This is a genomic window from Chryseobacterium sp. SIMBA_028 (assembly GCF_046535285.1).
Classification (GTDB): Bacteria; Bacteroidota; Bacteroidia; order Flavobacteriales; family Weeksellaceae; genus Chryseobacterium.
Genome location: NZ_JAWRWZ010000012.1, coordinates 115,344 through 173,014, shown reverse-complemented (window position 1 = coordinate 173,014; position 57,671 = coordinate 115,344). Strand labels below are relative to the sequence as shown.

Here is a 57,671-nt window from a genome sequence, read left to right as displayed (position 1 = left end):
ATGGATTTTTTTGCTTCATCAATATTAAGTTCTGATAATTTGTTAAAACTTAGTCTGTCCCCCGCTGTAAAAATGAGGTGATCAAACTCACCTATTTTTTTTAAGAGCAATTCGGTTTGCTTTTCATCTCCAAGATCAGCGGTGAATCCTGTACTTCCTGCCGGTAGTGCTGATAATGCTTCATCTACCTTTTTCTGTGTACTGGAAACTACAACGACTGAAGCGCCATTCTCCGATGCCAGTAACGATGCTGCTAAACCGATGCCGGATGTGCCGCCTAATACAACAACTTTTTTACCAGCCAAACTGTTGTCCCTATACTGTGTCATAAATTTTGATTTTTTTATATTTACAATAGCAAAACTATCAATCATTCATGATAATTTTACTATTCATTACCTTTAGGATAGTTACTATAATTATGGGAAAAATAACATGTACTTCAGATGCCCCTAACAGACAATTAGCACTGAACGACGCTTTGGAACTATTAAGTGGGAAATGGAAAATAGTTCTTCTGCGAAGTTTATACCTTTCTGGAATTATGCGCTTTAAAGATTTGTTGGAAAGCGTGCAGGGCATCTCACCCAAAATATTGTCAAAGGAATTACAGCAGTTAGAAGAGAATTTACTGATAACCCGGACGGTAAACAATACAAAGCCGATAACGGTATCCTATAAGCTGACCGATCATGCTAATGAGACCCTTCCAGTTATTCATGCTTTAATAGAATTTGGACTGAAGCACCGGACGAAAATAAGGCAAAGTATTTTTTGAATTTGATATCTGTCCGAAAAGACAGCTTTCATGTAATTTTATGAAATATACTTTATTAGAGAAACATGGAGTGTAGGGAAGATGATATAAGGATATTTATAGCAGCATAAAAAAAAAGATTCTGACGTTCTTTAAGAGCACTAGAAAGAAATAAGTTATGTTATAAGATTAGTGATTTCCGGAGTTAAAGCCAATCACTGCCAAATGATGTCCTAGCTTACTGAAATATTAGTTTTGATTAGGATATTGAGGACAGAACAAGATTGTATCATTAGCCTTTTTTCAGTAACATCTCCTTTGATCGGTTTTTATGCTCCTTTTTTCGATTAACTAATGAACTGAAGGAACATAATGAGAGTTTTGAAAGATCGATATCCCATAACATTTCATTGTGGTTATCAATAACCAGCGTTTTGTCATTCATATCAAATTTCTCTACAAAACAATAATAAAGCAAACGGGAAATCATTAGCAGGGTTCTTTTCTCCTTTTGGTTGAGCCGTATATAAAGATACTGGGTATCACCTTTGCCCATTAAATTAAGAGGCATTATCTGTTCTTCACCGTAAAAAATGTTATGATGAGAAGTCCAGCCACTCAATCGTTTTATTCTTCCTTTATCGGAAATCATATACCGATCTTCGAATCTAGGTGTGGGCTTCCAATGTTCCTCCGGAAGATTTTTGAGTGAGAGATTCAGACATGCAGGAGGATTGTCTTTATCAATGAGAGGCTTACCTAACTTTTCCCACAGAGAATGGTTAAGCATAGGGTCTGGATTAAGTGCTTTAGTAAAAGAAAACTTTAGCCAATTCACTTACTAAAATTTAGACTCAATATTTTTCACATGTTAATATATTATCTTAGTTTCGCGGAAAATTAATAAACAACATGTATATGAGGTATTTATATTTATTGATGTGTTTTTTTATACAGGCTTCTTTAATGGCTCAGGTACCCAGCTGGGCTGCCCGTATTAAAAGTATTTCGGAAGATTATGTTTCAGATTTAGCTACAGATGCCGAAGGAAATGTTTATGCAGTGGGAAGGTTTCTTGATGGAGTAGATTTTGATCCCGGGCCGGGAATTTATAATCTTAATAATTTTACGCAAGAAAAAGGGAATCTATTTTGTGTAAAGTACAGTTCCGAAGGTAATCTTATATGGGCAAAGCAGATAGGGGGTGATCGGGGTGTGAGTGTACATCCTGTCAATGCAGAATATCTTCATCCTAAAATTGCTTTAGATGGTAATGGCTATTTGTATATTACCGGACTATTTGATTATCGTATGGATCTTGATCCCAGCTCTTCCGGATCATTTTTTCTGCCTCTTCTCTCATTAACTAGTGCTACGACTCGTTTCCTTGGAAAATATACCACTGATGGAGATTTCGTTTGGGCTAAAAGAGTGGGAGATGAAAATATTTTGGGAAGTGTCTTCAATAATATGAAAGTCGATACAGCTGGTAATATATACTTAGCTGGGCATTTTTGGAATACAGTAGATTTCGATCCTGGGCCAGGCACTTTTAATCTTACTTCAGATAACAAATATGATATTGTTTTTATGAAGATCAATACCAACGGAGACTTTGCATGGGCAAGAAAAATAGGTAACCCCGGTGTAGATGATATTGTAAAAAAGATCGCTATTGATGGGCAAAGTCTATATATTACAGGTTCTTACAGGGGGCTTGTGGATTTTGATCCTCAAAGTGGCGTCTATAATTTGCAGTCTGAAAGCAATTCTGAGGATGCATATATAGCAAAATATAATTTGTCGGATGGCGGTTTGCAATGGGCAAAGACATTAGGATCAGGAAATGGTTATGATGTAGGATACGCTATTCAGGTAGATAATTTAGGAAATGTATACACCTCCGGACACTATAGGGGAACAGTAGATTTTGATTTTAGTCCTAATTCCACTTACCCAATGACTGCTCTTGGCACTGGCTATAGTATGTATCTTTTAAAACTAAACACTTTAGGTGAATTCATTTGGGTAAAGCAATTTGATGCGATGGGTCAGCTATTTCCTTCGGAGACAAGGCCTTATGATATTGCTGTGAAAGGAGGTCGTGTTTATTTTACAGGATATTTCCTTACAAGTATGGATTGCAATCCGGCAGCAAACCAGCAATTTATTATTAATTCTAATGGAGGGAATTATGATATTTATCTGATATCATTAGATACCAATGGTTCGTTTCTCTGGGCAAAAAGCTACGGAGGCGTTCTTCATGATTATCCGTATGCCGTAAGAATTGATAAAAATGATGATATCATTTTAGGCGGAAAATATTCTGATAAGGTTAATTTCTTTCCAACAATAACCAATGAAAATGTTGATGGCTATGATGGATTTACTATTAAGCTAAATAAAAACGGATTTCTAAAAACCGATGATATTGCTACTGCTGAAAAAATTAGAATCTACCCTAATCCTACCAGTGATAAGATTTTTATTAATTCTGAATCAGATATTCTTGATGTAAAAGTTTTCGATATAGATGGACGTTTGTTACTTACAAAAAATGTGACCGGAAATTCTACAGATTTAGATATGACTAATTTAAAAGTAGGGATGTATACTATTACCGTAACTGGATCTCTAAAAAGTTTTAGCAAAAAAATCATCAAAAAATAATAGTCTTAATCATTTAAATTGAATTTAATAATCATAAAGAGCAGCTTACTATGTAGTGAGTTGCTTTTTTATAAAGAAACCTTGTAAACTTTTATTTGGCAAGAATGAGAAAATTATCTAGAGCATGAATCCTATTTATAATATTTCGCAATGTGTCAGAAGCATCTGAAGTCTAAGTATCATTGATGATTTTAGCCGAGAAGTCCTTGGTATTGCGAGTAACATGAGCTAACTTCGGCAAAGGTCTACAGTTTGCTGCAGGAAAAAGCGGTACTTTTAAATGTTTTTAAGAGGGAGATGATGAGAATACATAATAAAAGACAATCTCAAAAAACGATTGTAAACATGACCGCCATTACTGTTAATTAAAATGCTCATTCATTTTAAAAGAAAAGCAGTATCTATTTACCCACCAATTTGGGTTGTACTTAATTAAAGAATAGAATATATTCAGCATCATGCTGCTGATAAAAAATTTAAAGAACCTATGAGATCTACATTAACAGACTTACAAAAAGAAGAATATGAAAGCTTAGTCATGAGACTGCGCAACGCAGGTGCCAAAAATCCTTCTAGTTGGGCTTCCAGCGAAGTCACTGAAGGAATACCACAGTTTGCTAGATTTCTCATCCTTAAGTCTCTATTCGATATCGCAAAATCTACATACGACAATATCACTATGGCCTCTGACTTTGATGATGAAGTTGAGGAAAAATATGATGCCATAAAAGACATCGTTGGAGAGGAAAAATTATTAAGTTTTTTGACCTCCTACTCTAAAGGTATTATTTACAATGTCGTTGGACTGTTAGATGAAGGAAACCAGGAAGCGGATCGAGATAAAATAAGCTGGACACTGATGAAGACCGATGAAAATTTTCAATCTACAGGACAGGTGGTCCAAGGTCTTCATGAAGATTTTTTAGAGTTTGAAGATGAAATAAAATAAAGAAATTCCTATCGGACCAAATAACAATCATATAAACTCAATATTTTATGAATAAAAATAAGCTTTATATTGACGCAATAATTGTAAAATTATCTTATTTATAGCTTATTTTTCTAAGTATGAAAAAGGTGTGGAAGTAGGAACATCGGGAATAAATAGATTGATTAAGTGGGAAAGGTCAAAACAAATTAAATTATTAAATTTAATTTTTCCAAGAAACAGGGAAGTTTAACCGTATATTTAAGTTATTTACCATTTTAAAAAACAACACTTATCAGAGAATGATTCACAAGCTTAATAAAAATTACACTACTGAAAATAAAAATAGAAAACTCAAAGAAAAGTATTTGCTTTCATATAGTTTTTCACCAGGATTCTATGACAAACTTTGCTCCATAGATTTGTATATTGATAAAAATTATGACTATGAATTATTCTTATTTTTTCACGAGAAAAATCTAAAAGATTTTTCTACATCCAATAAATCAGCAAGAATTTTTTTAAACTTAAAATCAAAATTACCCTACAAAGTCCGGGAAATACTCTATGATTTTTTTGAAAGTGATCTTAAACTAAAAGAAAACTATTACAACGGCAAAAATATGTTTGGAATTTCTGATCGCAATGAAACGACATATAACATCAATCATAAAAATGGATATTTTAGTTTAAATATGACAGTTGATATACTTGACAAAAATCTATTTCAAAGTAAGAATGAAATTAAATTCTTGAAATTGACCTCGATAATTGAAAAATGGTGTAATAAACTTCGTGATGATTTTATGAAAGAATATGGACATGAAAAAAACGGCATATAAAAGTGGGTTCGCACAATGGCAGATTTTATTTTTCTAAGTCAGAAATTGATCAACTTTTGTTGGATTTCATGAAAGTGAATGGTTTATGCCAATAGACGAAGTTATTTTGGCAATATTGGAGGGGAGGTAATAATTGAATCGATTGAAAGTCTGAAAATCGACGAAAGTGATGATCAATTTATGTTAATTCCTAATAAAAAACAAATCCTAAAGAATTGCTTGGAATAGATTTATCAAATATGGATTATTATCACAGTTATTCTGATTTTGAAGAAAAATACATTGCTAAAATGGAAACTGAATAAAGTAAATAATCTCAGAAAATGTTAATAATTTTTTAAATGTCAGAAAGAATGCGAAAATTCAATCAACAGCTATACAGTTCCATAGCTAAATTATTCCCAAATTTATAAAAACATCAATACTATATTGGTGAAACGTATTGGGAAATTGGACAGCTTATAATTATATGTTTACATAGTAAGACTAAGTTGTGTTATATTTTTATTACAGGAAACATATTTTCTTTTATTATAGATTACATCCTGCGCATTAGTTTAAGTTTTCTGAAAAATGATAACGCCGATCGTTGTCAAGTAATGCCCTAGCGTACCGAATAATCGATGGATGACTACTGCTCTATAACTTGGTTTGCTTATACGTATAGTTATGGAAAAGGAAAATAATAGTGAACTGAGCGCAGTAGAAAAAATTGGTAGTACACTACTCGTACTACATCGAAGCAGCAGTACTATTCGAATGGTTGAGGGAGTGGATCAGAATGGAGAATTGAAAGACAACGGTTTTAAAGAGATAAGTTCTGATCAGATACTTCATTTGGATACAGAGGACAGGTCCTTTGCTCAAATGTTTAGTGAATTCTATCATCAGCTGAAAGACCCTGCTGATTTTTCATTTTTTAAGGTAACTGAGTATGAAGCTCAGCAGACAGCTGTAGACTTGCAGCAGTATGTGGATCAGGCTTCAGAGGAGGAGAAAGAATTGCTTAAGGAGTATGAAGTTTCTATTGATGCTGTAGAGGCTCATAGAGGTCTTTCGGACGGAAATAAGGTTACGGACCATAGGGTAGAAGATCGCTACCTATACAATCCTGAACAGGTGAACTGGAAGATGATGATGAAGGTTGGTTTGAGTATAGATAAGCTCAGGGAGATGGGTGCTTTGGAGCCGATGCTCAAAGGATATAAAACACCTGTGCTCGTTCCTGTTGAATTTAAGATAGGCTCAGTGGTGACTCAGATGGAGGCCAGACTTTCACTTCGGGTGACTCATGCAGGGAATTTGGAAGTCAGGTTTTATCCGGTAAGAAAAGATCCTGATTTTACAAAGACTTTTTTAGGACATGAGTTTACCTGGGAAGATCAAAGAAACCTGATGGAGAGCGGGAATATGGGGAGGGTAGTGGATTTGGTGTACCCCATTACAGGAGAAAAGATTCCGTCACTGATCTCCAGAGACAGGCTGACTAATGATTTGATTGCAGTAAGAACAAATGAAATGAGAATTCCGCTGGTCATTAAAGGAGTGACTTTGAATGAAGAGCAGAAAAAGGTTCTTAGGGAAGGGAAGGTCCTGTTTATTGAAAATATGCTTTCCTCTAGGGGAACGCTCTTTAATGCTTCAGTTCAGTATAATGCAGATAAGCGGTATGTGGAGTTTTTGTTTAAGAAGAATAGTAAGAGTCTTAGGGTAGGAGAGTTAAAGAGCAGATTTAAGGCAGAGGTTCCTGGGATGTTTAGAGGGAAGAAGCTTAAGGCTTGGCAGATGGAGAAATTAAAGGCAGGGGAGACGGCGTATGTTGATGGGCTGGTGGATAAGAATGGGAAGAAGTATCAGGGGTATTTGAAATTTGATAGAAAGGTGGGGAAGTTTGAGTTTTCGTTTAGGAATGTTTGGAAGAAGGACCTTAAGAGGACTTCGGGTAAATCGAAAGGGAAGAAATTGTGAGGCGAAACTTTTCAATTATATTTTATTTTACGACACATTCTGTCGCATTACCATTATAGCTTTGAAAAAATAGATTATGAGACTTAAAGCTACTGTATGTCTTCAAAAGAAAATGGACTTTCTCTTAGGGATTATTTATTATTTCAACTTCAAGAAATTTGAGCCTGCCCTGGATGAATATCTCAAAGCCTATCAATATGCCCAGAATACCAGCGATAATTATCTCAGATATAAGGTGAAATACCATCTTGGGGTTGTTAAAAGCTATCTGGGGTATTATCAGGATGCTTTGGAATTGTTTAACGACTGCAACCACTTCTTTGAAACAAAATCCAAAGAACAACTCCACCCTAATGAAATTTATAACAATACAAGGGGATATTATAATACCCTGCATCAGATGATTGTATGTTATCGAAATCTAAAACAATTTAAAGTTTCGGATAGTCTGGTGAATGTGGCGCTCTCCAGAACATATGATATGGATGAATTTTCTTTGGAGCGTGGATATTTTTTTAAATGCAAAGGGCTTTTAGAATACAATCATAAAAATTATAAAGCAGCCATATCTGATCTGGGGCAATCACTGGATCCGATTTTGAAGGCGAAAGATTTTGCCTGGGCCTCTGTGGTATACTATTACCTGGGGAAAAGCTACAGTAGTTTTGATGAAGCCAAAAGTCTGAAATATCTGATGAAGGTGGATTCAATTTTTAATACCCATCATTTCATATTACCTGAAGTTAGAGCAAGTTATGAAGATCTGATCAAGAGCAGTAAAAAAGATAAAAGTTTGGAAAAGGAGCTGTACTACACCAAACAGCTGCTAAAAGTTGACAGTGTCTTAGTTAGGGATTTTAGTTATTTGTCTCCCCGGATTCATAAAGAATATGACACCAGATTACTCATGGATAAGAAAGAGCAGCTTGAAAGGAAAAGTAAGGGAAGATTGATTTCAATGATTGTATGTATTGCTTTGGCGTTATTTTTCTTAGGAATGTTCATTTTCCGATATTATAGGGAGCAAAAGGTGCAGCGGAAATATACTGAGCTTCAATACAAATTAAGTGAAGAAGGATTGAAAGTTCGGCATCATATAGAGGAAAAGAAAGAAAAGCTGAAAGCGGAAGGGGAGCAGAGGAAAAGTGTTCTTACTGCTGAACAGATCCAGGATTTATCGTCTAAACTTAGACTGTTTGAAAGCAATAAGGGGTTTGTCAAAAAAGGGCTGACCCAAAATAAGCTCGCCTTACAGTTAAATACCAATACGTCGTATTTATCTACCTATATCAATGAACAAAAGAAAATGAATTTTAACCGGTATATAGGGGAGCTGCGGATTTCATATATTACCCAGCTTTTAAATTCCAATAAAAAATACCTGAACTATACCATTGAAGCGCTGGCAGAAGAATGTGGGATTTCTTCAAGACAAAATTTTTCAGATCTTTTTTATGAAATCAATGGAATCAGGCCAAAGGATTTTATCAGGAAAAGAAAAGAAGAACTGGAAGAAAACTGATTTTACCGTCTGTCAGTTTAAATATCTGTAAAGACTTTTCTTGCAGGCCTGAAGCAGTACTTTTGTTCTATTTACAGAATAGATTATTTTTCCATAGGCTAAGATTACAATTAGAAATACAAAAGCCTCCCGGGGCACGGGAGGCAAAGTGTAAATTTTTAGAAGTATGAAAGTATTCAAGTATTTAAATGTAAAAAGAGTTTTAAATAAGAGTTTATGATTCAAGTCATAAACTGAAATTATGCAGGGCTCTCCAGAGATAAAACTACGAGTCAGGTAGAAAACGGATGTTTCTCTGTAATATTCTAAATCTTTGTAATTTTCTGAAAAAAGGATATGGTAACAAAGACACTTTTTAGAAATTTATCTGTACTCCGGCAAGATGTAGAACAGCAGATTGTAATGGTAACAAATCAATATGATGATATTATGACATCATCTGAGATCATACTCCTGATACTTGATGAAAGTATAAGGAAACTTAAAAATATGGTCAAGAATTTTACCTTTGAATCTGTTGCTGATGAGGTTTATTTTTTTAAAGATCATAAGCCCTACTTTATTTCCAGATATATCTATTATTCCAAGGTATTGAATACCGAGACCTCCAAACCGGTAGCGGGCGATAAAGCATTGAGAAAATTTTATCAGGCAGAGCTCTTAAAACTCAGGAGGTATTATTCTGATCAGGCTGATTTTTACAATTACTACCGAAGAAAAGCAACCTATCTGGATCATAAGTATTTTACCAGAAGATCATACGATTTAAAGATGAAACTTTCCTCAAGCATATACAACCTTGATGAAGATTTTACAACCTCTCATGACCATAAAATAGCTGTAATACAGGCTAATGAGCTGCTGGAAGATTACCTGATAAAATCAATCCGCAATATCGGGCAGGAAACAGTGGTAAATATCGGGGAAGTAGGAAAATTAATATGGACATCTTCAAAAGTGTCACTGATAGAGCTGATGTATGCACTTCACAGGACGGGTTGTTTTAATGGGGGTAATGTTGATTTCAGTGAAGTCATAAGATTTACAGAACGATCATTAGAAATTGATTTAGGCAATTTTTACAAGACCATTGGTGAAATTAAAAGCAGAAAATATACTAAAACTAAATTTTTGGAGCTATTGAAAGAAAGCCTTGAGAAGGCTTTAATGGAAGGAGAAGATTAATACCGTATCCCCTCTCAATTTTTTACCGTCAAAGCGGGCTGAGATGTGCAACAGCTGTTTCATAAAAATGCGACACTTACTTTTAAATTATTCACACTTATTAATTGAAGGTTTGTTTTGATCAAAAACTCATTCATTTTTGTATAGCAGAAAACAAAATAACTTAACCATATATGATTATGAAAAATCTAAAAAAACTTTCAAGACAAGATCTAAAGAATGTAAAAGGAGCATTAAATGCTGTTTTACCTTTACAGATAGGATGTGCAGTAAGATGTGTATGCACCAGCACTGTTGACGGATCTCCGTTTATTGGAATATGTAATTCAAGAACTGGACTTTGCTGCTCTGCCTGATTTTTTGGTTCTGGAGAATAATTGCCGACTTTGACAAGGGTAGCTGTTTGACATTTTTACCAACTTCAATTTTAAAAAGCCTTCCCTATAGGAAGGCTTTAGCGTATCTGAAAATCAGTATATCTGTTTGATTGTTTGAATATGTCTTAGCTTTATTATTCATTGCTTGATTGAGTATATGATGTCCCGTTTTAACCTTAAGATCAATTGGAATCCCGTTGAGATAATTTTTAAAAGTATAATATTGATGGTATTCGGCGAAGAATCGTACGGTAGTACCGATGGGCTACCGAATGAAATTCATGGTATTTGCTAAACTTTGTAACAGACATTAAAAACAAAGTATCATGAATATTGACAGAATAGAATTCATTTCCTGGATGGAAAGAATTATGACAAGATTTGACATTCTCAGTGAGAAGTTAAAAGAGAATGAAAACGAGTTAAACAGTATTGATGGAGAGCATCTGCTGGATAATCAGGATGTTTTACAGCTGCTTAAAATAAGTTCAAGATCCCTGCAGCGCTACCGTTCTGATAAAAAATTACCGTACTATACCATCAGTGGTAAGCTGTATTATAAACTCTCTGATGTCCATCAACTCATAAGAGACAGCTTTAGTGCAGGGTGCCGAAGATCCTATCAGTAAGCATCCTCGTCTGAACAGAAATGTGAACCTATACAATTGAAATGTTTGAGGTTTATTATTGTCAACAGGATGCTATCATTCCTCTGTTTTCAACAAGAGACGCAATGTAATGTTGTTTTTGTATAATCCTTTTTTTATTCACCATTATTATGGGTATTGAGCCTATCATTTTTTTATGAGCTGAAATTATTGTTTAGTTTCATTTTGTATAACTTCAATATTTTCTTCATTTAGTCTTTGCCTTAACCAGCTTTTGAGTTGTGGCTCATTTATATTTTCGCCTGAATAAATGATTGCAAATTGCAGTTTCATACTGTCTGTATGAGGATACTGTTCAATCTTCCCGTAAGAAATTCTTTTCATATCAGGATATAAAATCTGTAATTCCTTCATGAGCGTGGAGTCAGAGATTTTATACATGTCGAGCTGCTGCCTTAGTTGTGAAATGGCAATGTCTTTTTCAGAGATGTGACGGTCAGCTTTGTTGATTTCACTTAAAATCTCTGATTTAAGATCTGATGTGTTCTGTCTTATATTCAATTTTGTATTGGACAGACCGCTGCTGATAAGCATTTTATTATAAGCTTCGACTTCAGCCGGGGTAAACTTTTTATTAATAAAAGCAACATCAATAGTCCTGGGATTTAAATGATAATTGATCTTTTTATAAATCACGGTATATCCATTGTTGTCAAATTCCTTTTGTATAAACTGTTCAGCGGTTTTTGTAAACTTTTTTTCATTATAAAGGTTATAAGCCAGGTAAAAGCTTGGTACAATCATGACGATCATTAAAAATGAAATACTGTAGCGAATTCTTTTTTCATATTTATTACCAATGAGCGAAGATGGATACTTAAGATATTTTACAACCAGAAATGTAGCGATACAGATAAAAAAACAGTTAATAGTATAGAGATAGAATGCTCCAAAAAAATAAGAAAAATTAAATGTTGCCAATCCAAATCCGGCAGTGCACAGAGGTGGCATCAGTGCTGTAGCGATGGCAACTCCAGGAATAGGATTTCCTTTCTCTACCCGTGTGATGGCAATGACTCCCACCAGGCCTCCAAAAAACGCAATCAATACATCATAAATATTAGGAGCTGTCCTTGCCAATAACTCAGACTGGACATCCTTAAAAGGACTTAAATAGAAATAAACTGCAGAAACAAGCAGACTCACCACAGTAGCTATCAGGAGATTTTTGATAGATTTTTTAAGTAAGGGGAAATCATCTGTTCCCAGAGCAAATCCCGCCCCCACAATGGGGCCCATCAGAGGGGAGATGAGCATGGCACCGATAATTACTGCCGTTGAGTTTACATTGAGTCCTACTGAAGCTATAATTATAGCACAGGCAAGAATCCAGAGATTTGATCCCCTGAAAGAAATGTTGGACGTAACATTATCCATTACTTTATCTTTTTTTTCTTCGCCATTGTGGAGATTGATAAAATTAAAAAAAAAATTCATTATATGTTTTTTATCTGTTTGATATAGAGATGATAGTAGTGATCTGTGATTTGCACTTTATATGGAGCACATCAATGTTTTTCAGCACCTTGATAATCAAAAATAAGGTTTTTTATTCTTTTTGGCGGTGAAATTTTGATTACAGGAAAATCTCCGCTATATCGGAAGAAAGAAAAAGATAATTATTGTTTGTGATTTAAAACGATAGATTCTATTTTTCAGATTTTCCGTAATTGATATAAGGTATCCTTTAAAAGGGATCATATTTAAGGTGATGATCAATTCATTTAGCTTATTTTAAGCTATTTCTGATACACAGAGATTTACCTGACAAAGGCTTATTCTTTTATAACAATGCTAATCTCACCGCTTCTCTCAATATAGATAGTTTTAATGTTATTCAAATCATCGGTCATAGCCCTCTTTCTCAATTCCTGCATCACGTCTTCTCTATGCAGCTGTGCTCTCTCCATGTTCTCAGTGATAAACCTGCCGTCTTTAAAAAGCATAATCTTATCTCCCTCAATCCAATGAATAAATCGGCTGCTTTTTCCTTTGTACCAGCTGAAAAACCGATGCAGCAGAACAATCATGGTACAGGTTGTCATAACTGGGATAAAAGGGGAGGCGCCCACTACGGCGCGACTTAGAATAGCCCCGACGAGCATGACAATAATGTTGTCAAGTGGTGAGCCGATTCCAAATGATCTTCTTCCGGAAATACGGATTAAAATCAATGCTAGTATAAAAACGGTTATGCCACGACACGTCATTTGTACTGTATTCAATGACTTTCCGCTTCCCCAGAGTTCCGCTAAAAAATCCATAAGCTGTGGTTTTAGGTCAAATATGAAAATCAATCATTATGCCTTTTTAAATGATATTTTAAAATATGACCAGCTGTGATACTTTGAGATTTATGATCTCAGTCATGGTAGCTTTGGAAAATACAAATTAGATTTGTAAATGATTAATGCAGGCATTATTCTGTCTTAAATGCCAACAGGCCTTCCAAAATAGGGAGGCTTTTTCATTGGGTGATATCTTAGTAATACACTCTGCCTTTAATTATTTTAATCAGCTTTTCGTGCTCCATTTTTTTAAAAGTCCTGATGACGGTTTCAATCCTTAAACCGGTTAAAAAAGCAAGCTCTTTTCTTGTGTAAGGAATTTTATAGGAATAGTGCTCACCATGATCTCCCTTAAGATGATTAAGTACGGTAAGCAATTGATGAGTGGCGTCTTCTGATGTTAAACTGTTTAAAAAAATACAGCTGTGATATGATCTATCTGCCAGATAATAAAGAAACTTCATCTGAATCTCAAAGTCAGATTCCAGTAATTTCAATAGTTTGGAATGTTCTAACCGAAGTACTGTAGAATCCTCCATTAAGACGGCATGGACAGGATAATGGTATTTAGAAAATAAAAATATTTCGCCCACCGAGTCACCCTCCTGATGAATACTCTGTATGAATTCTCTCTTTTCAGTTTGAAAATTCGTAAGTTTTATTTTACCCGTTTTGATCTGAAAATAGTAGGCAGGTGCGGTGTTCTCTTCAAAGAGGAGTTCGGATTTTTGTAATTGAATAATGTCTGCTCCAAAAGTAATGAGCAAGTCTTCCTGTATGACCATAACTCCTAATTAAACAACCTTCACATAGCTTGCCTGTGAAATAACGTACTACAAATATATTAATTTAATATTTCTTTGAATATGATTCAGATCAAAAAGGTTTCAAAATTGACCTTATTGTACGCTCGGTAATTCCTCAAACGACGGCCGCTGGCCGTTAAAATGACTGGTTGTTTTTTAAGTTAAAAGCGGTTGACCATAATCATTTTTTTTTATCAGTCGTTTTAAATTATTGAAAATCAAATAAAAATACTTAAGACCAATTTAAATCACTATCTTTTTAAAAGATTTTCAAATATGACCTATGTCATATTATATGCTTTACTGATAGGCTACCTTTGAAGTATCTCATTTAATGAAAAATATGAATGCAACCTTTTGGCAAGTCGTGAAATCTAAACTTTTGGATATGAAATTTTCTTATAGAGCAAATGTCTCATTAGGTCTTTAGCTTGATTAGAAATTTTGTTTTTGAACTTTAAAAAGCTAAGTATTGTATATAAATACTATCATATGTTGTCAGTTAGAGCGGCAAATAAATTCAGGACGTTCAAAAATGCCCAAGTCTTCTACAACGGTAACGTAGAACAAAGCAAACCATAAAATTTACATTATGTCTATCCAAAACGGTCTTTTGCATTCAGTACAGGCAATTGAAGAGCACTACAGTGCTGGTGATTATATTTTTCGTGAAGAATCCACTCCGCTTTTTTATTATCAAATAGTAACAGGCGAAGTGAAACTTAACAGCTATAAGGAAGACGGTAAAGAGTTTATTCAGGACATCCTTTCAGATAATTCATGTTTCGGAGAATCAATGCTTATCCTGGGAAAACCGTATACCGTTAATGCGGTTGCCCTTACAAAATGTACTGTTCTTAAAATCAGCAGAGACCAGTTCTTTCAATTACTGCAGGATCATCCAGATAATTTCCTCAATATGTATACGGCTCTGTCAGAAAAAACCACCGAAAAATTGGTGTTAATGCAGAAGATTTCAAGCCAGAATGCCGAAGAGCGTTTAGTGGAACTGATGAACCAGATGAAAGAATCAAAAGAAAATAAATACAGATATTCATTCGAAATTCCCCATACCAGGCAGCAGTTGGCTTCACTTACCGGCTTGTCTCTGGAAACAACCATCAGAGTAATTAAAAGAATGGAGAAAGATGAAATTCTTATAATAAAGAATGGGAAAATATTTTACTAAAAAATATTTGTTTATCGTTTTTTATATATCCTGATTATTCATCAGGTATTCCTTCAAATTTAAGATGAGATACTATTCGTATACTAGAAATAAATTTTACGGTTTTTAATCTTAAGTACCTTTTCAGCTTCCATTTTCTTTACAGTTCGTATCACCGTTTCAATACGCAGACCGGTAATAGATGCCAGCTGTTTTCTGGTGAGGGGAAGTTCATAGGAATAGGGGCTCTGATCTTCACTTAAGCTCTTGAAGTATTTTAAAATACCTTCAATCCTGACATGGGAATACTTAGAGGCATTGTTCTGCATCAAAATAAACTTGTGATACAGACGTTCCGCAGCAAATTGCCGGACCGCTACTGCCGGCTGATGGTGCTCACTAAGAAGTTTCAGAAATTTAGCTTTAGGTACTTTTACCAGATCACCTGATGAAATAGCTATGGCACTGACCGGATAGGGCTTTTCAATCATACACAGTAGCTCACAAACGCTTTGCCCTTTATTTAAAATACTTTGAATAAGTTCTTTACCTTCTTCTGTATGGCTTAGCTTAACAGATCCGGTAATGAGCTGGTAGTAAAACTCCGGAATATCTCCTTCCTCGAAAATGATGTCAGAGGGGCTAAAAGTTTCTGTAAATCCACCGTACATGGAGAGTAATTCAATATTAATAAGCATAATAAAGTATTATAATACGCATCCTAAGGATACGTTGTGAAAAATATTATCAATCTTTTATACGGATAAATGATAACGGATATATTTACAATATTTTAACCATTTTAAATAGGTTCTTTTCCAAACAAAAAGCAAAAAATGTTTTGGAACTGATGTACATACCTGCAGTTGACATTATTTCCATATATCTTAAGACCCGTCATAGAATGTACACTATGCAGGTCAATATCATACTTTAAAAATTCCTGTCCTCTTTCAAATCTTATCCGGTACTTAGAGTCATAGGTTTTAATAAATCCAAATTTTAAAAGCCAGAATTCATCTATTTCCACTGGTTTAATTAATTTAGCGGATACTGATAATGACTGTTCTGAATTTTTTAATTTGACATGATATTCTTCATTCTTGTCTTGGTATACCTCTGTAAGTGAATAGACCTTACCTCTGTATTTGACAAGATTACGTATTGTTAATTCCGTGATTTTCATGGTGTTTTAAATGGGCTGTTGATGATTATTCGTACTGTAGTAATAAAAGAAACTAAGATGTATCGTTACAGGAAGGTCTTTCAATACTCCGACGACTTACATCAAAATTAGCCAGAACATCAATTACATCAATATGATCGAGATCATATAGGGCTGAAATAGACTTTTCTTTAATCTCTCAGGTTTGTTTGTTTAAGGATGTTCTGTAAGATTTGGCAAAAGAGTTGCTGTTTTTGTATGTGTTATTTTAAGGATGATTGTTATGGATAGATCAGAAATTATACAAAAGATTACAGAGTTTGCTGATCAGGCGCACGGGTGCCAGACACGAAAATACACATCTGAGAGATATATTGTTCATCCGTTAAGAGTAATGGAAATATGCCACAGCTATACCGATAAACTTTCCATACTCGCAGCGGCTGTACTGCATGATGTTATTGAGGATACTCCATTATCGAAAGATGATATTTCGCAATTTCTGGGAAGTGTGATGAATAATAATGACCGTAATCTCACGGTTCAGCTGGTCGTAGAATTAACCGATGTGTACACAAAAAAAGATTTTCCCACGTTTAACCGCTACAAAAGAAAGAAATTGGAGTTGGAGAGACTCCGGGAAATCAGTACGCAAGCACAGACCATCAAATATGCTGATATTATAGATAATTCAATTGAGATTCCCCGGCATGATCCATCATTTTCAAAGCGTTACCTGGGGGAATGCCGTGATATACTTTTTGCTTTGGATAAAGGCAATTTAGAATTACATCGCAGAGCTTTAGCTCTCGTTGTTGAAGAGTTGGGAAAAACTCAGAGAGAATCCTGAAATTGCTGGAAAGAATTTGAAAACTTATTTTAAAGCAACTTTTTTGCAAGAATATTTTCATACGTACTGAATGCTCCCGATAGGTAGAAGTGAAAAGTAGGTGTCCTTGTGGTACCTGTTATGACCTATATCATAAATTTAAGCTCGCTGTTTTTTTTAGTTTTGACTTTTAAATAAGAGAAATTTTGATATTTAGTGAACAAATACTTTTTTCGTTAGGAGCTGAGATATTACAATATGAAGTGAATGAATTGATATTCTCAGACGGTCAAAAACCCAATTATTATTATCAGGTTAGCATGGGGGCTGTTAAACTGACAAAGGACAGAGAGAACGGAACAGAGGCCATTTTAGGTATTTCCTTTAGCGGAGAATGTTTTGCTGAAACATTTCTTTTTGATAACAAGGCTTATCCATTTAATGCAGTAGCAATGGACTTATGTGAAATTTTTAGGGTTCCTGGTGAAAGGTTTGTTGATTTTGTCAAAAATACTCAGGAATCGCTCCTGAAGCTTTACTGTTATAATGCTGAAAAAGTGTATTACAGGTATGTGATGCTGAACTGTCTTTCTATTAATGATTCAATGTTAAGACTGATTGAACTTTTCAGGGTTCTTAAGGCATACTATTCAAAGTCTGAACCTTTTTCCTTTCAAATACCTTTTACCAGACAGCAGCTTTCATCAATTACAGCTTTACGGTTGGAAACGGTGATACGCACGGTGAAAAAAATGGAGAAAAATAAAATGGTCCGGATTATAAACGGTAAAATTTTTTACTGAAGGTTTAGTCTTGCCAGGCGGTAAAGCTTTAATAATAAATTTTTCTGTCCCTTATCTGAAGTTTACTGAGCTTCTCGAGGTTTTTTATAGTTCTTATCACTGTTTCCACCCTTAGCCCGGTCATCGACGCAAGCTGCTGCCTGGTAAGGGGAACCTCAAAAGAATATTTGGATTGTTCACTGCTGAAGCTTTTATGATAATTGAGCACTCCGAGTATCCTCACATCTGCATGAGTAGAGGTATTGTTCTCCAGCATAATAATTTTATGATACAATCTTTCGGATAAAAATTTATTGATATTTCTGGAAATCATCACATTTTCATCAAGCATTCTTTCAAAATCAACTTTAGAAAGCCTTAAAAGAGTACTGGGTTCTAAAACTACAGCATTGACAGGATAGGTCTTATCCATAAAGAGTAAAAGTTCACATACACTGAGCCCTGAGGTGAGAATGGCTAGAATAAGTTCCTTTCCATTTTCATTATAATGATTGAGCTTTATCCGACCTTTTACAATCTGGTAATAGTATTTAGGCGTACTGCCTTCATCAAATATGATGTCAGCCGGATAAAAATTTTCTATTGTTGCTCCGAAGGATAAAAGAAGTTCCTGTTCGATCAGCATTTTGATAAGTTTTAATTGAAAAGCAAAATAGGTTTAATTTTTAAATAATGGGTAAAAGTAGGGTTGACAAAAATGTGTAGAATCAAATAATATTAATTTGTCTTAAAAACACATATTATGACCTCACTCATAAAATGGAGTGACTGATATGAATAATTTTGGTATTAGAATTTTGCAACCACTTATTTTCTAACTAAATGATATAATATGAAAAGTTCAATATTTATTATTCTTGGTATATTAATGATCAGCTGTAAAAACCAGGAGACTAAAAACGATACACAAGCTGATTCTACCGCGACATCTTCATATGATTCGGCAAGTGTTGCTCCTACACCCCCTGCTAATCAAAACGATCCGACAACTTATCGAAAGGGTGCCGATACATTAAAGCAACCAATAAAACAAAATGATTCAATAGTCCGTTGACACTTTTTTAGACCCCATATATTCTCGGCCTTCCTATTTTGGAAGGCTTTTTTATGGTATAGTACTGATCAATTCTTAATTTTTTCAGGTAATATCTGTAAATTATGAGTCGTCTGGCTCATATTAGGATTCACTCTTTCAGAAATATAGAACTACTTCTTACAGCTTATTGCCAGTACGTTTGTAACGGAATTCTCAGCAGGTATTCTATAAGTGGAAGAGATTCAGCCATTGGATGCTGTAGCTGATTCCGGCATTAACAGCTATGCTTTTTTTCTGGTAATGCCTTACACACTTATTTAATGGTTATTTTTTTATAACATTAGACAAATTATGAGTCATTATGATGTAAGTCATAAAAACCAAAGTGCTTGTTTTCATACTTTTGTTAACACACACCACAAAATTTAATGTTATGAAATCATTCATCTTAACAGCCCTGATTCTGGGCTTATTTACCATTAGTTGTAAAAGAGAACAACAGTCTCAACCTTCAAATATTGACAGTATAAATACAGGAGACAGTATGGTTGGGGGAACAGCTCAAATCACACCAGATTCCCTGGATAATACACTTCCTATGGACAGTACAGCCTACGATGTAGATTCTATCAAAAACAGTAAGTAATGTACATCCATTAGTGCACATTCGTCTTTGAAGACTGAATAGCCATATTTCCTATTCTTGGAAAATGGCTTATTCAGGTTATTATTGAGTTGTTTCCACTGTATTTCAGTGGACGAAATCCTTATATATTAAATCCTAAAATTCTATCATGGCAGAATCATCACTACTAAACCAAACTGGAATACAGATAACATTATTACTTATGTTAATGGTGATTATTGCCAGCTTAGTTATCCTGATTTTTAAGTTCTTAGCTATTTATTTAAGAATACTAAGGAATAGGGAACTTTCCGAGATCAGAAAAAAAATTGAAAATAGCTCTCCGGAAGAGTTAAGAGAATATGAGAAAAGAGAAAAAGAACTTAATTTTCAGCCGGCAGAAAACCAGCTCTCGGGCTGCTTGCCGCCGTCTGATGAAAAAGGAATTATTAAGAATGTCAACTCGGTCGAGGAACTCAGGGTATTTCCAACTAAAAGAAGGACTTCTTCATTTTTGCAATATATAAGTCCCGAACTCAGTAAACTTATTCTTTATTTCTTAGGAACGGCAATTCTTTGGCTGATCATTGGGACAACCTTTGGCCTCTATGCCGGTATCAAATACGTTGCGCCGGATGTTGAACATACCAGTTGGTTGAGTTTTGGAAGACTCCGCCCCGCCCATACAAATGCGGTATTCTGGGGATGGGCATCTTTAGCTATGGTGGGACTTTCATATTATGTTGTTACAAGAGTAAGCAACGTGGAGGTTTATAATATAAAGCAGGGTTACATTTCTTTAATACTGATCAATACTGCAGTACTGGCCGGAACAATATCTTTATTGGCGGGAGTCAATAACGGAGGGGGGGAATACAGAGAATATATATGGCCTATTATGATAACCTTTGGAGCCGGAGTGGCAATTTCTGCCCATAATCTCTTCAAGCCCGTTGTCCAAAGAATTGTCAAAGAAATTTATATTTCAAACTGGTATATCATTTCGGGATTTATGTTCATTGTCATGGTCATTATCGTAGGCTACGTTCCTATATGGCAGGACGGAGTGGGAGAAACAATTACCCAGGGGTATTATATGCATCAGGCCATTGGTATGTGGTTTATGATGATTAATCTGGGTCTGATGTATTATTTCCTTCCCCAGCAGCTCAATAAACCTATTTATTCCTACAGTCTGGGAGCGCTGGCTTTCTGGACTCATATATTATTTTATACCCTGATCGGAACCCACCACTTTATTTTTAGTGCTATTCCCTGGAGACTTCAGACTACAGCCATTGTTGCCAGTGTGGGAATGTTAATTCCCGTAGCAGCAGGAACGACTAATTTTCTGTTTACATTTAACGGAGCATGGTACCAGCTTAAAAACAGTTATACACTTCCGTTTTATTTTATGTCGATTATTTTTTATTTTACCGGGTCTTTTCAGGGAACGGTAGAAGCTTTCAGATATACCAATCTGCTCTGGCACTTCACTGATTTTACAGTTTCCCATTCCCATCTGACCATGTACGGAATAATCACCTTTATGCTTTGGGCATTTTCATACACCCTTATTCCGCGCCTCACCGGCAAGGAGCCTCCAAAGCTATGGGTAGGAATACACTTTTGGCTGGCTTTAATCGGTTTACTTTTTTATGTCATAGCATTGATGATAGGAGGGACACAGACAGGATTGATGTGGATGAAAAAAAAACCTTTCATAGATGGTGTTATTAACATGTTCCCGTTCTGGTTATGGAGAGCAATAGGGGGTACCATGATGTGGGTGGCTCATCTTATTTTTGGCTATAATTTTTATATAATGATTACCAAAGATAAAGATGTGAGAATCCCACAGACCCCTGCTGAAATACTGGCAGCAAAACAACAACACAGCCATACTGAGTTTAACACTTAAAAGAAGAATTATGTTACTATTAAATAACCATAAAATCCTTTTCGGCTCAGCACTTTGTCTCTTTGTTTTTCTTACACTTTACATCGCTGTGCTGCCTGCTCTTGATAACCAGAGAATCAATAAGCCTTTGCCAAGGCAGGCGAAAATATTGACAGAGCAGGAAAGGGCCGGCAAAATGGTATATATTGAAAACGGATGTGTGGCATGCCATACACAGCAGGTAAGAAATGTTGAAATGGATAATGTTTTTGGTAAAAGACCAAGTATTCCGGCAGATTTTGCCATCAATAAAAGAACGGATTTTTGGAGAAATACAGCTAATTTGATGGGGACACAAAGGGCTGGGCCTGATCTTACCAGTGTAGGGGAAAGACAGCCAAGTGCCGAATGGCATTTAATTCACCTTTACCAGCCAAGAGCTGCTGTAGAAGCTTCCATAATGCCGTCCTATGAATTTCTTTTTATGGAAAGAGATTATCTGCAGCCTGACGACGTTGAAGTGAAAGTTCCCGAGAAATTCCTTAAAAATAAAAGAAAGAAAATAGTTGCTACGCAAAAGGCCCTGCAATTGGTCGCTTATCTGAAATCACTTAAACAGACGGATTACACGGATAAATCTATTGTGCCTCCGTTCCTTTATAAGCAAACCAAAAAAGGAAATGAAAAGCAGGCCGGTGCATCTCATCTGCCAGATGGTGCAGAGCTTTTCACCGCCAATTGCGCTTCCTGCCATCAGGCAAATGGTGAAGGGGTGCCGGGCGCCTTCCCTCCATTAAAAGGAAGCCCCGTAGTAAGCGGCGGAGATCTGGAGCTTTACGTTACAATTATCATGAAAGGCTATGATCCCAGACCTGAATTTGCGACCATGCCGGCAGTAGGAACCAATGCTAATTTTACTGCTGAAGATGTAACAGCGATTATTAATCACGAAAGAACGAGCTGGGGAAATAATTCGAAAAAAGTGACTTTGGAAGAAATAAAAGTAATCTTTGACAAAATAAAGTAACAATGAAAAATTTAATAAAAAATGGACTCAATGTGATTTTAATTTTATGGACCAGCTATGCCATGGGATGCGATGCATGCCAGCTTCGTCAGCCGGAAGTCACTAAGGATCTTACGCACGGAACAGGACCGGAAAGCGACTGGGACTGGTTTATTGTAGGAATTGTTATCCTGATAACAGTTTTAGCCTTTATATTTTCAGTTAAATATTTGATCAAACCGGATGAAAAAGATCTAAGGCATATTAAATATTCGGTTTTCTCAGATGAAAATACGATGTTATGACAAAAGACAGCAGTAAGGTATTTCTTTTCATAGATAATGACCCGCATCCCATTGCTGAATTGGAAACTCCAATTGTTTTCGATCTGGATACGAAAAAGCTTGCAGATGGGGATCATCTGTTAAAAATTGTAAGCCGCTCTCCATCGGGCAAAGAAGGCATAAGAACAATAAATTTTACAGTTGCCAATGGTCCCTCCATAAGAATTGAAGGCTTGAAGAATAAAGATGTCGTGGATGGAACTTTATCATTAATGATCAATGCTTATGATAAAGGAAATCAGAAAAGCTTTCTCATTACCGGAAGTGAGACCCCGCAAACCATACCTTTTTGGATATGGATTATCGTAATTATTTTTGCAGGATGGGCAGTGTATTATGAAATAACGAGTGCAGCAGTGCAGTAACTTGTAAAATGATGTTGTGAAGATGATTGTAAAAGTAAAAGAATTATAAAAGAATTAAAAAAAATCATATGGTTATTAATGAAAAATTTTTGTTTTCAGCTGGTGCTGAAGTAAAACAATATAGGCCCGGTGATACTATTTTTCACGATGGAGCGACTCCCTACTTTTATTATCAAATTATTAAAGGAAAAGTGAAACTCAACAATTATAATAAAGAGGGAAAGGAGCTTATCCAGAAAATAGTTACGGATGGCGAGAGTCTCGGTGAATCTTTATTATTTATTGGTAAACCTTATCCTATGGATGCTGTCGCATTGGAACCATGTTCAATTATAAAGTTATGCCGGAATAATTTCTTCAGTATGCTCAATGTCTATCCGCAGTTATACTTTGACTTATGCAAAGGGTTGTCAGACTGTCTGTATTATCAGTACATTATGCTTCAGGCCAATTCTTCACAGAATCCTTCAGAGAGAATAATGGGTGTGCTGGAGTATCTTAAAACTTCCAAAAAGGACCATGCTCCGTTTTCTTTCAAAATACCATTTACCAGGCAGCAATTAGCCAGTCTCACAGGTCTTTGTGTCGAGACGGCCATAAGGACGATTAAGAACATGGAAAAAAGAAAACTGGTAATGATTAAAGACAGGAAAATATATTTTTAAAGATATTACTCCCAGAATTTTACGAAATATTTAACATTTAAAGAAGACTATATGACCTAGGTCATATTTTAAATAGTATTTTTAATCTAATTTTGGTATGAATTATTTATCATAATCATATTATGATTGTGTAATTTGTTTTTTTTATGAAACACACCAAAATTTAATATTATGAAATCTATTATGTTAACACAAAATCCGGTGGATATTTTTGCTGTTACGCGCAAGCATTTATCTCATTGCAGATCAAAGGAAAAAATCCAAGAGTTTTTCTCGAACCTTAGCTGTGATTAAAACCATCCCCCTGTATGGCAGCTTTGTCTATCATAACAGGTGTGCTTTAAAGAACAGGCAGATACTAATAAAAATTCGTAATGCCGAATTGAATAGGATGCCCAATACCTCAATATGTATACAATAATGTTTATAAAAGGTGATTCTGATCATTTGAAAAAACATTTCGTGTTTTTACAGATCTAATAAATTTTTACAAAGATGACTACTAAAATTTATTAATAGTAAAAAAAAAAATTATGATTATTAACGAAGAAATTTTAAACGCAGCAGGCGCTGGGTTAAGGCGGTACATTCCTGATGAATCTATCTTTTATGAAGGAACGGTGCCTGCGTATTACTATCAAATCATTGATGGTGAAGTAAAAACAAATAGCTATAATGCAGATGGAAAAGAATTTATTCAGAACGTATTTTTTCAGGGGCAAAGTTTTGGTGAATCACTGCTCTTTGGTGAGAAACTATACCCCATGAATGCAGTTGCTGTTTCCCGATGTAGCATACTTAGATTAGCCAAAGCTGATTTCTTTAATATACTAGAAAAAAATCCGGACCTCTATCTTGATTTCTGTAAAAGCCTCTCCGATGCATTATATTACAAATACATCATGCATCAGAAAAACTCTCTGGAAAGTCCCGAGGAAAGAATTATTGGAGTAATGGACTATTTAAAAAGCTTTGAAAAAAAACAATGCTTATTCTCTTATCTGGTGCCTCTGACCAGACAGCAGTTAGCCAGCCTGACAGGAATTCGCGTTGAAACTGCCATTAAAACCATTAAACGGATGGAGAAAGAAAATATTGTGAAGATCATTAACAGAAAAATTTTATACTAATTTCTGTCAATATGATGCCAGTCATAAAAGAGGGGGATTATTCCTTTGTAAATTTGACTTAACAATCTGATTGTAGATTTACAAGTCTTCCTCTTAGGGAAGCTATATAAGCCCTTCAGGCTTAATAAAAATATCACCAATAAACCAAAAAACCATTGCTTTTCTGATACTAGTAAGGAAAGGCAATACATCACTTATATATTAATTTTTAAAACATTCAGTTATGAACACTAGAAATTCAAACAATCGTAGTTCAAGAAGTAATTCTTCAAACAATGAAAAATCCACTTTAGAGGAAGTTTATCAGTTAGGGTATGACCATGGTTTTAATGATGCATCCCAGGATGAAGATTATGATGATGATTTCTCTGAATATGAGGACGAGTTCGATGATTATGAAAACAGTTATGACGACGATGACGACGATTACGACGACGACGAGGACTATGATGACGACGAAGACTATGATGATGAAGACTATGATGATGAAGATGATGACGACCAAGATAACAACAGAGGTGGAAGAAGCTCTGGAGGCGGAGGCGGTTCCCGTGGAGGCAGTCAGCAGAGAGACAGTCAGGGAAGGTTTACTTCCGGAGGTAGAGGAGGTTCCAGATCGGGCTCTGGATCTGGTTCCGGATCGAGATCAGGCTCAGGTTCTTCGGGAAGAGGAAGATCTTCTTCTGGTTCCGGAAACGGAACTTCAAGAAGAGGTTTTGCCTCAATGAGTAAGGCAGAGCGTACCAGAATTGCCCGTATGGGAGGAGAGGCTTCTCATGGCGGTGGAAGATCTTCCAATTCAAATTCAGGAAGATCAGGCTCTAATAGAGGATCAGGAGGCTCCAGTTCACGATCAGGAAATAACAGTAATTCAGGTTCTGGCCGTGGCTCTGGTTCCGGAAACGGAACCTCGAGAAGAGGCTTTGCATCGATGAGCAAAGCTGAGCGTACCAGAATTGCCCGTATGGGTGGCCAGGCCTCTCATGGAGGAGGAAGGTCTTCAGGATCTGGAAGATCAGGATTTGGCGGAAGACGTAATAATTCATAATTTTTTTAGATTACCTCTTTACTTTTTTTTAAAGGGGTAATCTTTTAATTCAATTCAAACACCACATCATATCATGGCAACAAAAACAACAGAAAATACCAATACTGCTGCATCAGCATCAAACTCAGCGTCTACAGGGGCGGTTTCCACAGCAGATAAAAAAATGAAAGTAGATAATGCTTCGGTGGACGGGGATGAAATGAAAAATTCTTCGCTTCACAAATTCTTCGTAAGCTCTCTTAAAGATATTTACTTCGCAGAAAATGCCATTATAGAGGCATTGGAAAAAATGCAGCAAGCGGCAACAACTGAAGAGCTTAAGGATGCTTTTGAAGACCATCAGCTCCAGACCAAGAAACATGTAAGCCGTCTTGAAAAAGTATTTAAATTAATTGATGAAAGCCCTGAGGAAAAAGAGTGTGAAGCCATAAAAGGGATTATCAAAGAAGGTGAGGAAATTATAAAATCTACACAGGAAGGATCTATGACAAGAGATGCGGCCCTGATTATTGCTGCACAGAAAGTGGAGCATTATGAGATTGCCACCTATGGAGGTTTGGCCCAGCTTGCTATTACCATGGGACACGATAAAGTAGCAGACCTGCTTGAAAAAACACTCCAGGAAGAAGAAGATACAGATTATAATCTCACTGAAATAGCTGAGACCTTCATCAATTTTGATGCAGAGCAGGAAGATTAAGTTTACTAAAAGATATGCCATATAGATCCGAAGGTCTATATGGCATCTTTAATCCAGGAATTTATCATATGGACCGGCAGAAAATAATAAAAATGCTCCGCCTTAGCCAATTCATCAGGGTTAATAATAAAGGAGAATGGTTTGAAGATGGGGATGTAATCTATGCGAAAGAAATTAAAATGAATATTTTCTTAGTATTTATTTTTCTCAATACTTCAAAAAAAGAAAATATAAAAGCTTTAATCGCAGAGTTTACGGATCTCAAAAGTATCGGGAAAATAAAACCATTACGGACCATGTTCTATCTGATTATGAATGAAAATAAAGATTTCCATTGCTTTGAACACCTGATAAAAACGTCTCATTTTTAATTTCTTTTAACAGATGCCCAGTAGAGCTTATGGAGTGACTATTCCCACAAATTCTAAATATTTTGATATGAAAGAAGATACAAACCTCAATGCAAAAATAAATCAGCTGCAGTCCCTAAGTACTTCCAACGAAGATCAAAAGCTGACAACAAATCAAGGGATACGTATCAATAATAACCAGGATACTTTAAAATCTGGTGATAGAGGTCCCTCTTTGTTGGAGGATTTTATATTGCGTGAAAAGATTACCCATTTCGATCACGAAAGAATCCCAGAGCGTGTTGTACATGCGAGGGGATCAGGAGCGCATGGCACTTTTAAACTGACAAAAAGCCTTGAAAAATATACCAAAGCCAAATTTCTAAATGATATAGGAAAAGAAACTCCTGTTTTTGTCAGGTTTTCAACTGTAGCCGGCAGCAGAGGGAGTACAGATCTTGCAAGGGATGTAAGAGGGTTTGCGGTTAAATTTTATACCGAAGAGGGAAATTATGATCTGGTCGCTAATAATATGCCGGTATTCTTTATTCAGGATGCCATAAAATTTCCGGATCTTGTGCACGCTCTTAAGCCTGAACCTGATCATGAAATTCCTCAGGCTGCATCTGCTCATGATACATTTTGGGATTTTATATCATTAATGCCAGAGAGTATGCATATGATTATGTGGCTGATGAGTGACCGTGCGATACCCAGAAGTTTTAGCAGGATGGAAGGATTTGGAGTCCATACTTTCAAACTTATTAATACCGATAATGATGTTCATTTTGTGAAATTTCACTTTAAACCCAGATTAGGTGTGCATTCTGTTGCCTGGGATGAAGCTCAGAAAATTTCGGGAATGGATCCCGACTTTCATAGACGCGACTTATGGGAAGCGATAGAATCCGGCAATTTTCCCCAGTGGGACTTTGGAGTACAGATTATTCCCGAGGAAAATGAAAGCGATTTTGATTTTGATCTGCTGGATCCCACAAAAATTGTTCCTGAGGAACTAGTTCCTGTTGAGATTATCGGAACACTAACCCTACATAAGAATCCCGAGAACTTTTTTGCTGAAACAGAGCAGGTTGCATTCCATCCGGGACATCTGGTACCAGGAATTGACTTTAGCAACGATCCTTTACTGCAGGGAAGATTGTTTTCATATACCGATACCCAGTTATCAAGGTTAGGATCACCTAACTTTCATGAAATACCGATCAATAGATCTTTAAATACAGTTCATAACAACCAGCGTGACGGCCATATGAGGCAGCAGATCGTAAAAGGAAAAGTAAGTTACGAACCCAACTCCATCGGAGGTGGATGCCCCTTTCAGGCCATGATGTCAGAAGGAGGATTTGTTTCCCAACGCGAAAGAGTATCCGGAGAAAAGCTAAGGAAAAGAAATCCAGGCTTTATAGATCATTATTCTCAGGCGAAGCTATTTTACAACAGTCAGTCGGCTCCTGAAAAGGCACACCTTACCAAAGCCCTTGTCTTTGAACTTTCAAAAGTGACGATTCCTCAGATCAGGAAGAGACTAGTGGGACAGCTGGCTTATATCAATATAGAACTAGCCTCTGAAGTTGCCCGCAAATTGGGCGTTGACCTGGAAAAACTCCAGCAACCCAATCATAGTATTCCTGCAGATGCCAGTCCAAAAGATTTGCAAAGTCAGGAAAGGGAACCAAAAGTTACAATATCTCCGGCTCTCAGTATGCAGGATACTGTAAAAAATACAATAAAAGCCAGGAAGATTGGATTCATGGTTTGCAACGATGCTGAGGCAGAAATAATTGATGATTTAAAAAACAGAATAGAAGGGCAAGGCGCCAAAATTGAGATTATAGCTCCCACTATGGCTGCAGTAAAGACCAGTAATGGAAACATAATGTTCCCAGATCATTCATTATCCAGCACCTCGAGTGTATGCTTTGATGCCCTGCTTATTACTTGTGGAAATGATAATGCCAACGACTTTTTGCTTCCAGAAAATAAACAGCTAGTTCTGGATTTCGTTAATGAAGCCTATCATCATTGTAAAGCTCTTTATTTTGGTCCGGGAACAAGGGATATCTATATTGATAGCCATGTCAGTAAGAAAAAACATGAAGATCCGGCTGTTATTACAGAGGGAGTTCCCGAAGCCGCAGATAAATTTATTCAGGCAGTTTCGCAGCACAGGGTATGGCATCTTGAAATTGAAAGATCTCTCACCGTATAATCTAGATAATCCTTTACACCACTAAATATTAAAATTATGAAAGCAGCAGTTTTTCACGCTCCCGGAAATATCACCTGTGATACGATTGATGATCCGGTGATTCAGGATGCTTCGGATATTATTCTTAAAGTAACTTCGACAGCTATTTGCGGAAGCGATTTGCATATGTATTCCGGAGGTATTCCCCAGTTACGGCCTATGGTGATGGGTCATGAATTCATGGGAATAGTTCAAGAGACAGGGCAGAATATAAACCATTTAAAGGTTGGCGACCGGGTCGTGGTTCCATTTCCTATTGCCTGCGGAGGATGTTATTTCTGTCAGCATAACCTTCCTACGGCCTGTGAACACAGTAATCCCGAACACTATGGGCCGGAAGGGGGTCTTATCACAGAAAAAGGAGGGGCTCTTTTTGGATACAGTGATCTGTATGGTGGATATAATGGGGGGCAGGCACAGTATGTACGGGTTCCTTACGCGCACTTCGGGCCTCGGAAAGTAGCAGATGGTCTGACTGATGAGCAGGTTCTGTTCCTGACCGATATTTTCCCTACCGGGTATACCGGAGTCATGTGGGGAGAATTGAAGGGCGGAGAAACCGTAGCTGTTTTTGGAGCAGGACCGGTGGGATCGATGTCTGTGAAAAGTGCGATTCTGCATAATGCAAAAAAAGTAATCGTTATTGATACCCTTCAGTACCGACTTGACCAGATTAAGAGACTGACAGGCTGCGAAACTATTTTATGGGAGGATGCTAAAGAGGTTATAGAACAGATAAGAGAATTGACCGGTGGAAGAGGCGCAGACTTATGTATCGATGCGGTTGGTTTTGAACCTGATCGCAGCCTTTTAGATAAAGCAAAGGCAGTGATGAATTTTGAAAAAGGTTCAATAAAAGTGTTAGAAGCCTGTATGAGCGCTGTGAGACGGGGAGGAACTGTTTCAATTTTGGGAGTATATCCTACGAATTATGACAATTTTAAACTGGGACAGGTTTTTGATAAAGGAATTACCCTGAAATCAGGACAGTGTAATGTTCATCCGATTATAGATATGCTGATGGACCATGTACAAAGCGGCCGTGTTCAGCTTGATGATATTATCACGCACCGTCTTTCTCTGGAAGATGTTTCTGCAGGATATGAAATTTTTGATAAAAAACAAGATGGCTGCGTCAAGGTGGTGCTTGATCCTTGGAAATTGTCAGAGTTTTAGAATAAAGCTATATAAATCATAAAATGAATTGCTATGGAACTTCAAAAAGATATTTTGGAATATATCAGCCAAGCCTTAGTAACAACAGGTGAAACCATTTCGGTGGCAGAAAGTGTTACCTCGGGATCTTTACAGTTAGCTTTTTCTCAAATGCCCAACGCATCACTCTTTTACAAGGGTGGAATGACGGCCTATGCATTACCTATGAAAGTGAAGCTGTTAAATGTCGATAGGGCGGAAGCGGAACAATGCGACTGTGTTTCAGAAAATATTGCAGAGACCATGGCATTACAGATTGCCAAGCTTTACGAGACCCAATGGTCTATTGCCACAACGGGTTACTGTACACCCATCAGAAATTCAGCTTACAAAATTTTCGCCTATTTCTCATTCGCCTATAAAGGGGAAATTGTCCTGACCAAAAAGTTAGAGTTGCATCCTAAAACACAGGCCTTAAATGCTCAGCTTTACTATACGGAATTTATTCTGGGATGTTTTAAAAATGAAGTCAGCCAGCTTTTAATTTAAATATTATACTATGGAACGTAAAAATCAATATGTTTTAATTACAGGTGCAACCAGCGGAATAGGATATGAGCTGGCCAAAGAGTTTGCGAAAAATGGGTATGATCTGGTGATCGTAGCCAGAAACCATGAAGCACTGAAAAATAAAGCTGAAGAATTCAAAACTTTTGGCATTAATGTTATTCCAATTTCAAAGAATTTATTCTTACAGGATGAGGTCTATTCGCTGTATTCGGAATTACAGCTCAATGGTATAAGTCCTGAAGTTCTTGTCAACGATGCTGGACAGGGAGTGTACGGCAAATTTCAGGATACTGATATTCATCGGGAAATAAACATTGTAAATCTTAATATTATATCGGTCATTCTTTTAACCAAGCTCTTTTTAAAAGACCGTTTGGCTAAAGGATCCGGGAAAATATTAAATCTGGCATCTGTAGCAAGTAAGGCGCCCGGCCCCTGGCATTCCGTATATCATGGAACAAAAGCTTTTGTTTTATCGTGGTCAGAAGCCATCCGTGAAGAATTGAAAGATTCAGGTATTAGTGTAACAGCCCTTTTACCTGGGCCTACAGATACTGACTTTTTTAATAAAGCAGGTATGAACAGAAGTAAAATATTGGAAGACAGAGAAAATCTTGGTAATCCCCAGGATGTTGCAATAGATGGGTATAATGCGCTGATGAAGGGAGAGGATAAAGTGATTTCAGGATTTAAAAATAAGTTTACCGTAGCAATGACCAATCTGGCGACCGATGACATGGCCGCTCACAGGATGGGAGAAATGCAAAAACCAAGCAAAGAAAAGTAGACCATGAGAAAACTGCAGTTAAAAAACAAATCGGTCTTAATTACTGGTGCTGACAGCGGCATTGGTAAAGCTACCGCACTTCTTTTTGCAGACGAAGGAGCCGATATTGCCATTATTTATCATCATGACAATAAGGACGCTGAAAAAACAAAAAACGAAATATTAGCGTTAGGCAGAAAGTGTATTATTTTCCCCGGAGATATTAACGATTATGAATTTTGTGAGCACACGGTGAAAAAAGTGATTAGCAAGCTTGGGAAAATAGATGTTCTGGTCAATAATGCAGGGGTACAGTTTCCCAGTGATCAGATTGAAAATATGGAGGAGAAAAATATCAGGAAAACTTTTGACTCCAATATTATTGGGATGATTCTGCTGACTAAAGTTGTTTTTCCATACTTGAAACGCGGGGCAAGCATCATTAATACCACATCAGCGGTAGCTTATCAAGGGCATGAAGAACTTTTAGATTATTCAGCAACCAAGGGCGCAATCGTATCCTTTACCAGGTCTCTGGCGCTTCAGGCAAAACCGAAGGGAATTCGCGTCAATGCCGTTGCTCCCGGCCCCGTTGCAACACCTCTTACCGAGAAAACTTTCGGAGAAAAAGAAGAAGATACCAGCAAACCCCCTTTTGAACGGAATGCTAGCGCTGAAGAAATAGCAGACAGCTTTCTGTTTTTAGCAGGCAGCGCATCAGCCCAGATGACAGGTCAGGTTCTCCATCCCAACGGAGGCATTATAGTTAATGGATAATAAAGTATAACAATTAAAAAAAAAATATGAAAACAATTATGGTATTTGCACTTTGTGCGCTAAGTTTGACATCTTGTCGTTGTGATTTACCCGAAGATGATGACAAAAAGAAAAGTGAGAGCAGGATTAAGGCTGACACCTTGAAAATGAAATAGCATGAACAGAGATGGGGCCAGAAAAAGTATATGGCAGGAAGAAATCAAAACGTTTTCTTTAGATCCTGCCTTGGCAAAATGCTATGATGTTGCAATCGTTGGAGCAGGTATTACGGGAATTTCTACAGCAATCAGACTGCAGAAAGAAGGAAAGAAATGTATTGTACTTGAAGCTTCGAATATAGGCTTTGGGACCACCGGAGGAACTACCGCTCATTTAAATGACTTCTTTGATACCACCTACGCTCAGGCCATTAAAGATGTTGGTTTACAGAATGCCAAGCTGCTGAAATATGTAGGAATAGAAGCCAGGAATATCATCAGGAATAATATTAGGCAATTTAATATTTCCTGTGATTTTGAAAGCAAGCCTGCTTATCTCTTTGCTTTGGATGAAAAGCAGGAAAAAAAACTCGATGACATTCTCAAAGGAGCCTCCCAGGTAGGACATCCCATGGCACAGACTGATGATATCCCTTTTCCGTTTGCTTTTAAAAAAGCAGTCTCTATTCCTGATCAAGGACAGTTTCACCCGATAAAATATATAAAAGGTCTTGCAGAGGCATTTATTAATCTTGGTGGCCTTTTACTGGAAGAATGTCTTTGCGAGGGACATGATGAGAAGGAAGATGTTGTGATATTGCAATCCTCAAAAGGAAGAGTCAGTGCCCGCTCTGTTATTTATGCCACTCATATCCCGCCGGGAGTGAATATCCTTCATCTGATGAATGCCCCATACCGCAGTTATGCCATTGCATTCAGGCTCAAGGGTGATTGTCATCCCATGGAGCTTGGGTATGACCTTACCGAGCCATACCATTACTATAGAACGCAGAAAATAAATGGGGAAAACCTGTTTATTGCCGGCGGGGAGGATCATAAAACAGGTCATGCAGATGATACAGGAGAATGCTTTTCAAAACTTGAAAACTATGTCAGAGAGTATTTTGATGTGGATACAGCAGTATACAGCTGGTCAAGCCAGTATTATGAGCCTGCAGATGGGCTTCCCTATATTGGAGTTTTACCTGGCAGCAAGGGGAAGATTTACACCGCTACAGGATTTAGGGGTAACGGGATGATTTTTGGGACCATTACATCACAGATTCTTGGAGATCTGATTTTAAACGGTTCAAGTAAGTATAAGGATCTTTTTGATCCCGCAAGGATCAGGCCTATAGCCGGTTTTACAAATTTTGTAAAAGAGCAGGCTGTGGTAGTTTTTGACTTTGTGAAAGATAAAATGCTGACTGAAAGAATAAACTCACTGACAGAACTCTCTGATGGTGAAGCAAAAGTGGTAAAATATGAGGGAGAATCCTATGCTGTGTACAAAGAAAAGGGCGGAAAACTGCATCTTATTAAAAGCACATGCCCTCATGCCAAATGCGAAGTGAGATGGAATAGTGCAGAAACAAGCTGGGACTGTCCGTGCCATGGATCGAGATTTAACATAAATGGAAGGATGCTTACTGGTCCTACCGTCAAAAATCTTCAGCGAATTGAGCTTTAAACAAGGCGTTTATCCTTTTTGGATCTGATAGTTTTGTGTCCTTTTAATATTCCTGTCTTTACCAAATAGTTTAAGATATAAAAAAAGCCGCCTTACTAGTTAATATATTGAAGAATATGAAAGCTAAAGAAATTAGAGGAGTTCCATCTCAAAAAAAAGGAGGTTTTCATAATACAGAAAGTGTAAAAGAATTTGACAATTCTGAAATGGCAGTTCAGCAGTTTGCCGTACTAAAAAATCGTTTTTTTTGTGTTAATGAGTGGAAAGGGTACTGCGGCGACCATTTTGCTGATTTTAAGCTTTATGATTCATCTGGAAATTATGTTGACCGTGCCCCGGTAAGGGGTGATTTTATAAGAATTGATACTCCAGGTCCTGGCTCCCTTGAAGCTGGTTTCGACTGGGTTAGAATTACCAATATAAGCAACGATTATACAAAAGAGGATGAATTTGAGAATATCTCAATGACCTGCCACCCGGCAAAAGAACCGGGTAAATCCTACAAGAAATATATTGCTCACTTTTATTCATCTGGTGCTACTTCAACTTTTATGATTTCAAGGGGCAGTAACTACATTAAAGCGGCAGTTTATGGTAGAAATGAAACAGCTAATATAGAAGCTAATTTTTATTGATATGATAAGAAATTATTTGATTGCCTTAGGGGGGATGATGGGGATTTCAAAAATTCAGTGGAAGATACTTACAGATGCATTGCTGGATGTTTAATAGTAATTTTTTTTTATGAAAAATAGTTTCTTTGATAGATTTGCGGATAAAGCAGTTTGTTTTACAGGAAGTGCAGCTGCTTTTATTACAGCAGCAGTTCTGGTCATCGTCTGGGCAGCTACCGGACCTTTATTTAATTTTTCTGAACCTTGGCAGATTGTAATCAATACTGGGACAACAATCATTACTTTTTTAATGGTTTTCCTGATCCAGAAGGCACAGAACAAAGACTCCAAAGCTATTCAGATTAAATTAAATGAGTTGATTGCAGCGCACGAAAAAGCCAATAACCGACTGGTGGATGTAGAAGATTTGACAGAAGACGAGCTGGATAAGATCCATAAATTTTACGAAAAAAATGGTGGTTTTCAAAGAAAACAGAATAAAACAGAGCCCCGATCAAGAGATCAAGCCTGTCATTACCGATATAAATAAAATGACAACCAATATAAAGCAAACTGAATTTTAAAATGAATGGAGTTATTATTCAATTTTTCCATTGGTATCATGAAGGTAATCTCTGGAATGAGTATACAGAAAAGGGTGACTACCTGAGAAGCTTGGGATTTACCGCCGTATGGTTTCCTCCTGCAACAAAGTGTGTATTAGGAAAAGAGGGCAGAGGATATGATGTTTATGACCCATATGATCTGGGAGAATTTAATCAGAAGGGAGGGATTCCGACAAGATATGGTACTAAAGAGGAATATTTATCTGCCATTGACAAAGCCCATGAACTAGGTTTCTCGGTTTACGCTGATATTGTAATGAATCACAGGATGGGGGGAGATGAAATGGAGACTGTGACTGTTCATCAGGTAAAGGAAGAAAATCGGAATGAAACCATTGGCGAACCTTTTACGGCAAAAGCTTTTACGAAATTCTTTTTTCCGGAAAGGAATGGGAAATATTCTGATTTTAGCTGGGATTATACTTGTTTTAACGGAGTGGATTATATTTTGAAAGATGATGAGGAACTGAAAGGTATTTTCAGAATCCATAATAAATATGCTACAGAATGGAATGAGACCGTAAGTCATGAATTCGGAAATTATGATTATCTGATGGGAGCCAATATAGAATACCGTAATCCATTGGTTGTGAGCGAAATGGAAAGATGGATAAAATGGTATCTGGAAACAACACATGTTGATGGACTGCGTTTGGATGCTGTAAAGCATATTTCAGTAGATTTCTTACAGGACTGGATCAGTTATATAAAGACAGAACTTCAGCCGGACTGTTATATATTGGGTGAATTCTGGAGAGATGAGGCTGAAAAGATTGTTCATTTTTCTGATCAGATAAAAGAGATGATCTCCTGTTTTGATGTACCCCTGCACTACAATTTTTTTACGGCATCAAAGCAGGGAAGGGACTATGATCTCAGCCACATTTTAAAAGGAAGTTTTCTTGAAAAAAAACCGGTTTTTTCCGTTTCATTTGTGGAAAATCACGATACACAGAAATTACAGGCTTTGGAGTCAACGGTGAAGGATTGGTTCAAGCCAGCGGCTTATGCTATAATCTTATTAATGGAAGCGGCATATCCTTGTGTGTTCTATCCGGACCTTTTTGGTGCAGAATACAAGGATATAAGAGAGGGTGAGGAGATAAAGGTGATTATGCCAAAGGTTCATATTCTTCCTAAGCTCCTTGAAGCACGGCAGAAGTTTGCACATGGAGAACAGATCAATTATTTTAATCATCCCAACTGCATTGCCTGGGTGAGAAAAGGAAATGCAGAACATTCCGGTTGTATTGTAGTGATATCTAACAGTGAAGAGGGCTATAAAGATATCGATCTTGGAAAGGAAAATGCATATTCTGTGTATAAAGACTTTACAGAGCAGAGAGAAGATAAAATTAAAGCAGACGGAAATGGGCAGGCCAGATTTACGGTCAATTCCCAATCGGTAAGCGTATGGATTAAATAAAGGATAATTCTGCATATTGAAATATACTGGTATACAGTAAAAGCCACCTAAAGAAGAGTGGCTTTTAAGATTCAATAATAAATTTAATTACGGTTGACCGCTTCCTCCTGCAGCACCATAAATCTGTCCCGTCGCAAAACTTGCATCATTGGCAGCGAGCTGAACAAATATAGATGCGAGTTCCGCAGGCTGGCCGGGGCGACCAAGTGGAGTATGGGCACCGAATTTTTCAATCTTTTCCTGAGTTTGGCCACCGCTGATCTGTAAAGCCGTCCAAACAGGCCCCGGTGCCACACCATTGACACGTATGCCTTTGGGACCCAACTGTTTTGCCAGAGACTTGACATAGCTTGTGGTTGCTGCTTTCGTCTGTGCATAATCATACAGTTCAGCCGATGGATCATAAGCCTGTACCGAAGATAAGCCTATAATACATGAGCCGGGTTTTAAATGGGGTAAAACCGCTTTTATAATCCAGAAAGGGGCATACAGGTTGGTTTTCATTGTTCTTTCAAATTCCTCAGTGCTGATATCAAGTATCGATTCGTGGGTTTTCTGATGCCCGGCGTTGTTGACCAGAATATCTAATCCTCCCAATTTCTCTACGGCCTGCGAAACAAGCTTATTGCAAAAAGATTCATCCCTGATATCTCCAGGAATAGCCACCGCTTTTCTACCTGCTTTTTGTATCAGCGCGATAACCTGCGCTGCATCCTCTTCTTCTTCCTGAAGGTAATTGATTGCCACATCTGCTCCTTCCCTTGCATAAGCAATAGCTGCTGCACGTCCGATTCCGGAGTCTCCTCCGGTAATTAATGCTTTTCTTCCTGTTAGTCTTCCTGAGCCCACATAGCTCTCTTCGCCGTGGTCCGGAACTGGAATCATTTTAGAGGCTAAACCGGGGAAGGGCTGAAACTGTCTCTTGAATGGAGGCTTTGGATATTTTGTTGTAGGATCGGTAAGGTCTGGATCTGTACTGCTTTTTGGATTGTTTTTTGTCTGGGCAAAAGCACTCGGAGCAACAGCTGCCAAGGCAATTGTTGCGGCTATTTTTCCTACAGCATTTCTTCGCGTGATTTCCTTTTCCATAATATTTAAAATTAGGTAGATGTGATTTTAAAATTTAATTTTCCTTCTTTTTATATTCTTCAATTTTTTTAAATTGATGATAGGATTCCCTAAGGCTGTGCAATTGTTCTGAAACAATTTTTCTGCTTTTTTCACACAGATCGTCACTTTCAAGAGCCTTTTCATATGCTTCTATTGCTGCTTTTTCGCCAAATACTACATTCTCTAAGGTAGATTCCTCGATAGTACCAACAGTAAAAGAATTCTTTACATCAATCCATATTCTGTGGAGGGCTCCAGCTACAGAAGTGGAATCATTGGGAATCCCATTTTTTTCAATAATCAGATTGATCAGTTGGTTTTTCATGATTTTTGACTGAGAAATCATCCGGTCATATTCATCTTTTATATCCGGATACATTTCCCAGATTTTCCCTTCGACTTTTTCAAATCCTTCTATTCTGTCATTCGTAATTTGCAGCAAGTCATTAAGTACGGATACCGTTTGTTCTGTTTTCATAATATAAATTTTGTAATGTTACAGCAGAGTGTTTTTTTTCTAACCGGACTTTTTATGCATCCAGTTTCACAACATCTTTTTCTAAAGAATCTAGCTTTTCTGATCTTTTTATAGAGAGAAAAAATGCCAAAATACCAAGACCCACAATCCCTGCTGAAGCTATTTTTATGGCCTTTTCTGAAGAGAGAAGAGTTTTTCCGTCAATGCCCATATTTCCCCTTGAAGGTTCTAAAACGTTTCCTGAGGTATAGTCTTCGTGGTTTGCTTTTTTCATGAGCAGTCTCATCAAAGCTGAAGATACATTCCTGATCGGTGCGGGAAAAAAAGTATAAAGATTTTTGGCTGATGCAGAGAACCAGTCGGGATAGGTTGCATTGATAGGCTTTTTAGCAACTTTAAGGATGGTATGCGCTAAATCACGGGGGTCAAAAGATGGGGGCGGAGTGCTTAATTTTATGCCTGAATAATTGGCGGCATGCTCTATTCCTGCAGATTTCTGAAATCCTGGATATAATGCACAAATATGAATCTCTGGATAATCAGATACCTCTCCCTGAAGGGTTTCTACCATTCCGCGAACGCCGAATTTTGATGCGGTATAAGCGGTTCCGTATGGTGCCGGCATCCAGCCTCCGATGGAAATATTATTGATCAGAACCCCCTTTTTCTGTTTTTTAAAAATAGGCAGAACAGCGTGTGCTGAATGCATGTAGCCCAGAAGATTTGTTTTAATAATCTGATCTATCACTTCAATAGGTGTTTCTTCAAATTTTCCAAATGACAGCACACCTGCATTATTAATCCAGTAATCAATCCGGTTATAGAGAATAAATGCTTTCTCTGCAAGCTGATATACATCTGTTGCACAAGAAGTATCCGTAACAAGAGTAAGGACCACACTACCGTACTGTCTGCAGATTTTGGCAGTTTCATTAAGAGCTTCCTCACCTCTTGAAGCAAGTACCAGATTTGCACCTTCCTTTGCGAAAGCCTCTGCGGTTGCTTTTCCAACACCGCTGGAAGCTCCCGTGATCACCACTGTTTTTCCGAAGAATAGGGGTTTGTTTTTTTTATTTTTCATATGATATTTTTGATTGGATATTATGGTTTTGTTGTATTTTTCTTAGGATAAAGAATCAAGCGTATGGATGGATTATTGGTGATAAACAGCCTGAACCAATCAAGCGATAGCCGAATCTTACTTCTAAAACCGACCAATGGAATTATATGAATAAACAGCCACGTAAGCCAGGCTAAAAAGCCTTTGAAAGAAAATCCGGGAAGATCTACCACAGCATTGAATTTTGAAATGATAGCCATGCTGCCTTTATCATTGTAGGTAAATGGAATAAGTTCCTTGCCCTCCTGAAGTCTGATTAGATTTTTCCCAAGATTTTTAGCTTGCTGGATGGCGGCTTGGGCAAGCTGGGGATGTCCATTGGGGAAGAGCTTGTCAGTGAGCTGAAGAGCAATATCTCCTAAAGCATATATATATGTGTGTTCTTCCACCCTGTTATATTCATCCACTAAAATTCTTCTTCCTTTACCGATTTTTTCTTTTGGAATTCCCGGTACTTCGCGCCCTATAACTCCAGAGGTCCAAATCAGTGTTTCAGTTTCTATTACAGTACCATCAGAGAGAAAGACCTTATTGTCTGTATAGTCTTTAACGGAAACATTAAGAAGAATTTTCACCCCAAGTTCCGTCAAAGTCTTATAGGATGTTTTTTGTGCCATTGTACTCATGGGAGAGAGTAAAGTGGGGAGAGCATCAATCAGATACAGATTGGAGAGACTGAGTTTTATTTCAGGATATTCTTTTTGCGCAATGTATTTTCCCATTTCCGCAAGCATGCCTGCCAGCTCTACACCTGTGGGACCGCCACCGGCGATTACTATATTCTGAAGTCTTTCTGCCATTTTTATATCTTTATTTCTTGCTGCTTGTTCGAGATTGAGCAGTATATGATTTCGTAAGTACAGAGCCTCCTGGATATTTTTCATAGGAAGAGCACATTTCTGTACATTCTCCATTTCAAAAAAATTAGATTCAGTTCCCAAGGCGAGCACTAAATAATCATATCGTAAGTTTCCTGTATCCGTCTCTAATACATTATTTTCAGGATCAACTCTAAGAAGGCTTCCCATGTGAAAATTTACATTTTTATATCTTGAAAACAATCTACGGAAAGGATAGCTGATATTGGATGCCTGAATAAAAGAGGTAGCAACCTGGTAAATAAGCGGAGGAAAAAAGTGGTAATTATTCTTATCAACCAGTGTAATAAGAAATCTTTTATCATTCTTTAATGATTTTATAAGATTGAGTCCTGCAAATCCACCACCAACAATAATGATATGTTTCTTCATACTAATTGATATTTGGAATTAATTGATTATCCACCACAGCGGGTGCTAAAAATAGAAGAACAATGATTGCACTTAACGCAGTACAGTACAGGAAGTTCTTTTTAACTGTTTTGTATAAATTTTATAAGATTTCCTCTTGTGTAATTTTTTATTCTGCTTTTCTATTTGGAGCAGATAATATTTGTTAAAGTTAGCAAACGCTATTCTCCTGTATTATTACTTCGATCATAATGGGATTGCTTTTTTTTAATTACTTTTTTAATAACAATAAATAAATATGGCTTGTTTTTTGATACCTAAAAAAATAATTTTTACTAAGAGATTCATTACTTAACTTTAAAACTTTTAAGATATGATCATCCGTGAAGACCTTTTATTAGAGTATGGAGGCAAATACGAAACCTATTATCCTAATGAAACAATTTTTTCTGAATAGAGCCTCCCAAAATTTTATTTTCAGATTGTTAATGGTGTTGTAGAACTTAACAACTACCATGAGGACGGCAAAGAATTTACCCAGAATATTTTGTCTGATGGACAGAGCATTGGAGAGTCACTGCTCTTTAATGAAAAATCTTATCCTATGAATGCTATTGCAAAAACGGAGTGTAAACTTTTAAAAGTACCTCGGGAGGATTTCTTTTCTCTTATTGGTCAAAACAGAAATGTTATGATGGATATGTTTAAATGTATGGCCGACCGGCTCTATTACAAATATTTGATGCTTTTTAATATTTCATCTTCAGACCCTCAATTCAAAATCAAAACAATTATTGATTATTTAAAATCAACCCAGTGCAGCGATAATAACCAAACTTTTCAAATACCCTATACCAGACAACAAATTGCCAATCTTACAGGGCTACGTGTAGAAACGGTAATAAGAACCGTAAAAAAAATGGAGAGCGAGAATATGGTGAAAATAGAAGGTAGAAAAATACTGTACTGACCTCAAAAAAGCAATACCGATTTGGAACATTTATTTGTATTTATCCACCATAATAATGTGTAAATTGGCTAATCTTTGTTACGATTAACGTAATGATAGGAGAATATACTTAATGTTTGATCTTCCATCTGTATATAGGTATAAGTTCTGCCGGATGATGAAGGAGTATGTGTATTTCAACATTACTCTCATTCTTGTAGCATCTGAAATTTTCCTGATAAATATCAAAAAATGACTTTATTGTGAGTACACAACAGAAGCTGAAATAAGCTACTATAATAAGAAATATATATATATTCATATTGTAGTGAATTGTCGTGAAGAAAAATAATCATTAATATGAACACGTTGTGTATTTTAGAAACTATCTTATTAAATTGACAATCAGTAATAATAAGCTCAAAAAGCATGAAGAAAATTCTCCATGCTCTTTAAATAAAAAAGGTAAATACAATGATTATAGGTATATTCGAAAACGGAATTGACCACCTCAAAATCGGGATTCAAATATTCTCTATATGGCTTAACGTATATTTTGAAATGTTTTTTTTTGCTAACTCCCGCTAACCATACTTTTTAATCAATCGCATTTAGTGCTGGTGTCCTTGGTGCATTTCTTCTTTCTCTGTTTTTTTCCCTTCCGGGACATCAACCGTGAAATCCGCGGTATGCACCTTTCCATCTATTTTAAACTGTACCCACATTCTGTAAGTACCAGAATTTTCAATGTACGTTTCTGAATAGATAGGAAAACGTTCATCTGACACAGGATGAATATGAAGGAATTCTTTATCCTTTTCACTGATCATGACGATATGAGCAGATGCTCCCAGATAAGGCTGCAGATTATTTTCCTGCAACTTCTCTCCATCTTTTTCAACGGATATTTCCAAAGATTGTGTTCTACTAGTTTTGAAATCATTTCCATTTTCAAGTGTCACCGTGTAACCATCAACTTCTGAAATCCAAGGATGAGACACCTTCTGGTTACTTACTCTATAATTGCCCTGCACGTCAATTTCCTGCCTGTTGACAACCTGCGTCGCGCCACTTGGTTTAAAATCGGTAAATAAAAGGTACTTACCTCCATTAGGAAAGATCTCTGTGATCACATAGGTGCCATCTGCCTGTTCTTCAGGATGGATATGGCGGAACCAGGTTAGATCTTCACTGACTGCCATTAAATGTATTTTCATTTCGTGAGAAATCTCTAACAGCACAGTCTGGCCTTTTTCTTTGATGGTATATGTCAGTTGTATTGGTACTCCAGCTTCTATAGTTTTTGGAAATGTGCTTAGCTGTACCTGATATTCGTTTGAATTTTCCTGGTGGGCAGCTTTCAGATCCATTCCGCACTTTGGACATCGATCTCCCTGTTGGCCTGTTATTTCAGGGTGCATGGGGCAGGTATACACATTTTTATGATCTGTCTGATGGGCATTTTTCATATGCTAATGGGGTTTTACTGATTAATGGATTCTCTTTTTAAGAATCGAGAGGCTCTATTTTAAAGCCTGCTTTTTGAACAGCTTCTATAACTTCCTGTTGGCCGATACCTTCTGTGGATATAGTAAGTACTTTATCTTTGTGATCGATATCTACTTCCCAATTACAAACGCCTTCAGCATCATTTAGAAAAGGAGTTACTTTTGTTAGGCAACCACCACAGTTGATATTGGTTTTAAACTGAAAATTTTGAGTGTTATTTTCCATTGTTTTAAATTTTAATTGTTTTACTGATACAAAGGTGAGTAAAGTAAGGGGCCTCCTTTTTGCGCTATTTTCGATTTGATTTGTAAGATTTACTGATTTACAGAAATCGGGCTTACAGATATCTGAAGTCCGGTCTTCATTAGCTACTTAAGGGATTTGATGGAAAAAGCAGCAATGATAACAGCAATTGCAGAGACAACAGCTGCTGATAAAAATGCAGTTTGGAACCCTTCGCTAAGGGCAGTAGAATCAGTAGCTCCGGCGATTTTAATAGCATTGGTTTTTGCCGCTGAAATCGCGACTACAATAGCCAGACCCAAAGCTGAACCCACCTGATAACTTGTATTCACCAGCCCGGAAGCAAGTCCCGTTTCTCCCGGCTTGGCACCTGACATTGAAGCAATAGTCCCCGGAATATAAGCTAATGACATTCCTAAAGCACCCAATAAAGAAGCAGGCAGTACATTAACCAGGAATGTTCCATCCGGAGGTATGATACTAAACAGGAGAAGGGAAGCTGTAAGGGCCATCAATCCTGCTATCAGATTGCTTTTAAAACCAAATTTAGCGACCAGTTTGCCTGTAACGCCTACCATCAGAAGCATGATTGCAATGGTCATAGGCAATAACGCCAATCCACTGTTAAAGGCTGAATAATGTAAAGTCTGCTGCAAGTAGAGATTCAGAAAGAACCATAAAGGGATCCACGCTGCCGCCAATAAAGCCATGACTAGGTTACCCGGTGATAGATTGGGAACTTTGAATATACTAAGCGGTACCAAGGGTTCCTTTTTCTGCTTTTGGATCACCAGGAAGATGATCAATAACAGGATGGAAAGGGCCAGCAGTCCAATAGTCTGCATAGATTTCCATCCTGCACCTTCAGCTGATACGATTGCGTAAACGGCCAATATCAATGCTGCTGTTGCAAAAATGGCCCCTGTGATATCCACTTTTCCTTTTTGAGTACTTCCTTTAAACAGAAGATTTTTGCTAAGAAGCAACACTGCAATTCCGATAGGAATGTTAATCAGGAATACCCAATGCCATGAAAGCCATTCAGTAATTGCTCCACCAAGGAAAACTCCAGCAGAACCACCAGCTGCTGCAGAGGCACCCCAAAAACCTAATGCTTTATTGAGCTCTTTGGGATCAGTAAATTTGGACAGTACTAAAGTAAGGGATGCCGGAGCGATAAGGGCAGAACCTAAGCCCTGCAAAGCTCTTCCGGTATTCAGTGTTGCTTCTGACCAGGCTATACCTGCCAAAAGAGATGCACCGGAAAGGATCCCAAAACCCCACATAAAAATCTTACGCGGACCAAACAAATCAGACAAACGGCCGCCAAGCAGCAAAAAACCGCCGAACAGAATAACATAGGCGTTAAAAATCCATTGCAAACCACTTTGAGAATAACCAAGGTCTGCTTTTATGGCAGGCAGGGCCACCCCGATAATTGAGGTATCCATAATTACTATAAATTCTGCTGCGCACAGTAAAAAAAGGGCCGACCAGCGTTTGCTGTATGGGACTGTATGGCTCATGGTCTGTGTTGTATCTGTTATCATTTTTTTTATTATTTATTAGGTTTAATTATAAGCTCAGTAATCCAAGAGCGTGTTGCAGCTGTACATGGAGAATCCGTAGATGATAGACAGCATTCAGGTAGTTGATCTGGGCTTGAGTCAGTGCCAGTTCGGCATCTGTAAGTTCAAGCCTCGAACCAAGGCTGTTTTGAAAACGGGATTCGACCATTTTATGATTTAGCTCTGCAGATTTTATCGTTGTTTCATGGATGTCGAGTTGTGTAACGGCTTCTTTCCATTTACTGATAATCGTGGCGAGTTCAGTTCTGACCTCATCTTTCAAATCATTAAGACGTATATCTTCCTGCTGTGCTTTGATCTTTGCCTGGCTGATCTGAGACTGGATACGGTTCCCATTAAAAATAGGCACACTAAGCTCTATGCCCACAAAAGAAGTTCTTGGCCATGCATATTGACTGAATTTAAAATCATCAGCCTGCAGCTGTACCTGATATTGACCTATAAGGGATATCTGCGGTAACAGTTTTGCCTGCGTAGCCTTTAATTTTTTCTCTGTTAGGTCTATCATCAGTTTTTGAATCGTGATATCGTTCCTGTTTTTCTCAGCGATACCAAATGCTTCATCTACCAGTTGAAACTCACTTTGGCTTGTCTCTATACCAAGCTCAAGCGGGTCGGTCAATTCAATTTCAGCTGGTTCTTTCAATCCGATCAGTCTTTTGAGTTCAATACCGGATACATCGATGCTGTTTTTTAAATAGGATATAGAGGACCTGAGATTTTCCACGGCAATGAAACTGCTCAAAGTATCCGATTTTAGGCCTCTTCCCTGAGCCAGCAGAGCGCGGGAATCTTTTAATGCCCTGATATTCCGTTCAAGGCTTTGCTCGAATGAACCGAGCTGACGGTTCATCATCAGTATATCAAGATAGCCTGTGGAAACCTTAAGGGCCACACGGCTTTTCAGGTCAGCTGTTTTTACATGTTCGATCTTTTCATTGATCGCTGATACTTTCGTCAGCTGATGTTTGACCGGAGCATAAACAGGCTGATATAAGGATATAAATGTATTATGGGTGTTTTTTCCGCCAACTGCCACATCCTGAACCGGTTTGTCGGTGCCTGCAAATGAACCGGGGAGAAAGATAACCTGTCTGTCAAAATACCGGGAATAGGCTGCATTGGCAGAAATGCTGGGCAGCAGGCTGCCCTTTGTTTCTCTGGTCATTTCTTTAGCATGGATCTCTTCCAAAACCTGTATCTGTATGGCTTTATTTCCCTGTTTTGCCATTTCCAGGGCATCGGTAAGCGTCAGTGCTCTTCTCTGTGCATGCAACCCATTGACACTTTGGGTCAAAAGCAGTGCTGTCACTATATATAAGATCTTTATTTTCATTTTATCTTCTTTGAATTTTATATCATTATTTTACTGGTGGTCTGCCTGATCTTCGGGATTTTCTTCCATAACCACTTTCTTAAGTTTACTGCTTGATAAATAGGAGTAAACAGCAGGAATGATGAATAGGGTGAGGATTCCCGAAAAGACAAGCCCGCCTGCAATAACAATTCCTAATGACTGACGGCTGTTAACAGTAAGCGCAATGGGCAGTACTCCGAATATCATGGCCAGTGATGTCATCAGAATCGGACGGAACCGCTGTTCTGCAGCCTGTATGGCCGCTTCGTATTTTGACAGTCCTGTATCTTTCAGATGGTTGGCGAATTCCACGATCAGTATTCCGTTTTTGGTGATCAGTCCTACCAGGGTAATGATCCCGATCTGGCTGAATACATTTAAACTTTGCCCGAACCATGACAGACTCAGAATCGCTCCGGTGATGGCCATTGGTACGGTAAGCATGATGATCAGCGGATCACGAAGGCTTCCAAACTGGGCCGCTAAGATCATATAGATAAACAGCAATGCCACAATCAGGGTAAAGCTGATATTGCCCTGGCTTTCCGTATAATCCCGTGATTGACCGGCTAGGGAGCTTTTGAAATTTTCACCCAGGACCTCTTTCTTTATTTTTTCAATTTCCTGTATTCCTTCTGCGAGACTTACTCCGGGTGCCATTGCTGCAGATACGGTAGCTGATGTATATTGATCATACCGGTAAATAGCTGCCGGACTTACGGCTTCTTCCGTGGTGATCAGATTATTCAACGGGATCATCATACCTGTTGCCGAGCGGACGTAGATTGCACTTAAATCACTTTTATCATTTCTGTTTTCACGGTCCAGTTGTCCGATCACTTCGTACTGGCGGTCGTTGCGGAGAAAATATCCATAACGCTGTCCGGAGAAAGAAAGCTGCAGGGTATGGGCTATTTCTTCCATAGACACTCCCATCAAAGCTGCTTTCTGGCGGTCGATATTAATTTTGACCTCAGGTTTATTGATTTTGAGATCAGCATCAACAAAGAGAAGCTTTTTACTTTGTCGTGCTGCTGTCAGAAATTTTGGAAGCACGGCAGTTAGACTGTCCAGGTTCTGCGACTGCAATACATACTGGATTGGCATACCTCCTCCATATCGGCTCCCAATAGTTGGAGGCAGGTACGGAAATAGAAGAAATCCTCTGAATTTCCCGGAGGCAGCTCCATATTGGCTATACAGATCCTGAATGCTGGATTTCCTTTCTTTAGGATCTTTGAGATAGATACTTTGTACAGCCACATTCACAGGGGCTGGAGCAGGAATGAATGAAATCGCAACCATCGAATACGTCTGATAAAGTCCGTCGGTGGAATCGTTGACATATTTCCCAACTTCAGTCATATGTTTTTTCATATAGTCGAAAGAAACGCCTTCGGGGGCAACGGCAATAAGGCTCATATTGGAACGGTCTTCTATGGGAGCCAATTCTGACGGAAGTTTTTCGCCGACAAAATAGATCAGTGAGGTCGTGCCCGCAAGGAAAACCCAGGCCATCCATCTGGCGCGCATAAAGGCTTTTAACAAAAAGGCATATCCATTATTTAAGCGGACAAAGAATGGCTCGGTAACCCGGTAAAACCAATTCGGTCTTTCTTTTTTCTTCAGAAAATAGGCACTTAACATGGGCGTAAGCGTTAATGCCACTAAAGCAGAGACCAGTACTGAGCCGGATACTACAATGGCAAATTCCTTGAAAAGCTGTCCGCTGATACCGCCCATAAAAACAATAGGCAGAAATACTGCTGCCAGCGTAATGGTAGTGGAAATAACAGCAAAATAAATCTCCTTAGAACCTTTGAATGCTGCCTGTATCGGCGACATACCTTCTTCAATTTTTTTATAGATATTTTCAAGGACAACGATGGCATCATCCACCACGAGTCCTATGGAAAGGACCAGCCCCAGAAGAGTCAGTATATTGATGGAAAAATCAGCCACATACATGATGAAAAATGCGGAAAGGATTGAAACAGGAATGGCAATCACCGGAATCAGGGTAGACCTCCAGTCTCTAAGAAATAGAAAGATGATCAATACCACCAGTCCGAAAGCAATAAAGAGCGTTTCTTCTACCTCCTTGATAGATTCCCGCACAGAATGAGTAAAATCGAAGCCCACGATCAGACGGTATTCAGAAGGAATTTCCTTTCGGAGCTGATCCAGACGTTTATAAAACTCATCGACCACTTCAATTGCATTGGCCCCACGCTGTATCTGAATAGCCACACCTATACCCACACGGTTGAGGTTTCCTGTTTCGTTGATGATGGCCGTACGTTCGTTGACTTCTCCCAATTCGGCCGAGCCTATATCTTTCAGTTTGATTACGGTACTTCCTACTTGCTTAATGAGCATTTCCTCAAAATCTTGTACCGAAGTAAGACGTCCCATGGTACGGATGCTTAGTTCGCTGTTCGTTCCGTCTATCCGTCCTGCGGGCAGGTCAATATTTTCCCTTGCCAATGCCTGGCGGATGTCTGCGGGAGTAAGCTGATACGCTGCCAGTTTTGCAGGTTCAAAACGAAGGCGCATCGCGTATTTATGCTCTCCGACAATGGATACATTATTAATGCCGGGAATCGATTGAATTCTGTCCTTGATGGTCGTAGAGGCGAGGTGGCTGACCTCTTTGATGTCCTTGGTATCACTTTCCACTTCAAGGAATGCTACCAGATTGTCCGGGGATGAGGTTTTTTGAACGATCGGAGGATCTACATCGACAGGAAGTTGTTTCCTGGATTTAGCCACTTTATCTCTAACATCATTGAGGGCGTCCTCAATGTCTATTTCGCGGTTGAATTCTATTGAAATAACACTTGCCTGTTCTCTCGATTCGGAAGATATGGTACGTATTCCATTGGCTTCTGCAATCGACTCTTCCATGGGTTTGGTAATCTTGGATGCGATCACTTCGGGGCTTGCTCCGGGATAAAAAGTAACGACCGAAATGACAGGGGGCTCCGTCAACGGAAATTCCCGAATCCCCAATTCTTTCCATCCTATGATCCCTAAAATAACAATAAGGAGCGAAAATACACCGGCCAAAACCGGTTTTTTTATACTTAAAGCTGATATGCTCATAATGCTAAGATTTGAAATTGGTTATTTAGAGATCACTGCTTTTACGGGTGTTCCGTCTCCTAAGCGCAGCATATTTGAAACAATAATACTGTCTCCTGTAGCAATACCGGATGTAATAACAGCATGTGTTTCTGTCCTGTTGCTTATCGTGATGGGTTTAGGTTTTGCTACGCCGTTTTTTATAACAAATACGGTATAACCTTTTTCGCCTGGAGCCAGGGCTTCAGTGGGTACCATAATACCGGTAGCTCCTTTATCGGAAACATGGAAATGGACCTTAGCAGAAAGTCCCGCACGAAATTTTCCACCCGTATTTTGAGTAATTGCCTGTACCTGCAAGCTCCTGCTTTCGGCATCAAGTCCCGGCTCTGTTGCAATAATAGTTGCTGCGTATTCCTGATCAGAAAGTTCAGCCGCAAACCGTACTTGACCTCCTGTATGTATCAATGGCAGGTATTTTTCAGGAACAGAGAAATTGATTTTAATGCTGCTTTGATCCTGTAAGGTAACCAACCCGATACCAGGTGTTACATAAGCACCCAGATGTACTTTTGAAATCCCGATTTTCCCCGAAAAGGGAGCACGGATGACTGTTTTAGCCAAATCTACCTTAAGCAGTTCCTGCTGTGCAGTTAAAGATTGAAAACGCATAACTGACTCGTCGTATTCCTGGGGTCTTACCGTTTCAGTCTTTAATAGATTGCTCAACCTATTTTTACTGAGCTGGGCCAGCTTCAGTTCTGCACCGATCTGCTTTAAACGCGATCTGATATCAGCATCGTTCAGCTTGTAAAGAACAGCTCCCTGACGGACATAACTGCCGTCTTTAAAGGCTACCTGAGTAATCTTTTGCGGCAGTTCGCTCACAATTGAAACCTCACGATAGGGCATCATAGTTCCCACTACCGCTTCCTCCTGATTGAGTTGCTGCTGCTGCGCGATTATAATGTCTACCGGTAATTTGCTGGTGTCTGTCTGAGGTGCTGCTGCTTTTTCAGGTGTTTTTTTTTCTTTGTTTTCACAACCAATCAACAGGATGCCTAACAGGGCAATTAAAACCCCCAATCTTTTTGTACTGTATTTGTATAACATGACTTTTTTTTTATCCAACTAACTGTTAAATTTCAAGGTCAAAATTACCTACAGACCCTGTAGTGCCTTCTACACAATTACAGATAAGATTTGTGGAATTTATCTTGTCATATCCTAAGATGTGAGTAAATAAATCTATACCGAACGGCACTAAAAAGCGAAGCCCATCAATTAACAGGGCTTCGCTTAAAATGATACTCGTGGTAGATTTGTCATCTGTATGAGAAAAAGTGGAATCAGGTTATCAGGAAGGTGTATCGCCAGGAGACTGTTCCTGTATAATGGTCATCTTATCAAGTCTGATCTGTTTGTAGTAAGAAGATGTAAAACCGGTATATTTTTTTAACTGGTTAGAAAGATGTGCCGGGCTACTATATCCTAAAGCATATGCAATTTCAGACATCGATTGATCGGTATACACCAGAAGTTCTTTTACTTTTTCTATTTTTCTTGAAATGATGAATCTTTCCAGAGTACATCCCTCAGAGGATGAGAACAGCGAGCTTAGTGAATCATAATCTTTATGAAGTTCGTTGCTGAGAAGTGCAGAAAATTTCACAGGATTACCAGTGTATAATTGTTGTTGAATACCTTTTTCAACAGTATCTTTGATCTGATCTATTGTCTTTTGATTCTTACTGTAGAAGAGATCGAACCCATTTTTTTTGAGCATAGCTTTGATTACTTTCTCATCGATGGCTGTCTGATCTGTTTCTTTTAGAATGACTTCTCCTAAATGTATTTCCGATACTTCCAGACCCAGCTTTGGAAACTCCTGAGCCAAAACGAAAATACATCTGTTGCAAACCATCCCTTTGATTAATAATTTCATGGAGTATAAAATATTTAGTATTCATATTGTTACCACTCCAAAAGTCTGTTTTTATGAATAATAAAATGTTATGGTATTACTTGTTTGATTTATGATATTTTATGAATTATGGAATTTATTCAACATTATAAATTGCAGACTAAACAGAGAAAGTAATCGTCTGTGGGTCACAATACAGAATGATAGATATAAAAACGGCGGCCCGGAAATGATGGGCCGCCGTACTGTAAAAATTCTAAAACTTTTTTTGTAATCAATTTATTTTTTTAGCTTGTCAGCAGGAGGGTTATAGTCGGGGAGGCTTGTTACCCGTACCGTATCTATTCCTTCCAGTGACCACGTAATGGGTAACATGGTCATATAACCACACTTAGGACAAGTATCACCTTGTGAGCCGATCATTTCTTTATGTGAGGGGCAGCCTGTTATAAAATTTCCATTTTTATCGAGGGCCTGTCCAAGCTCGTTTTCATACTTGTTGATTTTTTTGGCAGTCTCTTTATTTTCTAATGCTTTAGTGTGATGATGTCCGTCACCCTCGCTATGAGAATGCATATTTTTTTCTTTTTTATCACCGCTACCACAGGAGGAGGCAAGTACGGCGATTAAAGTAAATAGAATGATCTTAATCGTATTGATTTTCATTTGAATAGTATTAATTGGGTTAAAATGCCGGTCTTCTTTACATTATTTTTTCCATTTAAGGCGTAAGCTGTTACTGACCACGCTTACACTGCTTAGTGCCATGGCAGCTCCTGCAATCATTGGGTTGAGTAAGAATCCATTGATAGGAAAAAGAATCCCTGCTGCCAGCGGTATGCCCACAAGATTGTAGATAAATGCCCAGAACAGGTTTTGTTTAATGGTGGCTACGGTTTGCTTGGATAAGCGTATAGCCTGTGGTATTTTTGTTAAATCGGATGAGATAATGGTCATTTTGGCTACATCCATAGCAATATCGCTGCCTTTGCCCATTGCAATACTTACATCAGCGGTAGCCAGTGCGGTACTGTCATTAATTCCGTCACCTACCATTGCTACTATTTTTCCCTGCTGTTGCAGTTTTTTTACAAAATCGGCTTTGTGCTGAGGCAGTACTTCTGCCTGATAGTGGAGTATACCTGTTTGTTCGGCAATAGCTTTGGCAGTAGCTTCGTTGTCGCCGGTAAGCATATACAGTTCAATTCCCATTTTCTGCATTTCTTTAATGGCCTGCACCGAAGTTTCTTTGATCTTGTCTGAAATAGCGATCACAGAAAGCGCCTGCCTGCTGTTCCCGAACCAGATCACAGTTCTGGACTGTCGGCCCCATTCATCAGCCTGCTGTTGAAGCTGATCAGCAATAATAATATTATTTTCTGCCAGCAGCTTTTTATTACCTACGAAATAAGTTTCCTTATTGTGGTCTGCTTTAGCTCCTTTACCGGTAATACTGTCGAACATTGATATCGGAGTCACTGCAGCTCCTTCCAAATGTTTTACCACTGCTTCTGCCAATGGATGCTCAGACTGCTTTTCAATACTCAGTAAAATGTCTTTTGCAGTATCTTCATTGTTCAGCCATTGAATACCGGTTACCTGAGGCCTTCCTTCTGTAATAGTTCCTGTTTTGTCTAAAACGACAGCCGTTACTTTCTTAGCGAGTTCCAGACTTTCCGCATCTTTAATCAGAATGCCTTTTTCGGCTCCTTTACCAACGCCTACCATAATAGCAGTGGGGGTTGCTAATCCCAATGCACATGGACAGGCGATAACCAATACGGTAACAGCAGCTAAAAGCCCCTGAACGACTCCATTATTTCCCCCTAAAACGATCCATAATAAGAAAGTGACAATAGCAATGCTGATTACTACAGGGACAAATATACCTGCAATTTTGTCGACCAGCTTCTGTACCGGGGCTTTGCTTCCCTGGGCATCCTGTACCATTTTAATGATTTGGGCCAGCATGGTTTCTTTACCAACTTTGACTGCTGTAAACTGAAAACTTCCTTTTTGATTGATAGTGCCCGCAAATACTTTTTCGTTTTCAGTTTTCAATACAGGAACAGGTTCTCCACTCAACATGCTTTCATCTACATAAGAGTTACCTGATTTCACCATACCGTCCACAGCAATTTTTTCACCTGGTTTTACCAGTAATACATCTCCTGCGTTCACTTGCTCAATGGCAATTTGTTTTTCGTTTCCATCGGGAAGTATGATGGTTACCGTCTTGGGTTGCAGGCCCATCAGTTTTTTGATGGCTGACGAGGTATTACCTTTTGCTTTTTCTTCCAGTAATTTACCCAGAAGGATGAATGCAATAACCACAGCGGCTGCTTCAAAATAAACGTGTGCATGCAACCCGCGCTGATGCCAGAAATCAGGGAAAACCATATTGAATACACTGAAAAGGTAGGCAATCCCTGTGCTAAGAGCTACTAAGGTGTCCATATTGGCAGAACGGTATTTGGTCTGCTTCCATGCATTGATGAAAAAGTCTTTTCCCAGCCAGAGAACAACAGGAGTAGAGAAGAACCACATGATTTCATTGGCATAGGGAATATTCATAAAGAACATTCCGATAGTGACTACAGGTAAAGACAGGAGAACCGCCCAGATGGTTTTATTTTTAAGCTTTTTGAATTTCTCGGCGTGGATTGCTTCTAAAGATTCCTGCTGTTGGGTTTCGTCCACAATGAGTAAATCGTATCCCACAGACTGAAGAGCTTTCTGCAGCCTGGAAGCATCCGTCATATTGGGAAGATATTCTACCGTCAGATTTCCTGTTGCGAAGTTTACTGAGGCGTCAATGACCCCTGGTTCATACTTTGCAATACTCTCTGCACTGCCGGCGCAGGATGCGCAGGTCATACCCAGAACAGGGAAGGAGTTTTTAACTGTTGGAACACCATAGCCCAGATCTTTAACGGCTTTAACGGCTTTGAAAACTACTTCGTTGTCTGTTACCGTAATGGCCGCCCTGCGGTTATTCAGTTCTATTTTTTGGGTTTCAATGCCCTGGACCTGTGTGAGCCCTTTTTCTACGATCAGTGCACAGTGTTCACTTTCAACGTCTTCCAGAGGGATGTAAATGGTTTCCCGAATGGTATTTGTCGCCATATTTTGCTTGTTATTATCTACCTGCAAAGTTGGCGACAAGATCTTTGAATGCGATTGTGGAATTATGGATTTGATTTGTAAGATTTACTTACACTGATCCAATGGTTTTCTTTTTTCTTCCCGGATCTGTTTGAAATAGCTTGGTGTGAGTCCGGTTACTTTTTTGAACTGGTTACTTAAATAGGCAACACTTGAATAGTTTAAGCGTAAGGCAATTTCACTTAATGAAAGTTCATCATAGACCAATAGCTCTTTTATCTTTTCAATCTTCTGCGCAATAAAATATTTTTCAATTGTTGTTCCTTCCACCTCAGAAAACAGGTTGGAAAGGTAATTGTAGTCGTGATTCAGTTGATCACTCAGCAAGTCAGACAGATTCTTTTTTGTATCATTATCCTGATGATGTACCAGATCAATGATAATATTCTTTATCTTTTCAATGATTCTGCTCTTTTTATCATCGATTACCTCAAAGCCTAAAGGAATGAGTACTGCTTCCAGTGATTTTTTTTCTTCAGAACTGAGTTCTCTGGTAAGACTGACCTCACCCAATTTAATATGGGTAAAGTCCAAACCAAGTTTTTCGAGTTCATTCTGAATCACCATGATACAGCGGTTGCAAACCATGTTTTTAATGAATAATATACTCATACCCCTGTTAGCTTAATTTTAAATATTGAGCAACAAATTTATAATTAAAAAACAATTATTCATGCATGATCAAATGTTGCCGACACTTGTTGAATGAATAATCCAAAGTAAAGCAGTATTCAAAGAGCGGATAGTAATTTTTTTTTCTAAATATAAATATTACTAATATTGTACGTTTGATATCTCTTCATTTAGAATTATTATAACATTTGCATAAATTTAGGTAATGAAGGATTCTTAATGCAAAAAAGAACACGGATTGGGGGCTTTTAAAAGTGAATCAAACGGGACTAACGAAGATTGGACTTAATGATAAACATATTGATTATGTATTATGTAAAAACAAAAGTGATATTTGAACCTCAAGGAACTCATATCCTACAAAGCACTGAATTTTGAATATATGATGGTTTAATAGATAAAATCGTTAACAAGGAAATAAATGAAGTCGAAGTGAAGAATTATTTTCTTTTACAACTTATCAGGCCCAATTATGAGAAAAAATATTATACTAAAAAGCTACTTCTTCCGAGTCTTACTCATATCCTGTTTGGCCGTGATTTTTTCTTGTTCGACAACAATTGCAAAGAATACACTTTCTCCTAAAACAGATCCACTATATGTGGAAATTGAAAATTTAGGACAGGAACTTACTGTAAAGAATAATGTTCCCGGAGTTGCAATAGCCGTAATCCGAAATGGAAAGCTTGCCTGGATACAATTGATAGGTTATGCTGATTTGGTAAGCAAGAGACCAATAACTTCTGAAACTATTTTTAATGTTGGTTCTATCTCTAAGTTGGTTTCTTCGTGGGGCTTTATGCAACTAACAGAAAAAGGTCTCGTAAGACTGGACGATCCCGTTGACCAATATCTTACCCGATGGAACCTGCCGGAATCTGAATTTGATAAATCAAAAGTAACGTTGAGAAGAATTTTGAGCCATACAGCAGGACTTTCTGTACACGGTTATGGTGGATCAGATCAAGGAACGCCACTGCTAAGTTTGGAACAATCACTGAACGGGAAAACCAAACGGAATGGTGAAACCGTACATCTCATCAGTGAGCCCGGAACCAAATGGGACTATTCCGGAGGAGGTTATACGCTAGCACAGCTACTTCTGGAAGAGAAGACCAACCAAAGTTTTGCGGCATATATGAAACAAAATATCTTTCTGCCACTTGGAATGAAACATACCAGTTATGAATGGACGACAGAAATGATGGCAACCTCAGCAACAGCATATGATGACCGTGGCAATCCTATAAAAAACCGGATTTTCACTGAAAAAGCAGCGGCAGGACTTCAAACCACTATTAAAGATCTGGCCAATTTTGCAGAAATGTCTATCACACCAGATAGTTATCAATTAAATAAAGTTTTGAAACCAAAAACCATAAAATTAATGGAAACCCCAGTTCTCCCATCCTCCGACGAAGGTGAAAGCGGTCTGGGATATCGGTTTATGAATTACGAAGGTTTCAAAACCATAGGACATACTGGCGAAAATGTAGGCTGGAGTGCTGCTATGTTTTTGGATCTGCCAACCAGGAACGGTATTATTATTCTATGCAACGGATCCAATGGGGATCGCGTTTGGTTTCCCATTTATCAGAACTGGGTAAAAACTGTTAAGACAGCCAGCAAATTTTCCGAATAATTATTTGTAACAGATAATTTTGGCGATGATAAACTTGAATGTACCAGCGCCTGAATCTTTATTAAAAATGATCATCAAATTCATTTTTTAAATGATACTAATCTTTAATTTCACTAGAAAAAAATATGATATATGATAATTTAGATTGGATTATCATATTATAAACCTATTCTAAAAACTTTCTACACAGTAGGCATTCAACTATATCGTTACCTATTATTATCATTATTGTTTATTCAAATATAAAAAGTGATCTATTTAATATTTTTTAGTTGTTATACACTAATACCTGCATTTTGGTAAGCATGGTTTCGATATCACCGTTGTATCCACTATATGTGTTAGGATCAATATTAACAGTCGCACTTCCTGACCAAGCGGAATACTGTATTTTAAAGGTATAGGTACCCGCTGGAAGTGTAACAGACTTTAAAAATGTTACAGGAATTGGAATATCTTGCAATCCACCTCCACCGGCGGGACCATATTTAGAAGTATAGGCGGAAGAAATTTTAACATTGTTTTGAAGAAGATTAAACTTTCCCTGGGAAGTACCATTGGGAAACAGGGTGGCGTATCCTAATACAGTAAATAAGAAAGTCTGGATTACTTGCATATCT

56 protein-coding genes (1 of these 56 only partly in view) are annotated in these 57,671 nt (G+C 37.8%); 33 read left to right on the top strand and 23 right to left on the bottom strand.

Annotated features, from left to right (window positions below; genetic code table 11):
- Positions 1 to 329: the 5' end (the start) of an SDR family oxidoreductase gene (locus SCA31_RS17160; RefSeq protein WP_410698189.1), read on the bottom strand. 409 nt of this gene lie to the left of the window's left edge; 329 of the gene's 738 nt are visible here — the first part of the coding sequence; it begins with the start codon at positions 327 to 329; the stop codon falls past the left edge of the window.
- 92 nt (positions 330 to 421) lie between these two features.
- Between SCA31_RS17160 and SCA31_RS17155 the strand changes: the two genes are divergently transcribed.
- Entirely contained in the window at positions 422 to 778 is a 357-nt protein-coding gene (locus SCA31_RS17155) for a winged helix-turn-helix transcriptional regulator (RefSeq protein WP_090025021.1), read from the top strand.
- 271 nt (positions 779 to 1,049) lie between these two features.
- Here SCA31_RS17155 and SCA31_RS17150 read toward each other — a convergent pair whose 3' ends face one another.
- Entirely contained in the window at positions 1,050 to 1,595 is a 546-nt protein-coding gene (locus SCA31_RS17150) for an NUMOD4 domain-containing protein (protein WP_410698188.1), read from the bottom strand.
- Between the two features lie 80 nt (positions 1,596 to 1,675).
- Between SCA31_RS17150 and SCA31_RS17145 the strand changes: the two genes are divergently transcribed.
- The 8 genes from SCA31_RS17145 to SCA31_RS17110 all read left to right on the top strand — a co-directional run bounded on the left by SCA31_RS17145 (position 1,676) and on the right by SCA31_RS17110 (position 10,881).
- Positions 1,676 to 3,430, top strand: a complete 1,755-nt coding sequence (locus tag SCA31_RS17145) for a T9SS type A sorting domain-containing protein (protein ID WP_410698187.1) — start codon at positions 1,676 to 1,678, stop codon at positions 3,428 to 3,430.
- 538 nt (positions 3,431 to 3,968) lie between these two features.
- A complete protein-coding gene (locus tag SCA31_RS17140; protein WP_410698186.1) occupies positions 3,969 to 4,379 on the top strand; it encodes a hypothetical protein in 411 nt (136 codons plus the stop codon).
- A gap of 281 nt (positions 4,380 to 4,660) precedes the next feature.
- Positions 4,661 to 5,200 (top strand): hypothetical protein, encoded by a 540-nt coding sequence (locus SCA31_RS17135; protein ID WP_072923307.1) that lies wholly within the window; start codon positions 4,661 to 4,663, stop codon positions 5,198 to 5,200.
- A 669-nt stretch (positions 5,201 to 5,869) separates the two neighbouring features.
- Complete coding sequence (locus tag SCA31_RS17130; protein WP_410698185.1) at positions 5,870 to 7,168, top strand: DUF4099 domain-containing protein; 1,299 nt, start codon at positions 5,870 to 5,872, stop codon at positions 7,166 to 7,168.
- Positions 7,169 to 7,244: 76 nt separating this feature from the next.
- Entirely contained in the window at positions 7,245 to 8,690 is a 1,446-nt protein-coding gene (locus tag SCA31_RS17125; protein WP_410698184.1) for a helix-turn-helix domain-containing protein, read from the top strand.
- A 336-nt stretch (positions 8,691 to 9,026) separates the two neighbouring features.
- Positions 9,027 to 9,875, top strand: coding sequence for an RteC domain-containing protein (locus SCA31_RS17120; RefSeq protein ID WP_410698183.1), 849 nt, complete (start codon positions 9,027 to 9,029; stop codon positions 9,873 to 9,875).
- A 179-nt stretch (positions 9,876 to 10,054) separates the two neighbouring features.
- Positions 10,055 to 10,231, top strand: a complete 177-nt coding sequence (locus SCA31_RS17115; RefSeq protein ID WP_410698182.1) for a bacteriocin-like protein — start codon at positions 10,055 to 10,057, stop codon at positions 10,229 to 10,231.
- Between the two features lie 347 nt (positions 10,232 to 10,578).
- A complete protein-coding gene (locus SCA31_RS17110) occupies positions 10,579 to 10,881 on the top strand; it encodes a helix-turn-helix domain-containing protein (protein WP_410698181.1) in 303 nt (100 codons plus the stop codon).
- A 186-nt stretch (positions 10,882 to 11,067) separates the two neighbouring features.
- Here SCA31_RS17110 and SCA31_RS17105 read toward each other — a convergent pair whose 3' ends face one another.
- From SCA31_RS17105 to SCA31_RS17095, 3 genes are all read right to left on the bottom strand, one after another.
- A complete protein-coding gene (locus tag SCA31_RS17105; RefSeq protein ID WP_410698180.1) occupies positions 11,068 to 12,357 on the bottom strand; it encodes a DUF389 domain-containing protein in 1,290 nt (429 codons plus the stop codon).
- A gap of 338 nt (positions 12,358 to 12,695) precedes the next feature.
- Positions 12,696 to 13,184: a DUF421 domain-containing protein gene (locus SCA31_RS17100; RefSeq protein WP_410698179.1), complete on the bottom strand. Its 489-nt coding sequence runs from the start codon at positions 13,182 to 13,184 to the stop codon at positions 12,696 to 12,698.
- Between the two features lie 218 nt (positions 13,185 to 13,402).
- Positions 13,403 to 13,993 (bottom strand): Crp/Fnr family transcriptional regulator, encoded by a 591-nt coding sequence (locus tag SCA31_RS17095; RefSeq protein ID WP_410698178.1) that lies wholly within the window; start codon positions 13,991 to 13,993, stop codon positions 13,403 to 13,405.
- Between the two features lie 613 nt (positions 13,994 to 14,606).
- Between SCA31_RS17095 and SCA31_RS17090 the strand changes: the two genes are divergently transcribed.
- Positions 14,607 to 15,203, top strand: a complete 597-nt coding sequence (locus SCA31_RS17090) for a Crp/Fnr family transcriptional regulator (RefSeq protein ID WP_090024887.1) — start codon at positions 14,607 to 14,609, stop codon at positions 15,201 to 15,203.
- A gap of 83 nt (positions 15,204 to 15,286) precedes the next feature.
- On the opposite strand, the gene SCA31_RS17085 is transcribed toward SCA31_RS17090, so the two are convergent.
- Both SCA31_RS17085 and SCA31_RS17080 read right to left on the bottom strand, forming a co-directional pair.
- The gene (locus SCA31_RS17085) at positions 15,287 to 15,880 is read right to left on the bottom strand and encodes a Crp/Fnr family transcriptional regulator (protein WP_410698177.1); all 594 of its coding nucleotides are present in this window, start codon (positions 15,878 to 15,880) and stop codon (positions 15,287 to 15,289) included.
- Between the two features lie 104 nt (positions 15,881 to 15,984).
- Positions 15,985 to 16,368, bottom strand: coding sequence for a hypothetical protein (locus SCA31_RS17080; RefSeq protein WP_090024885.1), 384 nt, complete (start codon positions 16,366 to 16,368; stop codon positions 15,985 to 15,987).
- Between the two features lie 262 nt (positions 16,369 to 16,630).
- On the opposite strand from SCA31_RS17080, the gene SCA31_RS17075 reads away from it, so the two are divergent.
- Together SCA31_RS17075 and SCA31_RS17070 are read left to right on the top strand one after the other, a co-directional pair.
- Positions 16,631 to 17,197 (top strand): HD domain-containing protein, encoded by a 567-nt coding sequence (locus SCA31_RS17075; protein WP_410698176.1) that lies wholly within the window; start codon positions 16,631 to 16,633, stop codon positions 17,195 to 17,197.
- Between the two features lie 185 nt (positions 17,198 to 17,382).
- Entirely contained in the window at positions 17,383 to 17,979 is a 597-nt protein-coding gene (locus SCA31_RS17070; RefSeq protein WP_139222039.1) for a Crp/Fnr family transcriptional regulator, read from the top strand.
- Between the two features lie 28 nt (positions 17,980 to 18,007).
- Here the strand turns inward: SCA31_RS17070 and SCA31_RS17065 are convergent, their stop codons facing one another.
- Positions 18,008 to 18,604 (bottom strand): Crp/Fnr family transcriptional regulator, encoded by a 597-nt coding sequence (locus SCA31_RS17065; protein WP_090024883.1) that lies wholly within the window; start codon positions 18,602 to 18,604, stop codon positions 18,008 to 18,010.
- Positions 18,605 to 19,448: 844 nt separating this feature from the next.
- Here SCA31_RS17065 and SCA31_RS17060 point away from each other — a divergent pair.
- The 19 genes from SCA31_RS17060 to SCA31_RS16970 all read left to right on the top strand — a co-directional run bounded on the left by SCA31_RS17060 (position 19,449) and on the right by SCA31_RS16970 (position 37,019).
- Positions 19,449 to 19,661, top strand: coding sequence for a hypothetical protein (locus SCA31_RS17060; protein ID WP_410698175.1), 213 nt, complete (start codon positions 19,449 to 19,451; stop codon positions 19,659 to 19,661).
- 148 nt (positions 19,662 to 19,809) lie between these two features.
- On the top strand, positions 19,810 to 21,561 hold the full coding sequence (locus SCA31_RS17055) for a cbb3-type cytochrome c oxidase subunit I (protein ID WP_410698174.1): 1,752 nt from the start codon (positions 19,810 to 19,812) through the stop codon (positions 21,559 to 21,561).
- Between the two features lie 10 nt (positions 21,562 to 21,571).
- A complete protein-coding gene (locus SCA31_RS17050; protein ID WP_090024879.1) occupies positions 21,572 to 22,567 on the top strand; it encodes a cbb3-type cytochrome c oxidase subunit II in 996 nt (331 codons plus the stop codon).
- 2 nt (positions 22,568 to 22,569) lie between these two features.
- Positions 22,570 to 22,851, top strand: a complete 282-nt coding sequence (locus SCA31_RS17045) for a hypothetical protein (protein WP_090024878.1) — start codon at positions 22,570 to 22,572, stop codon at positions 22,849 to 22,851.
- Positions 22,848 to 23,255, top strand: coding sequence for a cytochrome C (locus SCA31_RS17040; protein ID WP_090024877.1), 408 nt, complete (start codon positions 22,848 to 22,850; stop codon positions 23,253 to 23,255). Before SCA31_RS17045 ends, SCA31_RS17040 begins: the two co-directional genes overlap by 4 nt.
- A gap of 68 nt (positions 23,256 to 23,323) precedes the next feature.
- Positions 23,324 to 23,920: a Crp/Fnr family transcriptional regulator gene (locus SCA31_RS17035; protein WP_410698173.1), complete on the top strand. Its 597-nt coding sequence runs from the start codon at positions 23,324 to 23,326 to the stop codon at positions 23,918 to 23,920.
- 533 nt (positions 23,921 to 24,453) lie between these two features.
- Positions 24,454 to 25,050, top strand: coding sequence for a Crp/Fnr family transcriptional regulator (locus SCA31_RS17030; RefSeq protein WP_090024875.1), 597 nt, complete (start codon positions 24,454 to 24,456; stop codon positions 25,048 to 25,050).
- 223 nt (positions 25,051 to 25,273) lie between these two features.
- On the top strand, positions 25,274 to 26,098 hold the full coding sequence (locus SCA31_RS17025; RefSeq protein WP_410698172.1) for a KGG domain-containing protein: 825 nt from the start codon (positions 25,274 to 25,276) through the stop codon (positions 26,096 to 26,098).
- A gap of 73 nt (positions 26,099 to 26,171) precedes the next feature.
- A complete protein-coding gene (locus SCA31_RS17020) occupies positions 26,172 to 26,798 on the top strand; it encodes a ferritin-like domain-containing protein (protein ID WP_410698171.1) in 627 nt (208 codons plus the stop codon).
- A 92-nt stretch (positions 26,799 to 26,890) separates the two neighbouring features.
- On the top strand, positions 26,891 to 27,169 hold the full coding sequence (locus SCA31_RS17015; RefSeq protein ID WP_410698170.1) for a hypothetical protein: 279 nt from the start codon (positions 26,891 to 26,893) through the stop codon (positions 27,167 to 27,169).
- Positions 27,170 to 27,236: 67 nt separating this feature from the next.
- Positions 27,237 to 29,378, top strand: a complete 2,142-nt coding sequence (locus tag SCA31_RS17010; RefSeq protein WP_410698169.1) for a catalase — start codon at positions 27,237 to 27,239, stop codon at positions 29,376 to 29,378.
- A 36-nt stretch (positions 29,379 to 29,414) separates the two neighbouring features.
- Complete coding sequence (locus tag SCA31_RS17005; protein ID WP_090024871.1) at positions 29,415 to 30,593, top strand: zinc-dependent alcohol dehydrogenase; 1,179 nt, start codon at positions 29,415 to 29,417, stop codon at positions 30,591 to 30,593.
- A 33-nt stretch (positions 30,594 to 30,626) separates the two neighbouring features.
- Complete coding sequence (locus SCA31_RS17000) at positions 30,627 to 31,121, top strand: CinA family protein (RefSeq protein ID WP_090024870.1); 495 nt, start codon at positions 30,627 to 30,629, stop codon at positions 31,119 to 31,121.
- A gap of 10 nt (positions 31,122 to 31,131) precedes the next feature.
- Positions 31,132 to 31,929: an SDR family NAD(P)-dependent oxidoreductase gene (locus tag SCA31_RS16995; protein ID WP_410698168.1), complete on the top strand. Its 798-nt coding sequence runs from the start codon at positions 31,132 to 31,134 to the stop codon at positions 31,927 to 31,929.
- Positions 31,930 to 31,932: 3 nt separating this feature from the next.
- Positions 31,933 to 32,685 (top strand): SDR family oxidoreductase, encoded by a 753-nt coding sequence (locus tag SCA31_RS16990; RefSeq protein WP_410698167.1) that lies wholly within the window; start codon positions 31,933 to 31,935, stop codon positions 32,683 to 32,685.
- 156 nt (positions 32,686 to 32,841) lie between these two features.
- Entirely contained in the window at positions 32,842 to 34,353 is a 1,512-nt protein-coding gene (locus tag SCA31_RS16985; RefSeq protein WP_410698166.1) for an FAD-dependent oxidoreductase, read from the top strand.
- Positions 34,354 to 34,469: 116 nt separating this feature from the next.
- Positions 34,470 to 34,988: a hypothetical protein gene (locus SCA31_RS16980; protein ID WP_410698165.1), complete on the top strand. Its 519-nt coding sequence runs from the start codon at positions 34,470 to 34,472 to the stop codon at positions 34,986 to 34,988.
- Positions 34,989 to 35,097: 109 nt separating this feature from the next.
- Positions 35,098 to 35,517, top strand: coding sequence for a low affinity iron permease family protein (locus SCA31_RS16975; RefSeq protein ID WP_410698164.1), 420 nt, complete (start codon positions 35,098 to 35,100; stop codon positions 35,515 to 35,517).
- 35 nt (positions 35,518 to 35,552) lie between these two features.
- On the top strand, positions 35,553 to 37,019 hold the full coding sequence (locus tag SCA31_RS16970; RefSeq protein WP_090024864.1) for an alpha-amylase: 1,467 nt from the start codon (positions 35,553 to 35,555) through the stop codon (positions 37,017 to 37,019).
- An 87-nt stretch (positions 37,020 to 37,106) separates the two neighbouring features.
- Here SCA31_RS16970 and SCA31_RS16965 read toward each other — a convergent pair whose 3' ends face one another.
- Genes SCA31_RS16965 through SCA31_RS16950 form a run of 4 tightly spaced genes read right to left on the bottom strand, consistent with a single transcriptional unit; the run spans position 37,107 to position 40,977 of the window.
- Positions 37,107 to 38,108 carry an SDR family oxidoreductase gene (locus tag SCA31_RS16965; RefSeq protein ID WP_090024863.1) on the bottom strand — a complete coding sequence of 334 codons (1,002 nt, stop codon included), beginning with the start codon at positions 38,106 to 38,108 and terminating at the stop codon, positions 37,107 to 37,109.
- A 34-nt stretch (positions 38,109 to 38,142) separates the two neighbouring features.
- Complete coding sequence (locus SCA31_RS16960; RefSeq protein ID WP_090024862.1) at positions 38,143 to 38,607, bottom strand: PA2169 family four-helix-bundle protein; 465 nt, start codon at positions 38,605 to 38,607, stop codon at positions 38,143 to 38,145.
- Between the two features lie 52 nt (positions 38,608 to 38,659).
- The gene (locus SCA31_RS16955; protein ID WP_410698162.1) at positions 38,660 to 39,688 is read right to left on the bottom strand and encodes an SDR family oxidoreductase; all 1,029 of its coding nucleotides are present in this window, start codon (positions 39,686 to 39,688) and stop codon (positions 38,660 to 38,662) included.
- 20 nt (positions 39,689 to 39,708) lie between these two features.
- On the bottom strand, positions 39,709 to 40,977 hold the full coding sequence (locus SCA31_RS16950; protein ID WP_090024860.1) for an NAD(P)/FAD-dependent oxidoreductase: 1,269 nt from the start codon (positions 40,975 to 40,977) through the stop codon (positions 39,709 to 39,711).
- Positions 40,978 to 41,437: 460 nt separating this feature from the next.
- Between SCA31_RS16950 and SCA31_RS16945 the strand changes: the two genes are divergently transcribed.
- On the top strand, positions 41,438 to 41,926 hold the full coding sequence (locus tag SCA31_RS16945) for a Crp/Fnr family transcriptional regulator (RefSeq protein WP_410698210.1): 489 nt from the start codon (positions 41,438 to 41,440) through the stop codon (positions 41,924 to 41,926).
- Between the two features lie 590 nt (positions 41,927 to 42,516).
- On the opposite strand, the gene SCA31_RS16940 is transcribed toward SCA31_RS16945, so the two are convergent.
- The 10 genes from SCA31_RS16940 to SCA31_RS16895 form a co-directional block, all read right to left on the bottom strand.
- Positions 42,517 to 43,374 carry a heavy metal-binding domain-containing protein gene (locus SCA31_RS16940; RefSeq protein WP_410698161.1) on the bottom strand — a complete coding sequence of 286 codons (858 nt, stop codon included), beginning with the start codon at positions 43,372 to 43,374 and terminating at the stop codon, positions 42,517 to 42,519.
- A 37-nt stretch (positions 43,375 to 43,411) separates the two neighbouring features.
- On the bottom strand, positions 43,412 to 43,639 hold the full coding sequence (locus tag SCA31_RS16935; protein WP_090024857.1) for a heavy-metal-associated domain-containing protein: 228 nt from the start codon (positions 43,637 to 43,639) through the stop codon (positions 43,412 to 43,414).
- A gap of 143 nt (positions 43,640 to 43,782) precedes the next feature.
- A complete protein-coding gene (locus SCA31_RS16930) occupies positions 43,783 to 45,183 on the bottom strand; it encodes an MFS transporter (RefSeq protein WP_410698209.1) in 1,401 nt (466 codons plus the stop codon).
- Between the two features lie 49 nt (positions 45,184 to 45,232).
- On the bottom strand, positions 45,233 to 46,582 hold the full coding sequence (locus SCA31_RS16925) for a TolC family protein (protein ID WP_410698160.1): 1,350 nt from the start codon (positions 46,580 to 46,582) through the stop codon (positions 45,233 to 45,235).
- 30 nt (positions 46,583 to 46,612) lie between these two features.
- A complete protein-coding gene (locus SCA31_RS16920; protein WP_410698159.1) occupies positions 46,613 to 49,708 on the bottom strand; it encodes an efflux RND transporter permease subunit in 3,096 nt (1,031 codons plus the stop codon).
- 21 nt (positions 49,709 to 49,729) lie between these two features.
- A complete protein-coding gene (locus tag SCA31_RS16915) occupies positions 49,730 to 50,800 on the bottom strand; it encodes an efflux RND transporter periplasmic adaptor subunit (protein ID WP_410698158.1) in 1,071 nt (356 codons plus the stop codon).
- A 244-nt stretch (positions 50,801 to 51,044) separates the two neighbouring features.
- Positions 51,045 to 51,632, bottom strand: a complete 588-nt coding sequence (locus tag SCA31_RS16910; RefSeq protein ID WP_410698157.1) for a helix-turn-helix domain-containing protein — start codon at positions 51,630 to 51,632, stop codon at positions 51,045 to 51,047.
- Positions 51,633 to 51,890: 258 nt separating this feature from the next.
- On the bottom strand, positions 51,891 to 52,277 hold the full coding sequence (locus tag SCA31_RS16905) for a hypothetical protein (RefSeq protein WP_410698155.1): 387 nt from the start codon (positions 52,275 to 52,277) through the stop codon (positions 51,891 to 51,893).
- 42 nt (positions 52,278 to 52,319) lie between these two features.
- Entirely contained in the window at positions 52,320 to 54,737 is a 2,418-nt protein-coding gene (locus SCA31_RS16900; RefSeq protein WP_410698154.1) for a heavy metal translocating P-type ATPase, read from the bottom strand.
- An 84-nt stretch (positions 54,738 to 54,821) separates the two neighbouring features.
- On the bottom strand, positions 54,822 to 55,388 hold the full coding sequence (locus SCA31_RS16895; RefSeq protein WP_410698152.1) for a helix-turn-helix domain-containing protein: 567 nt from the start codon (positions 55,386 to 55,388) through the stop codon (positions 54,822 to 54,824).
- A 622-nt stretch (positions 55,389 to 56,010) separates the two neighbouring features.
- Between SCA31_RS16895 and SCA31_RS16890 the strand changes: the two genes are divergently transcribed.
- Positions 56,011 to 57,051, top strand: coding sequence for a serine hydrolase domain-containing protein (locus SCA31_RS16890; protein WP_410698150.1), 1,041 nt, complete (start codon positions 56,011 to 56,013; stop codon positions 57,049 to 57,051).
- A gap of 268 nt (positions 57,052 to 57,319) precedes the next feature.
- On the opposite strand, the gene SCA31_RS16885 is transcribed toward SCA31_RS16890, so the two are convergent.
- Entirely contained in the window at positions 57,320 to 57,667 is a 348-nt protein-coding gene (locus SCA31_RS16885; RefSeq protein WP_410698148.1) for a hypothetical protein, read from the bottom strand.
- Positions 57,668 to 57,671 lie beyond the last annotated feature (4 nt).

Coding starts and splice junctions, on each gene's coding strand:
- SCA31_RS17010 (WP_410698169.1), top strand. CDS start 27,237: ATGAAAGAAGATACAAACCTCAATGCAAAAATAAATCAGCTGCAGTCC.
- SCA31_RS17105 (WP_410698180.1), bottom strand. CDS start 12,357: ATGAATTTTTTTTTTAATTTTATCAATCTCCACAATGGCGAAGAAAAA.
- SCA31_RS16965 (WP_090024863.1), bottom strand. CDS start 38,108: ATGGAAAAGGAAATCACGCGAAGAAATGCTGTAGGAAAAATAGCCGCA.
- SCA31_RS17005 (WP_090024871.1), top strand. CDS start 29,415: ATGAAAGCAGCAGTTTTTCACGCTCCCGGAAATATCACCTGTGATACG.
- SCA31_RS16935 (WP_090024857.1), bottom strand. CDS start 43,639: ATGGAAAATAACACTCAAAATTTTCAGTTTAAAACCAATATCAACTGT.
- SCA31_RS17050 (WP_090024879.1), top strand. CDS start 21,572: ATGTTACTATTAAATAACCATAAAATCCTTTTCGGCTCAGCACTTTGT.
- SCA31_RS16885 (WP_410698148.1), bottom strand. CDS start 57,667: ATGCAAGTAATCCAGACTTTCTTATTTACTGTATTAGGATACGCCACC.
- SCA31_RS17075 (WP_410698176.1), top strand. CDS start 16,631: ATGGATAGATCAGAAATTATACAAAAGATTACAGAGTTTGCTGATCAG.
- SCA31_RS16975 (WP_410698164.1), top strand. CDS start 35,098: ATGAAAAATAGTTTCTTTGATAGATTTGCGGATAAAGCAGTTTGTTTT.
- SCA31_RS16900 (WP_410698154.1), bottom strand. CDS start 54,737: ATGGCGACAAATACCATTCGGGAAACCATTTACATCCCTCTGGAAGAC.
- SCA31_RS17025 (WP_410698172.1), top strand. CDS start 25,274: ATGAACACTAGAAATTCAAACAATCGTAGTTCAAGAAGTAATTCTTCA.
- SCA31_RS16985 (WP_410698166.1), top strand. CDS start 32,842: ATGAACAGAGATGGGGCCAGAAAAAGTATATGGCAGGAAGAAATCAAA.
- SCA31_RS17020 (WP_410698171.1), top strand. CDS start 26,172: ATGGCAACAAAAACAACAGAAAATACCAATACTGCTGCATCAGCATCA.
- SCA31_RS17080 (WP_090024885.1), bottom strand. CDS start 16,368: ATGAAAATCACGGAATTAACAATACGTAATCTTGTCAAATACAGAGGT.
- SCA31_RS16940 (WP_410698161.1), bottom strand. CDS start 43,374: ATGAAAAATGCCCATCAGACAGATCATAAAAATGTGTATACCTGCCCC.
- SCA31_RS17060 (WP_410698175.1), top strand. CDS start 19,449: ATGAAATCATTCATCTTAACAGCCCTGATTCTGGGCTTATTTACCATT.
- SCA31_RS17125 (WP_410698184.1), top strand. CDS start 7,245: ATGAGACTTAAAGCTACTGTATGTCTTCAAAAGAAAATGGACTTTCTC.
- SCA31_RS16895 (WP_410698152.1), bottom strand. CDS start 55,388: ATGAGTATATTATTCATTAAAAACATGGTTTGCAACCGCTGTATCATG.
- SCA31_RS17000 (WP_090024870.1), top strand. CDS start 30,627: ATGGAACTTCAAAAAGATATTTTGGAATATATCAGCCAAGCCTTAGTA.
- SCA31_RS17040 (WP_090024877.1), top strand. CDS start 22,848: ATGACAAAAGACAGCAGTAAGGTATTTCTTTTCATAGATAATGACCCG.
- SCA31_RS17045 (WP_090024878.1), top strand. CDS start 22,570: ATGAAAAATTTAATAAAAAATGGACTCAATGTGATTTTAATTTTATGG.
- SCA31_RS17130 (WP_410698185.1), top strand. CDS start 5,870: ATGGAAAAGGAAAATAATAGTGAACTGAGCGCAGTAGAAAAAATTGGT.
- SCA31_RS16950 (WP_090024860.1), bottom strand. CDS start 40,977: ATGAAGAAACATATCATTATTGTTGGTGGTGGATTTGCAGGACTCAAT.
- SCA31_RS16930 (WP_410698209.1), bottom strand. CDS start 45,183: ATGAGCCATACAGTCCCATACAGCAAACGCTGGTCGGCCCTTTTTTTA.
- SCA31_RS16980 (WP_410698165.1), top strand. CDS start 34,470: ATGAAAGCTAAAGAAATTAGAGGAGTTCCATCTCAAAAAAAAGGAGGT.
- SCA31_RS17030 (WP_090024875.1), top strand. CDS start 24,454: ATGATTATTAACGAAGAAATTTTAAACGCAGCAGGCGCTGGGTTAAGG.
- SCA31_RS16905 (WP_410698155.1), bottom strand. CDS start 52,277: ATGAAAATCAATACGATTAAGATCATTCTATTTACTTTAATCGCCGTA.
- SCA31_RS16960 (WP_090024862.1), bottom strand. CDS start 38,607: ATGAAAACAGAACAAACGGTATCCGTACTTAATGACTTGCTGCAAATT.
- SCA31_RS17145 (WP_410698187.1), top strand. CDS start 1,676: ATGAGGTATTTATATTTATTGATGTGTTTTTTTATACAGGCTTCTTTA.
- SCA31_RS16910 (WP_410698157.1), bottom strand. CDS start 51,632: ATGAAATTATTAATCAAAGGGATGGTTTGCAACAGATGTATTTTCGTT.
- SCA31_RS16925 (WP_410698160.1), bottom strand. CDS start 46,582: ATGAAAATAAAGATCTTATATATAGTGACAGCACTGCTTTTGACCCAA.
- SCA31_RS16915 (WP_410698158.1), bottom strand. CDS start 50,800: ATGTTATACAAATACAGTACAAAAAGATTGGGGGTTTTAATTGCCCTG.
- SCA31_RS17100 (WP_410698179.1), bottom strand. CDS start 13,184: ATGGATTTTTTAGCGGAACTCTGGGGAAGCGGAAAGTCATTGAATACA.
- SCA31_RS17120 (WP_410698183.1), top strand. CDS start 9,027: ATGGTAACAAAGACACTTTTTAGAAATTTATCTGTACTCCGGCAAGAT.
- SCA31_RS16955 (WP_410698162.1), bottom strand. CDS start 39,688: ATGAAAAATAAAAAAAACAAACCCCTATTCTTCGGAAAAACAGTGGTG.
- SCA31_RS17055 (WP_410698174.1), top strand. CDS start 19,810: ATGGCAGAATCATCACTACTAAACCAAACTGGAATACAGATAACATTA.
- SCA31_RS16990 (WP_410698167.1), top strand. CDS start 31,933: ATGAGAAAACTGCAGTTAAAAAACAAATCGGTCTTAATTACTGGTGCT.
- SCA31_RS17065 (WP_090024883.1), bottom strand. CDS start 18,604: ATGCTGATCGAACAGGAACTTCTTTTATCCTTCGGAGCAACAATAGAA.
- SCA31_RS17085 (WP_410698177.1), bottom strand. CDS start 15,880: ATGCTTATTAATATTGAATTACTCTCCATGTACGGTGGATTTACAGAA.
- SCA31_RS17155 (WP_090025021.1), top strand. CDS start 422: ATGGGAAAAATAACATGTACTTCAGATGCCCCTAACAGACAATTAGCA.
- SCA31_RS17035 (WP_410698173.1), top strand. CDS start 23,324: ATGGTTATTAATGAAAAATTTTTGTTTTCAGCTGGTGCTGAAGTAAAA.
- SCA31_RS17090 (WP_090024887.1), top strand. CDS start 14,607: ATGTCTATCCAAAACGGTCTTTTGCATTCAGTACAGGCAATTGAAGAG.
- SCA31_RS16920 (WP_410698159.1), bottom strand. CDS start 49,708: ATGAGCATATCAGCTTTAAGTATAAAAAAACCGGTTTTGGCCGGTGTA.
- SCA31_RS16995 (WP_410698168.1), top strand. CDS start 31,132: ATGGAACGTAAAAATCAATATGTTTTAATTACAGGTGCAACCAGCGGA.
- SCA31_RS17110 (WP_410698181.1), top strand. CDS start 10,579: ATGAATATTGACAGAATAGAATTCATTTCCTGGATGGAAAGAATTATG.
- SCA31_RS17095 (WP_410698178.1), bottom strand. CDS start 13,993: ATGGTCATACAGGAAGACTTGCTCATTACTTTTGGAGCAGACATTATT.
- SCA31_RS17140 (WP_410698186.1), top strand. CDS start 3,969: ATGAGACTGCGCAACGCAGGTGCCAAAAATCCTTCTAGTTGGGCTTCC.
- SCA31_RS17135 (WP_072923307.1), top strand. CDS start 4,661: ATGATTCACAAGCTTAATAAAAATTACACTACTGAAAATAAAAATAGA.
- SCA31_RS17015 (WP_410698170.1), top strand. CDS start 26,891: ATGCTCCGCCTTAGCCAATTCATCAGGGTTAATAATAAAGGAGAATGG.
- SCA31_RS17115 (WP_410698182.1), top strand. CDS start 10,055: ATGAAAAATCTAAAAAAACTTTCAAGACAAGATCTAAAGAATGTAAAA.
- SCA31_RS16970 (WP_090024864.1), top strand. CDS start 35,553: ATGAATGGAGTTATTATTCAATTTTTCCATTGGTATCATGAAGGTAAT.